This window comes from Pseudomonas oryzihabitans, from assembly GCF_032027545.1.
Lineage (GTDB): Bacteria > Pseudomonadota > Gammaproteobacteria > Pseudomonadales > Pseudomonadaceae > Chryseomonas > Chryseomonas oryzihabitans_F.
On the sequence record NZ_JAVSJB010000008.1, the window covers coordinates 1 to 56,896 of the forward strand.

48 protein-coding genes and 1 pseudogene (1 of these 49 cut by a window edge) are annotated in these 56,896 nt (G+C 67.0%); 26 read left to right on the top strand and 23 right to left on the bottom strand.

Going from position 1 to position 56,896, the window contains the following annotated elements:
* Nucleotides 1-273, bottom strand: a 273-nt coding sequence (locus RND78_RS14965; protein ID WP_312729852.1) for a DegT/DnrJ/EryC1/StrS family aminotransferase, incomplete at its 3' end; no start/stop codon positions are given.
* A 227-nt stretch (nt 274-500) separates the two neighbouring features.
* The gene (locus RND78_RS14970) at nt 501-1,250 is read right to left on the bottom strand and encodes a hypothetical protein (RefSeq protein WP_312729854.1); all 750 of its coding nucleotides are present in this window, start codon (nt 1,248-1,250) and stop codon (nt 501-503) included.
* A gap of 1,003 nt (nt 1,251-2,253) precedes the next feature.
* Between RND78_RS14970 and RND78_RS14975 the strand changes: the two genes are divergently transcribed.
* Nucleotides 2,254-3,432 (top strand): AAA family ATPase, encoded by a 1,179-nt coding sequence (locus tag RND78_RS14975; protein ID WP_312729856.1) that lies wholly within the window; start codon nt 2,254-2,256, stop codon nt 3,430-3,432.
* 245 nt (nt 3,433-3,677) lie between these two features.
* On the top strand, nt 3,678-5,000 hold the full coding sequence (locus RND78_RS14980) for a M20/M25/M40 family metallo-hydrolase (protein WP_312729858.1): 1,323 nt from the start codon (nt 3,678-3,680) through the stop codon (nt 4,998-5,000).
* A gap of 23 nt (nt 5,001-5,023) precedes the next feature.
* On the opposite strand, the gene RND78_RS14985 is transcribed toward RND78_RS14980, so the two are convergent.
* Nucleotides 5,024-6,148, bottom strand: coding sequence for an MFS transporter (locus tag RND78_RS14985; protein ID WP_312729860.1), 1,125 nt, complete (start codon nt 6,146-6,148; stop codon nt 5,024-5,026).
* A gap of 192 nt (nt 6,149-6,340) precedes the next feature.
* On the opposite strand from RND78_RS14985, the gene RND78_RS14990 reads away from it, so the two are divergent.
* A complete protein-coding gene (locus RND78_RS14990; RefSeq protein ID WP_312729862.1) occupies nt 6,341-6,769 on the top strand; it encodes a DUF2231 domain-containing protein in 429 nt (142 codons plus the stop codon).
* Nucleotides 6,766-8,061 carry a sorbosone dehydrogenase family protein gene (locus tag RND78_RS14995; RefSeq protein ID WP_312729864.1) on the top strand — a complete coding sequence of 432 codons (1,296 nt, stop codon included), beginning with the start codon at nt 6,766-6,768 and terminating at the stop codon, nt 8,059-8,061. The genes RND78_RS14990 and RND78_RS14995 overlap by 4 nt, the downstream gene beginning before the upstream one ends.
* Before the next feature lie 134 nt (nt 8,062-8,195).
* Here the strand turns inward: RND78_RS14995 and RND78_RS15000 are convergent, their stop codons facing one another.
* The 5 genes from RND78_RS15000 to RND78_RS15020 form a co-directional block, all read right to left on the bottom strand.
* Nucleotides 8,196-8,504 carry a cytochrome C oxidase subunit IV family protein gene (locus tag RND78_RS15000; RefSeq protein ID WP_312729865.1) on the bottom strand — a complete coding sequence of 103 codons (309 nt, stop codon included), beginning with the start codon at nt 8,502-8,504 and terminating at the stop codon, nt 8,196-8,198.
* On the bottom strand, nt 8,501-9,130 hold the full coding sequence (locus RND78_RS15005; RefSeq protein WP_312729866.1) for a cytochrome c oxidase subunit 3: 630 nt from the start codon (nt 9,128-9,130) through the stop codon (nt 8,501-8,503). Before RND78_RS15005 ends, RND78_RS15000 begins: the two co-directional genes overlap by 4 nt.
* Nucleotides 9,127-11,160 carry a cbb3-type cytochrome c oxidase subunit I gene (locus tag RND78_RS15010; protein WP_409457058.1) on the bottom strand — a complete coding sequence of 678 codons (2,034 nt, stop codon included), beginning with the start codon at nt 11,158-11,160 and terminating at the stop codon, nt 9,127-9,129. The genes RND78_RS15005 and RND78_RS15010 overlap by 4 nt, the downstream gene beginning before the upstream one ends.
* Nucleotides 11,161-11,182: 22 nt before the next feature.
* A complete protein-coding gene (locus tag RND78_RS15015; protein WP_312729868.1) occupies nt 11,183-12,097 on the bottom strand; it encodes a ubiquinol oxidase subunit II in 915 nt (304 codons plus the stop codon).
* A gap of 141 nt (nt 12,098-12,238) precedes the next feature.
* On the bottom strand, nt 12,239-13,138 hold the full coding sequence (locus tag RND78_RS15020) for a LysR family transcriptional regulator (protein ID WP_312729870.1): 900 nt from the start codon (nt 13,136-13,138) through the stop codon (nt 12,239-12,241).
* Nucleotides 13,139-13,284: 146 nt separating this feature from the next.
* On the opposite strand from RND78_RS15020, the gene RND78_RS15025 reads away from it, so the two are divergent.
* From RND78_RS15025 to RND78_RS15040, 4 genes are all read left to right on the top strand, one after another.
* A complete protein-coding gene (locus tag RND78_RS15025) occupies nt 13,285-14,364 on the top strand; it encodes a 4-oxalomesaconate tautomerase (RefSeq protein ID WP_312729872.1) in 1,080 nt (359 codons plus the stop codon).
* Between the two features lie 200 nt (nt 14,365-14,564).
* Nucleotides 14,565-15,875: a C4-dicarboxylate transporter DctA gene (gene dctA / locus RND78_RS15030; protein WP_312729873.1), complete on the top strand. Its 1,311-nt coding sequence runs from the start codon at nt 14,565-14,567 to the stop codon at nt 15,873-15,875.
* A gap of 114 nt (nt 15,876-15,989) precedes the next feature.
* Nucleotides 15,990-17,303: a citrate:proton symporter gene (locus RND78_RS15035; RefSeq protein ID WP_312729874.1), complete on the top strand. Its 1,314-nt coding sequence runs from the start codon at nt 15,990-15,992 to the stop codon at nt 17,301-17,303.
* Between the two features lie 76 nt (nt 17,304-17,379).
* The gene (locus RND78_RS15040; protein WP_312729875.1) at nt 17,380-18,633 is read left to right on the top strand and encodes an OprD family porin; all 1,254 of its coding nucleotides are present in this window, start codon (nt 17,380-17,382) and stop codon (nt 18,631-18,633) included.
* Between the two features lie 42 nt (nt 18,634-18,675).
* Here the strand turns inward: RND78_RS15040 and RND78_RS15045 are convergent, their stop codons facing one another.
* On the bottom strand, nt 18,676-19,461 hold the full coding sequence (locus RND78_RS15045) for a substrate-binding domain-containing protein (protein ID WP_312729876.1): 786 nt from the start codon (nt 19,459-19,461) through the stop codon (nt 18,676-18,678).
* Nucleotides 19,462-19,612: 151 nt separating this feature from the next.
* Here RND78_RS15045 and RND78_RS15050 point away from each other — a divergent pair, with 151 nt between their 5' ends.
* The 3 genes from RND78_RS15050 (at nt 19,613) to RND78_RS15060 (ending at nt 22,911) form a co-directional block, all read left to right on the top strand.
* Nucleotides 19,613-20,290: a response regulator transcription factor gene (locus tag RND78_RS15050; RefSeq protein ID WP_312729878.1), complete on the top strand. Its 678-nt coding sequence runs from the start codon at nt 19,613-19,615 to the stop codon at nt 20,288-20,290.
* Nucleotides 20,268-21,641 (top strand): HAMP domain-containing sensor histidine kinase, encoded by a 1,374-nt coding sequence (locus tag RND78_RS15055; RefSeq protein ID WP_312729880.1) that lies wholly within the window; start codon nt 20,268-20,270, stop codon nt 21,639-21,641. The genes RND78_RS15050 and RND78_RS15055 overlap by 23 nt, the downstream gene beginning before the upstream one ends.
* 100 nt (nt 21,642-21,741) lie before the next feature.
* Nucleotides 21,742-22,911 (top strand): D-alanyl-D-alanine carboxypeptidase family protein, encoded by a 1,170-nt coding sequence (locus tag RND78_RS15060; RefSeq protein ID WP_409457054.1) that lies wholly within the window; start codon nt 21,742-21,744, stop codon nt 22,909-22,911.
* A 15-nt stretch (nt 22,912-22,926) separates the two neighbouring features.
* Here the strand turns inward: RND78_RS15060 and RND78_RS15065 are convergent, their stop codons facing one another.
* Nucleotides 22,927-23,892, bottom strand: coding sequence for an alpha/beta hydrolase (locus RND78_RS15065; RefSeq protein WP_312729882.1), 966 nt, complete (start codon nt 23,890-23,892; stop codon nt 22,927-22,929).
* A gap of 268 nt (nt 23,893-24,160) precedes the next feature.
* Here RND78_RS15065 and RND78_RS15070 point away from each other — a divergent pair, with 268 nt between their 5' ends.
* On the top strand, nt 24,161-25,153 hold the full coding sequence (locus RND78_RS15070; RefSeq protein WP_312729885.1) for a helix-turn-helix transcriptional regulator: 993 nt from the start codon (nt 24,161-24,163) through the stop codon (nt 25,151-25,153).
* Between the two features lie 93 nt (nt 25,154-25,246).
* Complete coding sequence (locus RND78_RS15075) at nt 25,247-26,179, top strand: transporter (RefSeq protein WP_312729887.1); 933 nt, start codon at nt 25,247-25,249, stop codon at nt 26,177-26,179.
* Between the two features lie 9 nt (nt 26,180-26,188).
* Here RND78_RS15075 and RND78_RS15080 read toward each other — a convergent pair whose 3' ends face one another.
* Nucleotides 26,189-29,110 (bottom strand): PAS domain S-box protein, encoded by a 2,922-nt coding sequence (locus RND78_RS15080; RefSeq protein ID WP_312729888.1) that lies wholly within the window; start codon nt 29,108-29,110, stop codon nt 26,189-26,191.
* A gap of 384 nt (nt 29,111-29,494) precedes the next feature.
* Between RND78_RS15080 and RND78_RS15085 the strand changes: the two genes are divergently transcribed.
* Nucleotides 29,495-30,835: an APC family permease gene (locus tag RND78_RS15085; protein ID WP_312729889.1), complete on the top strand. Its 1,341-nt coding sequence runs from the start codon at nt 29,495-29,497 to the stop codon at nt 30,833-30,835.
* 18 nt (nt 30,836-30,853) lie between these two features.
* On the opposite strand, the gene RND78_RS15090 is transcribed toward RND78_RS15085, so the two are convergent.
* Nucleotides 30,854-33,955, bottom strand: a complete 3,102-nt coding sequence (locus RND78_RS15090; protein WP_312729890.1) for an ATP-binding protein — start codon at nt 33,953-33,955, stop codon at nt 30,854-30,856.
* A 231-nt stretch (nt 33,956-34,186) separates the two neighbouring features.
* Between RND78_RS15090 and RND78_RS15095 the strand changes: the two are divergent.
* Nucleotides 34,187-34,450 (top strand): annotated as a pseudogene (locus RND78_RS15095) (methyl-accepting chemotaxis protein); the annotation flags it as partial.
* Nucleotides 34,451-34,548: 98 nt separating this feature from the next.
* Here the strand turns inward: RND78_RS15095 and RND78_RS15100 are convergent.
* On the bottom strand, nt 34,549-35,469 hold the full coding sequence (locus tag RND78_RS15100) for a GGDEF domain-containing protein (RefSeq protein WP_312729891.1): 921 nt from the start codon (nt 35,467-35,469) through the stop codon (nt 34,549-34,551).
* Between the two features lie 228 nt (nt 35,470-35,697).
* Between RND78_RS15100 and RND78_RS15105 the strand changes: the two genes are divergently transcribed.
* The 3 genes from RND78_RS15105 (at nt 35,698) to RND78_RS15115 (ending at nt 38,844) form a co-directional block, all read left to right on the top strand.
* Nucleotides 35,698-37,170 (top strand): iron-containing redox enzyme family protein, encoded by a 1,473-nt coding sequence (locus tag RND78_RS15105; protein ID WP_312729892.1) that lies wholly within the window; start codon nt 35,698-35,700, stop codon nt 37,168-37,170.
* 69 nt (nt 37,171-37,239) lie between these two features.
* On the top strand, nt 37,240-38,202 hold the full coding sequence (locus tag RND78_RS15110) for a methyltransferase (protein ID WP_312730210.1): 963 nt from the start codon (nt 37,240-37,242) through the stop codon (nt 38,200-38,202).
* 63 nt (nt 38,203-38,265) lie between these two features.
* On the top strand, nt 38,266-38,844 hold the full coding sequence (locus RND78_RS15115; RefSeq protein WP_312729894.1) for a glutathione S-transferase family protein: 579 nt from the start codon (nt 38,266-38,268) through the stop codon (nt 38,842-38,844).
* A 47-nt stretch (nt 38,845-38,891) separates the two neighbouring features.
* Here the strand turns inward: RND78_RS15115 and RND78_RS15120 are convergent, their stop codons facing one another.
* From RND78_RS15120 to RND78_RS15140, 5 genes are read right to left on the bottom strand one after another with little or no spacing between them, the layout of a single operon-like run.
* Entirely contained in the window at nt 38,892-39,956 is a 1,065-nt protein-coding gene (locus tag RND78_RS15120; RefSeq protein ID WP_312729897.1) for a 2,3-butanediol dehydrogenase, read from the bottom strand.
* Nucleotides 39,957-39,968: 12 nt separating this feature from the next.
* Nucleotides 39,969-41,090, bottom strand: a complete 1,122-nt coding sequence (locus tag RND78_RS15125) for an acetoin dehydrogenase dihydrolipoyllysine-residue acetyltransferase subunit (RefSeq protein WP_312729898.1) — start codon at nt 41,088-41,090, stop codon at nt 39,969-39,971.
* The gene (locus RND78_RS15130; protein ID WP_059229698.1) at nt 41,087-42,106 is read right to left on the bottom strand and encodes an alpha-ketoacid dehydrogenase subunit beta; all 1,020 of its coding nucleotides are present in this window, start codon (nt 42,104-42,106) and stop codon (nt 41,087-41,089) included. Before RND78_RS15130 ends, RND78_RS15125 begins: the two co-directional genes overlap by 4 nt.
* Nucleotides 42,107-42,131: 25 nt before the next feature.
* A complete protein-coding gene (locus tag RND78_RS15135) occupies nt 42,132-43,109 on the bottom strand; it encodes a thiamine pyrophosphate-dependent dehydrogenase E1 component subunit alpha (protein WP_312729900.1) in 978 nt (325 codons plus the stop codon).
* Nucleotide 43,110: 1 nt separating this feature from the next.
* On the bottom strand, nt 43,111-44,160 hold the full coding sequence (locus RND78_RS15140; RefSeq protein WP_312729901.1) for an NAD(+)/NADH kinase: 1,050 nt from the start codon (nt 44,158-44,160) through the stop codon (nt 43,111-43,113).
* A 365-nt stretch (nt 44,161-44,525) separates the two neighbouring features.
* Between RND78_RS15140 and RND78_RS15145 the strand changes: the two genes are divergently transcribed.
* Entirely contained in the window at nt 44,526-46,421 is a 1,896-nt protein-coding gene (locus RND78_RS15145; protein ID WP_312729902.1) for a sigma-54-dependent Fis family transcriptional regulator, read from the top strand.
* Between the two features lie 214 nt (nt 46,422-46,635).
* Here RND78_RS15145 and RND78_RS15150 read toward each other — a convergent pair whose 3' ends face one another.
* Nucleotides 46,636-47,103 carry a substrate-binding domain-containing protein gene (locus tag RND78_RS15150; protein WP_312729903.1) on the bottom strand — a complete coding sequence of 156 codons (468 nt, stop codon included), beginning with the start codon at nt 47,101-47,103 and terminating at the stop codon, nt 46,636-46,638.
* A 210-nt stretch (nt 47,104-47,313) separates the two neighbouring features.
* On the opposite strand from RND78_RS15150, the gene RND78_RS15155 reads away from it, so the two are divergent.
* Complete coding sequence (locus RND78_RS15155) at nt 47,314-47,592, top strand: hypothetical protein (RefSeq protein WP_312729904.1); 279 nt, start codon at nt 47,314-47,316, stop codon at nt 47,590-47,592.
* A 4-nt stretch (nt 47,593-47,596) separates the two neighbouring features.
* On the opposite strand, the gene RND78_RS15160 is transcribed toward RND78_RS15155, so the two are convergent.
* The 3 genes from RND78_RS15160 to RND78_RS15170 are packed head-to-tail and all read right to left on the bottom strand — an operon-like array spanning nt 47,597 to nt 50,571.
* Entirely contained in the window at nt 47,597-47,911 is a 315-nt protein-coding gene (locus tag RND78_RS15160) for a hypothetical protein (protein ID WP_312729905.1), read from the bottom strand.
* Complete coding sequence (locus tag RND78_RS15165) at nt 47,908-49,260, bottom strand: acyclic terpene utilization AtuA family protein (RefSeq protein WP_312729906.1); 1,353 nt, start codon at nt 49,258-49,260, stop codon at nt 47,908-47,910. Before RND78_RS15165 ends, RND78_RS15160 begins: the two co-directional genes overlap by 4 nt.
* A complete protein-coding gene (locus RND78_RS15170; protein WP_312729907.1) occupies nt 49,261-50,571 on the bottom strand; it encodes a citrate:proton symporter in 1,311 nt (436 codons plus the stop codon).
* 128 nt (nt 50,572-50,699) lie between these two features.
* Between RND78_RS15170 and RND78_RS15175 the strand changes: the two genes are divergently transcribed.
* Nucleotides 50,700-51,581: a LysR family transcriptional regulator gene (locus RND78_RS15175; protein WP_312729908.1), complete on the top strand. Its 882-nt coding sequence runs from the start codon at nt 50,700-50,702 to the stop codon at nt 51,579-51,581.
* Here the strand turns inward: RND78_RS15175 and RND78_RS15180 are convergent.
* A complete protein-coding gene (locus RND78_RS15180) occupies nt 51,578-52,489 on the bottom strand; it encodes a LysR substrate-binding domain-containing protein (RefSeq protein ID WP_158891010.1) in 912 nt (303 codons plus the stop codon). The genes RND78_RS15175 and RND78_RS15180 overlap by 4 nt on opposite strands.
* A 195-nt stretch (nt 52,490-52,684) precedes the next feature.
* Here RND78_RS15180 and RND78_RS15185 point away from each other — a divergent pair, with 195 nt between their 5' ends.
* The 5 genes from RND78_RS15185 to RND78_RS15205 form a co-directional block, all read left to right on the top strand.
* A complete protein-coding gene (locus RND78_RS15185; protein ID WP_312730212.1) occupies nt 52,685-53,434 on the top strand; it encodes an SDR family NAD(P)-dependent oxidoreductase in 750 nt (249 codons plus the stop codon).
* A gap of 78 nt (nt 53,435-53,512) precedes the next feature.
* The gene (locus RND78_RS15190) at nt 53,513-54,811 is read left to right on the top strand and encodes an MFS transporter (protein ID WP_312729910.1); all 1,299 of its coding nucleotides are present in this window, start codon (nt 53,513-53,515) and stop codon (nt 54,809-54,811) included.
* Between the two features lie 14 nt (nt 54,812-54,825).
* Nucleotides 54,826-55,674, top strand: coding sequence for a transketolase (locus tag RND78_RS15195; RefSeq protein WP_312729911.1), 849 nt, complete (start codon nt 54,826-54,828; stop codon nt 55,672-55,674).
* Nucleotides 55,674-56,672, top strand: a complete 999-nt coding sequence (locus RND78_RS15200) for a transketolase family protein (RefSeq protein WP_312729913.1) — start codon at nt 55,674-55,676, stop codon at nt 56,670-56,672. The genes RND78_RS15195 and RND78_RS15200 overlap by 1 nt, the downstream gene beginning before the upstream one ends.
* A gap of 135 nt (nt 56,673-56,807) precedes the next feature.
* Nucleotides 56,808-56,896 carry the beginning of a LysR family transcriptional regulator gene (locus RND78_RS15205; protein ID WP_312729916.1) on the top strand. It continues 820 nt past the right edge of the window, so the window shows 89 of its 909 coding nt (coding positions 1-89); the start codon lies at nt 56,808-56,810; the stop codon falls past the right edge of the window.

Genomic DNA, 56,896 nt, shown 5'->3' on the forward strand with positions numbered 1-56,896 from the left:
GGTGATCACCTCGTCGCCCGGGCCGATGTCCAGCGCCAGCAGGGTCACGTGCATGGCCGCGGTGGCGGAGCACAGGGCCACGGCATGGGCGGCGCCCACCGAGGCGGCGAAGCGCTCTTCCAACGCATTCGCCTTGGGCCCGGTGGTGATCCAGCCGGAGGTGAGGGCTTCACTCACGGCGGCAACTTCTTCGGGCCCGATACTGGGACGAGAAAAAGGCAGGAAGGGTAGATCGGTATTGATGTGTTCAGAACCTTGAAGCCTACCTGTCATAACATCGCATCCCTTGAAAAAGTCTATCCGAGTGAGCTTAGTAGACGTTCAACGAAACGCCACGTTGGCGTGAATTTCATAACTTTCCAACGATGTCGCCACACTCGGTTTAAAGGCAGATTCAAAAATAGTGAGGCTGACATTATCTGTGCTGCCCTGTGATTAAGAGCGGCAGTTGTCTACCGGCACCTCTGGCTAAAGGGCACCCCTCCCATCCTGGCCCAACACTAGGGCGACAGGTTCTTGATAGGGGCGGCTCGATCTTTCATCGAGGCGTAGCCCACCAGTGCCAACAGAATGGTCAGCAATACCAGCGAGGAGCCGATTGTTCCGAAATCCAGTCCGCCGTGATCGTGCGGCTTGGTGAGAACATCGCCCAGGGTGGCGCCGAAAGGGCGAGTCAAGACAAAGGCAATCCAGAAGATCAATACCGAAGAAACTTTGGTTGCATAGTGAAGTATCGCCATCAGCGCAATGAGGCTGCCGATAAGTAACGCGCCACCGGCAAATCCCAAGCCTGAATCGTCGGCCAGGTAATCCCCCAGTGCGGTACCCAGGGTGTTTGAAAAGAGGATGGCGAACCAATAGAACAACTCGGCTCGGTGGCTGGTGATGGCACTCACGGAAAGACTTCTTTCACTGAGGTACCAAAGACAGAAGATGCTTGCCAAGATCGCGATCAAGATAGCCGAGCCGGTCGCGTAACCCAGGCCCAGGGTGCGATCCATGAAGTCGGACAGGGTAGTGCCCGCGACGCTGGTCGAGAGGATAACCGTCCAGTAGAGCGCCGGATGGTACCGGCGTACGGAAAGTTGGCCCAGCAGGGTCGCGATGAAAAAGGCGAGGAGAATGACGGAGCTCAAGGCGTAGCCGACGTTCAGGGTCATCGAAACGAGGTCGCCCGCCGTTTCGCCCAAGGTCGTTGCACAGATCTTCATGACCCAGAAGGCCAGGGTGATTTGGGGTAGCTTGTTCATTCGCGAGGTACGCTTGAAAAGGGCGCCGGACGGAGTGGCCGGCGAGGCGCGCATCATCTCGCTTGGATTGTCAAAAAATAGTCATGCCTTCATGAAAAAAAGCTAACGCGCAGATTTTTGTCATGGCGATTCCGGCCACTGGAATCGCCTCCTGCTACATCATCGTCGCTCGGCCAGGCGCTTTTTTATGACGTCGACCTTGGTGCCGACATCCTGGATTAAGGTCTCGAGTACCGTGGTAGAGACGCCTAATTTTTTGACCAGTAGAGTAGTTCGGTCTTTTCATTGATATTGATCAAAAGGCAATCCTTTGTCCTGTCATAGGTGCTGTTGTCTTCTTTCACGCTGTCGAACTTCAAAATCGGCGCCACTCTATAAGTATTAATTAGGTATTGAGTTTTTAATTGGGTTGAGTATCCCACCACTTCAGCTCTAGCAAGACTACTGGATGAAACCACTGATCCCCGTTTTCAGGCTAGACCATCCTTCGCAGTAGGGTCTCGACCACTTGATTTGATGAAAATGATTATCAGGCGTCGTGCTCGTGCCCTGTTAGCCGGGTTCGATTGTATGGCGATATCAGTGAAGGAGCAGAAAACGCTGGAAAGAGTGTTCGCGCCTGGTGAGTGTCGCGGCGCGACTCGTCTTTGGGTGCCTGCGACCAAGGCCGCACTCTGGTGAATAATGGATATTCGGAATATTTGGTAACAAAACCACTGGTTTACAGGCTGCTTGAATTCCTCAGCGGGGGGGGGGGTAAGCCCTCAGCCAGAATGCCGTAATTTTCAAAGGCAGGCCCGCGATGACCATCGGCAAGCACTAGCTGCCCGCGAGTAGCGGTATGGAATTCCGGGCGTTGGTCGGGCGGTTCAAGGTGGCACGAGGGAGTAGGGTGGTTGCCTGAATTCTAGGTTCGCGATTCACTGCTGGCCGTCGGCCGAGGAAGTCCGCGACGGAACGACTCGCTGGTCGCCCATGACACACCCATGCGCTGGAGGTCTCGATGCTGCATACCTTGGCGATAGAGAACTACCGTTCGCTGCATGCGCTGCAGCTGCCGTTGGGCCAGCTGACCGTGGTGACGGGCGCCAACGGCAGTGGCAAGTCGAATCTCTACAAGGCCTTGCGCCTACTCGCCCAGGTGGCCCAGGGTGGGATGATCAGTGCCTTGGCCCGCGAAGGCGGCTTGGAGTCGTGCTTCTGGGCGGGACCCGCCGAGGTATCGCGGCGCCACCAGCGCCAGGAGGTGCCTGTCCAGGGACAGCACCGCAACAAGCTGCGCCGCCTGCGCCTAGGCTTCGCCGCCGACGACTTCAGTTATGCGGTTGCGCTTGGCCTGCCTTCGCCTACCAGTGGCGAGAGCCGCGACCGCCCGACCTTGTTCGCCAGTGACCCGGAGATCAAGGAGGAGCTGATCTGGGCCGGTGGTATTCATCGTCCGGCCAGTGAGCTGGTCAGACGCAAAGGGCCCCTCGTGCAGGTTCGCGAGGCGCATGCCTGGCGCACGCTGACCGATGGGATGGCCCCTTTCGATAGCTTATTCGAGACCCGAGGGGCGGCGGATTGTCCGGAAATCGGCTATCTACGCCACGGCCTGGCGGACTGGCGATTCTATGATCATTTCCGTACCGATCCCCTGGCACCTGCCCGCCAGGCGCAAGTGGGGACGCGAACCCTGGTGCTGGATGCGGAAGGCAGAGACCTGGCCGCAGCCCTGCAGACCATCAGGGAGATCGGCGATCCACAGGCCCTGGATGCGGCGATCGAGCAGGCCTTTCCCGGCTCCCAGTTATCGATCAGGGTTGAGGCAGGGCTGTTCACCTTGAGTCTGCAGCAGGCCGGGATACTGCGCCCGCTGCAAGCCGCCGAACTGTCGGATGGCACCCTGAGATTCCTGCTGTTGGCGGCGGCGCTCTTGACGCCTCGTCCTCCCGGATTGCTGGTGTTGAACGAACCCGAGACCAGTCTGCATCCCGACCTGCTGCCGGCCCTGGCCGAGCTGGTCGCGGTGGCGTCCAGGCGCTGCCAGGTCTGGATCATTTCCCATTCCAATCGCCTGGTGGCGGCCCTCGAGCGGATACCCCATTGCCAATCCCTGTCACTGGAGAAAAGCCTTGGCGAGACCCGGATCGCGGGCCAGAACGGCCTGTTGGACGGACCTGCCTGGCGCTGGCCGGTTTGAGGTTGCAAGGCCGTCCCTTGGCTTTCTCTACGAGGTTTTTAATGTCGGGATTTTTCTAAAAAACAGAGGGTGGGCCCTGCGCCTGGACAGGCCGCTGCGGACATCATCCCTGCCCGAGCCCCCGCCACATCTCGTTACGGCCCGACTTTTGACGATTCGCCTGCCGCCACCTAGCGTCAAGAGGTTGCGCATTCGTCTGACGATTGTGCTCGCTCGGAATATCACCTAGGCAAGGGGAGTGTCAGATGTCTTTTGCTCGTTCGGCTTTGGCCAACCGCTTTTCCGCAATTCTCCTCACGGCGGCGACCGCCTCCCTGGCGTTGCCACTGGCCGCCGCACCTGGCGTGGAGGGCGCCTTTGCCGCGGTCCAGGGCGATGCCCGGGTGACCAAGGCGCTGGAGGCGCTGCGCGCCGACGATGGTCGTACCTTCGAGGAACAGAAGCAGATCGCCCAGATTCCGGCACCGCCGTTCAAGGAAAAGGTGCGGGCCGAGTATTACCTCAAGCGCTTCCAGGAACTGGGCCTCAAGGACGCCAGCATAGCCCCGGAAGGCTATGTGATCGCGACCCGCAAGGGCAGTGGCCAGGGGCCGCAGTTGGTGGTCTCGGCGCACCTGGATACGGTGTTTCCCGAGGGGACGGACCTTGCGCTCAAGGAGCAGGACGGCAAGACCTTCGGCCCCGGCATCGGCGATGACGCCCGGGGCCTGGCCGCGTTGCTGTCGGTGATCGGTGCCTTGAACAAGAGTGGTATCGAGACGGTGGGTGACCTGATTTTCGTCGGCACCGTGGGTGAGGAAGAGCTGGGCAATCTGCGCGGGGTGAAGGCGCTGTTCAAGGATCGTCAGGGCATCGACGGCTTCATCTCGGTGGATGGCATCGACGTGCGCCGGGTGGTCAATCGCGGCACCGGCAGCCATCGCTATGAGATCACCTTCAAGGGCCCGGGTGGCCACAGCTTCGGTGAATTCGGGCGGCCCAGCGCCATCCATGCCATGGGTCGCGCCATTGCCAAGATCGCCGAGGTACGGCCGCCCAAGGAGCCCAAGACCACCTTTACCGTGGGCACGGTGCAGGGCGGCACCTCGGTCAATGCCATCGCCGCCGAGGCGCGGCTGACCCTGGACATGAGATCCAACGAGGAGGCCGCGCTGTTGGCCGAGGAAAAGGACATCCTCGGGTTGGTACAGGAAGCGGTGAAGGAGGAGAACCAGCGTTGGGATACCGACCAGATCTCGGTGGACATCAAGCTGATCGGCGATCGTCCAGCCGGTGGCACGCCGGAGGATTCGCCCATGGTGCAGACGGCGCAGCGCGCCATCGCCGCAGTCACCGGCGGCGCCAAGGTGACCCTCAGTGGTGGTAGTACCGATTCCAACACCGCCATGGCCCTGGGGGTGCCGGCCATGACCATCAGCGGTGGCGGGGAGGGCGGCAGCGCCCACTCGCTGGCGGAGTGGTACAAGCCGGTCAATGCCTACCAGGGCCCGCAGAACGTGCTGCTGACCAGTCTGACCCTGGTCGGCCTCAAGGGTGTCAGCGAGCCGGTGTTGCCGGTCAAGCGCTAGTCCGGAACGCGCGGCGCTGGTATCTACGCCGGCGTCCGCGCGATCTGCCAACAGGCCAGGGCACTGGCCAGGATGGCGAGACCGGCGAGCGGATAGACCCAGGCGGGTGAGAGCAGCGGCAGCAGGATGCCCGCCAGCAATGGACCGAGGCCCGCTCCCACGTCGCGCCAGACGGCATTGGCGGCCAGCGCCTGCACTCGTGCCTGGCCAGGATGACGCGCCGCCACGAGGGTCACCACCAGCGGCAGCTGCAGCGCCCGCAGAATCAGCACACCGCCGGCACCCAGCACCAACCAGTGCCAGCCGAAGGCGCTCAGTGCGAGGGCCGTGAGGGCAGAAAAGGTCACCAGCATGGTCGCCGCGCCGTATCGCTCGGCGGCCCAGCCACCCAGGGGACTCAGGCTCATCTCCGAGGCGTAGCGCAGGGCCATCAGCAGCCCGGCGATCAGTACCGCGTTGCCACCGAGGGCGGCTTGGGCGAAGACCGAGAGACCGAAGATGAACAGGCCATCCAGGGCCACGCCCTCGATGAAGGACCAGATGGCGATACGATCGGGCCACTGGAAACGCCGCCCCGTGCTGGCGAGTCGATGGGGCTGCGTCGGCAGCCGGCTGGCCACCAGCAGGCCCATCAGGCAGAAGCCGGCGAGCAGGAGGAAGATCAACCGCGGACCGAAGTGCAGGGTGACCCAGGCGCCCAGGGGCAGCGCCAGCATGGGGCCGATGGCGATCAGGGCGCGGGAGGTACCCGAGCGGCGTGCGGCGCCGCCTGGCTCGGCGGTGGCCAGTACCTGGGTGGAGAGGTTGAACACCGCGAAGCACAGGCCCCAGGCCAGCCGTAGCAGGATCAGCAACCAGAAGCCCGAAAGTGTCGCGTTGCCCAGGGCACAAAGCGCCGCTACCCCGGCGGCGAGCATGAGGCTGTGGCGGTCGCCGAAGCGGGCATAGCCGTGTACCACGTAGCGGTAGCCAAAGATGCGCACCAGGCGATTGGCGGCGAGCAGTACGCCGGCTTCGGTCAGGCCGATACCGAAGGCCTCGGCATTCATCGGCAGGATGAGATAGAGCAGGACGTCGCTGGGCAAGCAAAGCGCGAGAACGATCGCCGCCCGCCGGGAGTCGCGGTCGACGGGATGGATGCTGACCATGGGCAAGCTGTCTTGTAATAAAACTGACTTTTTATCACGAATGGCCCGACCGCCAGCCAGTCTTTTGCAAGAGGTGTCCGCCAGGCGAAACGGCTGAACTAACCCGGCACGCGCGCGATCCTTTTCAGTGCGTCTTGCGCTGCGCAGTGGCTGCCCGGCCCTGCACCGTCCCGTCATGAAAAGGAGTCGTCAGTGACCGTAGCTGCCCACCATTACCATCCCGTCAGGCCCGGCCCGCTGCACGCGCTGCTGCTGGCGGGCTCCGTCCCGCTGTTCATCGGCGGGCTGCTCAGTGACATTGCCTACTACCAGACCTACCAGATCCAGTGGGCCAATTTCGCCGCCTGGCTGATCGCCGGCGCCCTGTTGCTGTCCGGCCTGGCCCTGCTGTTCGCCCTGGGGAATCTCTTCGGTGCTCGCTTCAGAGGCCGGCGACCGGCCGCCTATTTCCTGTTGCTGCTGCTGGCCTGGGTGCTGGGCCTGGTCAATGCCTTCGAACATGCCAAGGATGCCTGGGCGGTGATGCCCGCCGGGTTGATCCTGTCGGTTATCGTCACGGCGCTGAGCCTGGTGGCGGCCTGGATCGGCCTCTCCAACCTGCGTTCGGAGGTGGTTCGATGAGCACTCCCAAAGTCTTGAGCGTCCTTGGTCTGGCCGTCCTGCTGAGCGCCTGCGGCAATGAAGGCGGCGCCGACACCCAGGCCCGCGGTCCCGATCCGAAGCTGCCGGAACCCCAACGTGGCTTGCTGCCGAGCATGAAGATCGCCGAGCCGGCGCCCTGGGGCGATCGCGTGCCCACCGTGCCGCAGGGCTACACCATCACCGCCATCGCCACCGATCTGCGCATTCCGCGGCAGATGCTGGTGCTGCCCAATGGCGACATCCTGGTGGCCGAGGGTCGCGGTGGCAGCGCGCCCAAGCTCAAGCCCAAGGACGTCATCGCCGGCTACATCAAGGCCCAGGGCAATACCCAGGTGAAAGGCGGCAACCGCCTGACCCTGTTGCGTGACGCCGACGGCGACGGCACCTACGAACTCAAGACGGTGTTTGCCGAGAACCTCAACGCGCCCTACGGCCTGGCCTTCGCCAATGGCCGGATCTACGTGGCCAACCAGGACGCCCTGGTGAGCTTTCCCTACCAGGACGGCCAGACCCAGGCCAGCGGCGCGCCGGACAAGCTGGTCGATCTGCCGGCGGCGATCAATCACCACTGGACCAAGTCCCTCGCCGCGAGCGCCGATGGTCGCTATCTCTATGTGGGGATAGGCTCCAACAGCAACGTCGGCGAGCGCGGCATGGATGTCGAGGTGGACCGCGCGGTGATCTGGCAAATCGATGCCCAGAGCGGCGCGCACAAGAGCTATGCAACCGGGGTGCGCAATCCCACCGCCCTGGCTATCCAGCCCGACAGCGGCCAACTGTGGGCGGTGGCCAACGAGCGCGACGAAATCGGCCCGGACCTGGTGCCGGATTACCTGACCTCCATCCGCGAGGGCGGCTTCTATGGCTGGCCCTACAGCTACTGGGGGCAGAACGTCGACACCCGCGCCCAGCCGCAGGATCCGGCCAAGGTCGCCGCCGCCATCAAGCCCGACTACAGCCTGGGCTCCCACGTCGCCGCCCTGGGCCTGAGCTTTTCCACCGCGGCGGTAGGCGGGCAGTTCACCGACGGCGTCTTCGTCGGCGAGCACGGCAGTTGGAACCGTGACAAGCCGGTGGGCTACCGGGTAGTCTTCGTGCCCTTCCAGCAGGGGCGGCCGGTGGGTGAGCCCATCGACTTCGCCACCGGATTCTTTGGCGACGACGGCAAGACCCGCGGCCGACCGGTCGGGGTGGCGGTGGACCAACGTGGCGGCGTCATCATCGCCGACGACCTGGCCAATACCGTCTGGCGGGTGACGCGCACCCAGTAAGAACCTTTTCACGATCTGCTGCGCGTCGGCCAAACGGCGTTGAAAATGCCTTGTTTGTTTCTAGCTCGCGAGATCGTGAACAGGTTCTAAGGTGCAAAGAGATCGGTTTGCCGCGCACCTGGGCGGCAAGCCGATCAATGCATGCGGTGCTGCAGATCACCCAGCACCACCAGGCTGCCCACCACCATCAGCACCAGGATCAGGCTGGTGAACAGCAGCAGATAGAGGTCGTGGCGGTGCGAGCGACCCAGGCTGATATGCAGAAAGCAGCGCAGGTGCACCAGGATCTGCAGCAGCCCCAGGCCGAAGATGACGCCCAGGGTGGTCCCGCGCGGCCAGCTCGGGAACAGCACCAGGCCGATGGGGATCAGGCTCAGCGTCACCGCCAGCACCAGGCCGATCACATAGCTCGCCAGTTCGCGGCGATAGTCGTTACGCTTCATGGCAACAGCCCCTGCAGGTAGACCACCGAGAGGATGGCGACCCAGACGATATCGAGAAAGTGCCAGAACAGGCCCAGGCGCATCAGTCGGGTCTTCACCGGCGTATCCAGGCCGAACACCCTGAGCTGCACCAGCATCACCACCAGCCACAGGCAGCCGCTGGCGACGTGCACCCCGTGCATGCCCACCAGGGCGAAGAAGGCCGAGAGAAAGGCGCTGCGCTGGGGCAGGGCGCCCTGGTCCGCCATGCCGAGGAAGTCGTGTACCTCCAGGCCGAGAAAGACCAGGCCCAGGGCCAGGGTCACCAGCAGCCAGGTCACCAGGGGGCGCAGGCGACCCTCATGGTATTTCATCGCCAGGGACGCCAGGCCGTAGGTGAAGCTGCTGGCCAGTAGCACCAGGGTCTGCAGGGTGATACTGCCGATCTCGAAGACGTCCCGGGCGAGCGGGCCGCCGGCGGTGGCGTGCTGCAGCGTCGCGTAGATGGCGAACAGCAGCGCGAACACCAGGGCGTCGCTCATCAGGAAGATCCAGAAGCCGAACAGCGAGTATTCGGCCTCGGCGTGGGTGGCATGGTCGGTGGCGCCGACGTTGAGGCCGGCATGATTCATATCGCGCGGACTCATGGGCCCATCTCCGCCAAGCCACGGTTGGCCGGGCTGGTTTCCTCGTTGCGGTTGACCGCGCGAATCGCGGCGACCAGGTCTAGCCAGGCCTCGTGTTCGCGCCGGATCTCGGCCGCCGAGATCAGCCGCTCGGTATCGCGCTGGAAGCTGCGGGCGATCACCGCGCCCCAGGCCACCACCAGGCCGAGCACGGCCAGCCAGCCGATGTGCCAGACCAGGCCGAAGGCGCAGGCGAAGCCGGCTGCCCCGACGATGGCCGGCACGGCGCTGTTCTTCGGCAAGACGATGTCGGCATAGGTGCGCGGCCGGGCGTAGGCCAGGCCCTGTTCCTTGAGCCAGGTGAAGGGATCGCGGTCGTTGATCGGCAGCGGCACGGCGAAGTTGTATTCTGGCGGCGGCGCTGCGACCGCCCATTCCAGGGTACGGCCGTTCCAGGGATCACCCGCCGGCACCCGGGCACTGTCGCGGCGACGAATGCTCACCACCAGCTGAATCACCAGGCTGCCCAGGGCGGCCAGCAGCACCACCGCGCCGAGTTCGGCGACCCACAGCAGCGGGGCGAAATCGGGGTTGTGGATGGCCTGGCTGCGCCGCGGCAGACCGGAGACGCCCAGCACATACAGGGGCATGAAGGCGAGGATGAAGCCCAGGCCGAAATTCAGCGCGGCGATGCGGCCCCAGCGCTCGTCGAGGCGAAAGCCAAAGGCCTTGGGAAACCAGAAGTGGTAGCCGGCCAGCATGCCGAACAGCATTCCCGGGATCAGCATGTTGTGGAAGTGGGCGACCAGGTAGACGGTGTTGTGCACCTGGTAGTCCACTGGCGGCGTGGCCAGGGTGATGCCGGTGAGGCCGCCGATGACGAACAGCATGATGAACATGACCGCGTAGATCAGCGGGGTGGTCAGGCGGATGCGGCCGCGGAACAGGGTCGCCATCCAGTCGTAGATCTTCACCCCGGTGGGAATGCCGATGAGCATGGTGGCGATGCCGAAGGCGGCGTTGATCCTGGGGCTCTGGCCCATGGTGAAGAAGTGGTGCAGCCACACGGTGAAGGACAGCACGGCGATCACCAGGGTGGCCCAGACCAGCGAGTGGTAGCCATAAAGACGCTTGGTGGAAAAGGTGGCGAAGACCTCGGAAAACACCCCGAAGGCCGGCAGGATCAGGATGTACACCTCCGGGTGGCCGAACAGCCAGAACAGGTTGATGTAGTTCATCAGGTTGCCGCCCTGGGTATTGGTGAAGAAGTGGAAGTCCAGGTAGCGGTCCAGGGCCAGCAGCAGGGTGGCCACGGTCAGCGGCGGCATGGCGAAGATCATCAGGATGCTGGTGCATAGCGCTGTCCAGCTGAACAGCGACATCTGGAACAGGCGCATGCCCGGCGCTCTTTCCTTGTAGAGGGTGACGGCGAAGTTGAGGCCGGTGAGGGTGCTGCCGATGGAGCTCAGGGTCAGCGCCCAGATCCAGTAGTCGGGGCCGACGCCGGGCTGGTATTCGGCGCCGGTATAGGGCGGATAGCCGCTCCAGCCACCGGTGGAAAAGCGTCCCAGCACCAGCGAGACCATCACCAGGGCGGCACCGGCCACGGTCAGCCAGAGGCTGATGGCGTTGAGCAGCGGAAAGCGCACATCGCGGGCGCCGATCTGCAGCGGCATGACGAAGTTGATCAGCCCGGTGAGAAAGGGCATGGCGACGAAGAACACCATGATGGTGCCGTGGGTGCTGAACAGCTGGCCGAAATGCTCGGGCGGCAGGTAGCCCGGCGCATCGATGGCCAGGGCCTGCTGGGTGCGCATCATCACCCCTTCCACCACGCCGCGGCTGAACATCACCAGCGCCAGCACCACATACATGATGCCGATGCGCTTGTGGTCCAGGCTGGTGAACCACTCCTGCCAGAGGTAGCGCCATTTGCCGAGCCAGGTGATCACCCCGGCCGTAGCGAGGGCGCCGAGGACCACCACGCTGGCGCCGCAGGTGGCGATCAGGCTGTAGAAGGGTAGGGCGTCGTAGCCCAGGCGGCCGAACAGCAGGTGCCAGAGGGCCGAGGATTCAGTCATGGGTGGCTCCCTGGAAGGTGTCGCAGGCGGGCACCGGGTCCTGGCGATAGCGCGCCAGGACCCAGGCGAAGAGGGCGGGTTGGGTCAGGCGCCACTGGGTGGCCTGCTCCAGGGTGCCGGGGCGGGCCAGTACCTGGTAATGGGCGCAGTCCAGGGCCGCACGGGTTTGGGCGACGGTCTGGGTCCAGGCCTGGAAGTCCGCCGCATCCAGCACCCGGATCGGGAAATGTTGGTCCTGGAAGCCCTCGCCGCTGTACTGGGCGTTGCGGCCCTCGAACTGGCCGGGCGCCGGAATCTGCAGGAAGCGCTGGGTCTGCATGCCGGCCATGGCGTAGATCTGGCCACCGAGGCGGGGCAGCAGCAGGGACTGCATCACGGTATCGCTGGTGAGGGTCAACCGCACCGGGCGCCCGGCGGGCAGGACCAGTTCGTTGACGCTGGCGATACCCTGTTCGGGATAGAGAAACAGCCACTTCCAATCCAGGCCGATCACCTGGACTTCCAGCGGCCGCTCGCCTGGCGTCGGCGAGCGATAGGGGTCGAGGCTGTGGGTGCGGGTCCAGACCAGTACCGATAGCACCGCGACGATCAGCGCCGGTACGCCCCAGGCGAAGATATCCAGCAGCCAGGAGAACTCCCAGCGCGGACGGTAGGCGGCGCGGTCGTTGCCGTGGCGGTAGCGCCAGACGATCAGCGGCGTGAGCAGGATCACCGGCAAGACCACCACCAGCGTCAGGCCGACGATCCATAGCAGCAGATCGCGTTCGCCACTGGCGGCGAGACCCGCCGGGGCGAGAAAGCCGTGCTGCAGCGGCGAGCAACCGCCCAGCAAGAGCAGCGGCAGCAGGTAGCCGCAACGTGGCGCACGGCGGATACCGAGGGATGGCGAGAGGCTCGCGAAGGGCATGGGGCTCTGACCGTAACCAGTTATTGCAGCCAACAGACCCCAGGTAAGCCGCGGACGTTCACGACTTGCTGGCCTTTGGCTAGCGCGGCAAGTCGATATCGCCGCGTTCAGGCGCTCTGGCACGCATGTTTAGGCGGTTTGTCAGCTCGGCTCGGTTTTCCATTGCCCGAGCAGGATGGCGACGAATTTCTCGGCGGCGGGCGACAGCGAGGCGCCGCGGCGCGAGACCAGGCCCAGGGTGCGGGTCACCTCCGGGTCGGTGAGGGGCACGCTGATCAGGGTCGGGTGATCGGCGTCCGGCATGGCCAGGCTGGGCATGGCCGAGACGCCCAGGCCGGCTTCCACCATGCCCAGCGAGGTGGACAGGTGCTGCACCTCGTAGAACCACTTGGGCCGGATGCCGCGGGCGGAGAGGGCATGGTCGAGCAGCACCCGGTTGCCGCTGAGGCGGCCTACGCCGATCAGGCGATGCTCGACCAGTTCGGCCCAGCTGACCGACGCGCGCCCGGCCAGGTCGTGGTCGCGACGGCAGGCCAGCACGAATTGCTCCTGTACCAGGGGCACGAATTCGATGTCCGGGTGCTGGCCGCTGAGCATGTTGATACCGAAGTCGGCTTCGCCGCGCAGCACGGCTTCCAGGCCATCGTTGGCGCTGAGGTCGAGCAGGCGGATGCGGATCTTGGGGTAGTGCTCGTTGTACTGGCGGATCACCGAGGGCAGGAAATAGAAGGCTGCGGTGGGGATGCAGGCGAGGGTGACCTGGCCGGTCTGGCGCTCGGCCAGTTCGCGGATGCTGAGGATGGAGTCCTCGAAATCGTCCAGCAGCCGCCGTGCCTTGGGCAGGAAATCGCGGCCCACGCTGGTGAGCCCGACCCGACGAGTGGTGCGTTCGAGCAGCGGCGTGCCGAGGCCGTCTTCCAGTTTCTTGATGCGCCGACTGAGGGCGGGTTGGGAAAGGTGCAGCGCATCGGCGGCCTCATGGAAACTACCTAGTTCGGCGATCTTCACGAAAGATCGGATGTCTTGCAGCTCGTAATCCATGACAGGCTCCCGCCCAGGTGACTCGGTTATTGATCATTCAGATGGAATAATGGCGACGATATTTGCATTGGATAGATTTATCCAGGGCTGCCAATCTTGTCTCCAGAACATCAATAACCGCTATTGATCAACAAGAGTCAGCAGTCATGCAACGTATTCCGTGCGTTCTCATGCGGGGCGGTACCTCCAAGGGCCCCTTCTTCCATGCCAGCGACCTGCCCAGCGATCCCGTCCAGCGCGACGAGATGCTGATCGACCTCATGGGTGCCGGCCACGAGCTGGAAATCGACGGCATCGGTGGCGGCAGCCCCCAGACCAGCAAGGTCGCCATCATCAGCCCCTCCAGCCATCCCGCTGCCGACGTGGACTACCTGTTCGTACAGGTGATGGTCGCCGAGCGCCGCGTCGACACCGCGCCCAATTGCGGCAACATGCTCTGTGCCGTCGGCCCCTTCGCGGTGGAGCAGGGTGTGGTCCCGGCCCGGGATGGCCAGACCCTGGTACGCATCCGCAACCTGAATACCAATAGCTTCGTCGACTCCCTGGTGCAGACGCCCGGTGGCCAGGTGCGCTACGAGGGCGACACCGCCATCGACGGCGTACCCGGTACCGCGGCGCCGGTGCAGCTGACCTTTCTCGACGCCGTGGGCAGCAAGACCGGCCAGCTGTTTCCCACCGGCCAGGCCACCGATGTCTTCGACGGCGTTCCGGTGACCTGCATCGACATGGCCATGCCGATGATGATCGTCGAGGCCCGTCACCTGGGGGTGACCGGCAGCGAGCGGCCGGCCGAGCTGGACGCCAACGCGGCGTTGCTGGCGCGCTTGGAAGCCCTGCGCCTGCAGGCCGGCCGGGCCATGGGCCTGGGCGATGTCAGCGGCAAGGTGATTCCCAAGCCGGTACTGGTCTCCCGGCCGCAGCACGGCGGCACCCTGCAGGTGCGCTACTTCATGCCGCACAATTGCCATCGGTCCCTGGCCATCACCGGCTCCATCGGCCTGGCCACCGCCTGCGTCACCCCGGGCACCGTGGTAATGGCGCTGCTGGGCGAGGGCGCGGCGGACCTGACCCGGGTGCGCCTCGAGCATCCCAGCGGCGGCATCGACGTCGTCCTGTCGCGCGGCGGCGCGGACGGCACTACCATCCAGGCGTCGGTGGTCCGCACCGCCCGCCGGCTATTCTCCGGCCATGTCTATGCGCCCGTCGCGCGGAGGCTCGCCGGCTGACGCAAGAGCCTGTTCAGAATCTGCTGCGCGTCGGCCAAACCGCGTTGAAAAGGGCTTCGGAATGCTCATTTACCACTCGTAAACTCCGCTTCCTCAGCCCTTTTCGCCTTGTTTGGCTCTAGCTCGCGAGATTATGAACAGGCTCTAAGAATCCACCCCCACCAGCGCATCCACACAACTTCAATAAAGGGTGATGCCTCATGAAACTCGCCAAATCGCTGTATTTCCAGATCCTCTGCGCCGTGGTGCTCGGGGTGTTGGTCGGTCACTTCTGGGCGCAACAGGCGGTGGCGCTCAAGCCCCTGGGTGACGCCTTCATCAAGCTGATCAAGATGATGATCGCCCCGGTGGTGTTCTGCACCATCGTCACCGGTATCGCCGGCATGACCGACAAGAGCAGCCTGGGTCGGCTGATGGGCAAGACGCTGCTGTTGTTCCTGGTGCTCACCGTCATCAGCCTGTTCATCGGCCTCGGCGCGGTCTATCTGTTCCAACCGGGTGCGGGCATGAACATAGACCCGGCGACCCTGAGCACCGCCGGCATCGCCCAGTACACCGCCTCGGCGGCCAAGCTCAGCGTGGTCGACTTCTTCCTGCACATCATCCCCGACACCTTCATGGGGGCGTTCAACAAGGGTGAGGTGCTGCCGGTGCTGTTCATCGCCGTGCTCTGCGGCTTCGCCCTGTCGTCCATGGGCGAGCGCGGCAAGCCGGTGCTGAACGTGCTGGAATCGGCGTCGCAGATGGTCTTCCGCATCTTCGGCTACCTGATGCGCTTCGCGCCGGTGGGGGCCTTCGGAGCGCTGGCCTTCACCGTCGGCCAGTACGGCATCACCTCGCTGGGCTCCCTGGCCAAGCTGATCGCCACCCTCTACATCGCCTGCGCCTTCTTCGTCTTCGTGGTGCTGGGCGCGCTGTGTCGCTCGCGTGGTTTCAGCCTGTGGCGGCTGCTGCGCTACTTCCGCGAGGAATTCCTGGTGGTGCTGGGCACCTCGTCCACCGAGCCGGTGCTGCCGCGCATGCTGCAGAAGCTCGAAGGCCTGGGTTGCAAGAAGGGCGTGGTCGGCCTGGTGTTGCCCACCGGTTACTCCTTCAACCTGGACGGCACCGCCATCTACCTGTCGCTGGCGGCCATCTTCATCGCCCAGGCCTGCAACATCGACCTGACCGTCGGCCAGACCCTGACCATGCTGGCGATCATGCTGCTGTCCTCCAAGGGCGCGGCCGGGGTCACCGGCAGCGGCTTCGTCGCCCTGGCCTCGACCCTCACCGTGATCCACGACATTCCCCTCGCCGGCCTGGCGCTGCTCATCGGCATCGACCGCTTCATGTCCGAGGCCCGCGCCCTGACCAGCCTGGCCAGCAACGCCGTGGCCACCGTGGTGATCTCGCTGTCCGAAGGTGCCTGCGACCGGGAGCAACTGCTGCGCGCCCTGGCCAGCGGCAAGGCCGAACCCCTGGCCATGCCCGATGCCGACTGGGCCGCGCCGGACGTGCGTCCCCACGCCTGATCGCGCCAACCCCTCCACCGCTGTAGCCCCACCTCCGCGTCGTCAGCTGGCCGGAGGAGGGGATCGGCTGGCCCGCGTCTGGCCAGACCCACAACAAGAACAAGGGATACGCTCATGCTCGCACTCCTCGGTTTGATCATGGTGGTGACCTTCACCTACCTGATCATGAGCAAACGTCTGTCGCCCATCGTGGCGCTCACCGTGGTGCCCATCGTCTTCGCCGTCATCGGCGGCTTCGCGCCCACCACCGGCAAGATGATGCTCGACGGCCTGAAGATGGTGGCGCCCTCGGCGGCCCTGCTGCTGTTCGCCATCCTCTTCTTCGGCCTGATGATCGACGCCGGGCTGTTCGACCCGTTGATCCGCAAGATCCTCAAGCGAGTCAACGGCGATCCGGTGAAGATCGCCATCGGCACGGCGCTGCTCTCGCTACTGGTCGCCCTGGACGGTGACGGCACCACCACCTACATGATCACCTGCGCCGCCATGCTGCCGCTGTACAAGCGCATCGGCATGGACCCCATGGTGCTGGCGACGGTGTCCATGCTCTCGCTGAGCATCATGAGTGGCATGAGTCCCTGGGGCGGTCCGGCGACCCGCGCCATCGCCGCCTTGGGCCTGGATGCCACGGCCTATTTCATTCCCATGCTGCCCACGGTGATCGGCGGGGCGGCCTGGGTGGTGTTCACCGCCTTCCTGCTCGGCCGCCGCGAGCGCGCCCGCATCGGCAACATCAGCCTGGCGAGCGGTGGGGCCAATGGCGGCAAGTGCTATATCGAAGAGATCCTCGGTGATTCGCCGACCAAGCGGCCACGCCTGGCCTACGTCAACCTGGTGCTGGTGATCGCGGTGATGACCGCCCTGGTCATGGGCGTGATGCACGCGGCCATCCTGTTCATGATCGGCTTCGTGCTGGCGCTGATGATCAACTATCCGCAATTGGAGCTGCAGAAGGAACGCATCCTGGCACACTCGGGCAATGCCATGACCGTGGTGCTGCTGGTGTTCGCCGCGGGCATCTTCGCCGGCATCTTTTCCGGCACCAAGATGGTCGACGCCCTGGCGCAGACGCTGGTGGACTGGATTCCACCGGCCTGGGGCCACTGGTTCCCGCTGGTGGTGGCCATCACCAGCATGCCGCTGACCTTCGTGCTGTCCAACGATGCCTACTACTTCGGCGTGGTGCCCATCCTGGCCAATGCCGCGGCGGCCTATGGCATCGACCCGGTGGAGATCGCCCGCGCCTCGGTGCTTGGTCAGCCGGTGCACCTGATGAGTCCGCTGGTGGCCTCCACCCTGTTGCTGGTGGGCATGGTCGACCGCGACATCGGTGACTTCCAGAAGGCCACCGTCAAATGGGCGGTGCTGACCTCCCTGGTCATCACCGCCATCGCCTTGCTCACCGGCGCCATCTCTTTCTTCGTTTGATTCGCCTGGGGAAACGGTCCGCGCTTGCGTGCCGGCTCCCCAGCGACCTCGCTTCGACAACAACAAGAGAATTCCAATGTCCCGACTCCTCAAGAGTGGCGCGGGTTGCGCCGCCCTGTGCGCCTGCGTGCCCTTCGCCGACGCCGCCGGCTTCCTCGAAGACAGTAAGCTCAAGCTGCAACTGCGCAACGTCTACTTCAACGAGAATTTCCGTGATGAACAGGGCCTGAGCGCTCGTGCTGCCGCTACGGCGAAGAGCGAACGCACCGAATGGGCCCAGGGGTTCCTGCTGGACTATCGCTCGGGTTTCACCCAGGGCACCCTTGGCTTCGGCCTGGACGCCCTCGGCCTGCTCGGGCTGCGCCTGGATTCCGGGCGCGGCCGCAGCGGTACCGGGCTGCTGCCAGTGCACAGTGACGGGCGGGCGGCGGCGGAGGCCAGTTCCTTCGGCGCCACCGCCAAGGTCCGGCTGGGCAAGACGGTGGTCAAGCACGGCACCCTGCTGCCCAAGACCCCTGTGCTGGTCTACAACGATGCCCGCCTGCTACCCCAGACCTACCAGGGCACCCAGGTCACCAGCGACGACATCCAGGGCCTGACGCTGACCCTGACCCACCTCGACCGCTTCAAGCTGCGCGATTCCACCGACAGCAACGGCCTCTTTCCCGACGGCTACAGCGGCGGTCAGTCCGGCAATTTCAGCTACGGCGGTGCCGAGTACCAGCTCAGCAAGACCCTGAGGCTCAGCTACTTCCACGGTGAGCTGAACAACTTCTATCGCCAGGATTTCGCCGGCATCCAGCATGACCTGCCGCTGGCGGGGGGCGTGCTGACCAGCGACCTGCGCTACTTCAAGAGTCGCGACACGGGCGCGGCCTACGCGGGAAAGATCGACAACGCCATGCTCAGCGGCCAACTGACCTACACCCACAGCGGCCATACGGTCGGTGCTGGGCTGCAGAAGCTCAGTGGGGACGCGGGCCTGCCCTACATCAGTGGCGCTACCGTCTATTCCTTCGGCAACGTCGGCATCGGCAAATTCATCGAGGAAGACGAGAAGAGCTGGCTGCTCAGCTACGCCTACGACTTCAAGGCGGTAGGGCTGCCCGGGTTGACCTTCATGACGCGCTACATCAGTGGCGACAACGGCCGCTCCGGCAGCGAAGGCCTGCACGAGTGGGAGCGCGACGTGGAGCTGGCCTACGTGGTGCCCAAGGGCTCGCTCAAGGGCTTTGGCGTCAAGCTGCGCAACTATGTCTATCGCGCCGACTTCGCCCGCGGCCGGGACAGCAATCGCCTGTACCTGACCTACGACCTGGCGCTCTGGTAGCGCCAGGGGAGGAGGGGCGCCGTGCGGGCGCCCCCGTCGGGCTCACTGGGCGGGAATGGGCTTGAGGCCGCTGTCCTCGATGGCCTTGGCGGCGTCCTTGGAGGCCAGGTACTTGAGCAGGGCGCGGGCGGCGTCAGGATGCTGGCTGCGGCTGACCACGGCGCCGGAATAGAGGGTCATCTTCTGCGCCTGGTCGGGAATCAGGCCGACGATGTCGATGCCTTGCACGGGCTTGAGTTCGCTCAGCTGCTGGAAGCCCAGCTGGGCTTCGCCACGAGCCACCACCTCGCCGACGGGCACGGCGGGGATCATGCGCGCCTTGGCGTTGAAGGCCTCGCCGAGCTGCAGGCGCGGAAAGAGCACGCGCGACAGGTAGACCCCGCTGGCGCTGTCGGAATAGGCCACCGACTGGGCGTTCTCCAGGGTCTTCTTGAAGGCGTCCATGGTGGAGATGTCCGGCTTGGGCGCACCCTTGCGCACCGCCAGGGCGATGAACGACTGCCCCAGGTCGACGCGGCTGTCCTTCACCGCCTGCCCATCGGCGATCAGCTTGTCCAGTGCCGAGCCCACCATCAGCACCACGTCGGCCGGCTCCTTGCGCGCCAGGCGATTGGGGATGGCCTGGGGCGTATCGCCCATGGACGGCGCGGCAGCGATCTCGAGTTTCACCCCGGTGGCCTTCTCGTAGGCTGGAGCCACCTCGCGGATGGCGCCCATGATGCCGCCCGAGCTCAGGATGGTGAGGGTGGTAGGCTGCGCAGCGAGCAGCGGGGTGGTGGAGGCCAGCAGCAGGGCGCCCAGGGCGAGGGAGGGTAGACGTCGGAACATGGCAGAGACTCTCGATGGAAAAGACCGACGATAGACCTCGCGCGCGGGCTTGGCGCGTGAGTCCGGATGAAAAAAAATTTAGTTTACCGACCCTGGGGTTTTCCCTAGGGTGTGCGGTCCGCTGAACCGGGGACGAGATCGAGAGGCAACCATGACCCAGGCTTTGGTCATCGAGGACGATGAGGTGACCGCCCAGTCCATCGCCAGCGCCCTGCGCGCGCAGGACTACCAGGTGCGCTGGGAAAGCACCGGACGCGACGGCCTGGCTGCCGCCATCGCCGGCGGCCACGACATCATCACCCTCGACCGCATGTTGCCGGACTTCGACGGCCTGACCATCGTCAGTACCCTGCGCGGCCTCGGCATCGCCACCCCGGTGCTGATGCTCAGTGCCCTGTCCGACGTGGACGAGCGGGTCCGCGGCCTGAGATGCGGCGGTGACGACTACCTGACCAAGCCCTTTTCCCTGGTGGAGATGGTGGCACGCCTGGAGGCCCTGCTGCGGCGGCCCGCGGCCCAGTCCGCCAGCCACCAGTTGCGGGTGGGCGAGCTGACCCTCGACCTCATCGACAACACCCTGACCCGCGCTGGCGAGGCCATCGTCCTGCTGCCCACCGAATTCAAGATCCTCACCTACCTGATGCGCAACGCCGGGCAACTGGTGACCCGCACCATGCTGTTCGAACAGGTCTGGGGCTATCACTTCGATCCGGGCACCAACATCATCGATGTCCACATGGGCCGCCTGAGACGCAAGATCGAACGGGCCGGGCGGCCGCTGGTGCATACGGTACGGGGAGCGGGTTATGTCCTCGTCGTCCCGGACTAGGCGCTGGCGTTCGGGCAGTAGCCGCCTGCTGGCCCTCTATGCGCTGTTCTTCGCGGCCTGGGGCGCGGTGTTCACCGGGGTGCTCTACTGGCAGATCTCCGGCTATCTGGGCGCCGTGGCGGAGCGCACCCTGCTGCAACGGGCGCACTACTACGGCAAGGTCGCGGACGCCGACCTGCTGGGCGAGCTGCAGGCCAGCGAGGTCTATTCCATGCCCGGCATCGACGCCTACGGCCTGTTCGAGGCCGACGGCCGCTACCTCGCCGGCAACCTGGTGAAGCTCTTGCGCAGCCTGCCGGACGACGGCCGGGTGCACTATCTGCAGCGTGGCCTGAAGACCACCGATGCCCTGGACGAAACCCGCAGCAGCCATGCCTTCCTGCAACGCCGTCCGAACGGTCGCCTGCTGGTGCTGGCCCGCGACGGCGGCTCCATCTCGGCGGTGGGCGGCATCATCGGCCAGGCGCTGTTCTGGGGCCTGTCGCTGACCCTGATCCCGGGCCTGATCGGCTGGCACCTGCTGCGTCGGCGACCCTTGCGGCGGGTAGAGCGGCTGCAGAGCAGCCTGGAACTCATCGTCGCCGGCCACCTGGAAGAGCGACTGCCGCTGTCACCGCGCCACGACGAGCTGGACATGCTGGCCGATGCGGTCAACACCACCCTGGCCCAGCTGGAGCGCTCGATGCACGAGGTGAAGGGGGTGTGCGATGGTATCGCCCATGACCTGCGCACCCCGCTGACGCGGCTGCGCGCGCGGTTGCACCAGCTGCAGCAACTGCCGCTGGCCGACCCCCAGGCCGAGAGCCTGGGCGAGGCGCTGGCCGAGACCGAGGCCATCATGTCGCGCTTCCAGGGACTGCTGCGCATCTCCGAGCTGGAGGACACCCGGCGGCGCATGGCCTTCGCCCCGCTGGGCCTGGCCGCGCTGTTGCGCCAGGCCCATGAGTTCTATGAGCCCATGGCCCAGGAAAAGGCCCAGACCCTGACCCTGGAACTGGCCGCTGACCTGCCGGCGGTGCAGGGCGACGCGGAGTTGCTGTTCGAGGCGCTGGTCAACCTGCTGGACAATGCCGTCAAGTTCGCCCCGGTAGGCGGCCGGGTGCGCCTGGTCGCCAGCGCCGTCGGGGCCGGGCTGCGCATCGAGGTCATCGACGACGGCCCCGGTATCCCCGAAGCCGAGCGCGAGAGCGTGCTGCGCCGGCTCTATCGCGGCGATGCCAGCCGCCAGCAGCCCGGCTACGGCCTGGGGCTGTCGCTGGTCGCCGCCATCGTGCGCTTGCATGGCTTCAGCCTGAGCATCGAAGGGGCGGAGCCGATGGGCGCCCGGGTGGTCATCGCCAGCGGCGCCTGAGGCGACGGCGCCTAAATTTTTCTTCATTTTTCTTCATTTGAGTCCGGGGCCGGGCTTGCCTAGGGTGGCGGGCCTTCCTGCTGAACTGGATGCGCCACCCGTGAAACACCCCTTCCTCCGCCTGGGTCTCGCTGCCCTCTGCCTCGCCTGGCTCGGCCAGGCGGACGCTGTGCCCACCGCCGATGCCCTGATTCCCTCGCCACCCCAGCTCTCGGCCAAGGCCTGGGTGCTGCTGGACGGCACCACCGGCCAGGTGATCGCCGAGGAGGATTCCCACGCGCATCTGCCACCGGCCAGCCTGACCAAGCTGATGACCGTCTATGTGGCGACCCGCGACATCCAGGCCGGGCGGCTCAAGGTGGATGACCAGGTCACCGTCAGCGAGCACGCCTGGCGTACCGAAGGTTCGCGGATGTTCCTCGACCCGCGTAGCCAGGTCTCGATCCACGACCTGCTGCAGGGCATCGTCATCGATTCGGGCAACGACGCCAGCGTGGCCCTGGCCGAGCACATCGCTGGCAGCGAGGAGAGCTTCGCCAGCCTGATGAACGCCACCGCCCAGCGCCTCGGCCTGCGCGACAGCCATTTCATGAACCCCACGGGGCTGCCCAATCCCGAGCACTTCTCCTCGCCCTACGACATGGCGCTGTTGGCTCGTGCCATCATCCAGGACGAGTCGGCCTACTACGAGCTCTATGCCAAGAAGTACTTCACCTGGAACGGCATCCGCCAGCCGAACCGCAACCTGCTGCTCTGGCGCGACCACACCGTGGACGGCCTCAAGACCGGCCATACCGAGGCGGCCGGCTATTGCATGGTGACCTCGGCGCAGCGTGACGGACGCCGGCTGATCACGGCGGTGTTCGGTTCCACCTCGCTGAACAACAGGGCCGCCGATACGCAGAAATTGCTCACCTACGGCTTCCGCTTCTTCGACAACCAGACCTTCGACAAGGCCGGCGTCGCCCTGGGTACCCCGACGGTGTGGGAGGGCGAACGCTCCACCCTGCCGGTAGGGGTGAGCCAGGACGTGGTGCTGACCCGGCCCAAGGGCCAGCACGAACCGCAACAACGCCTGGTGCTGGATGAGCCCCTGGTGGCACCCATCGCCCAAGGCGACGTGGTGGGGCGCCTGGAGCTGGTGGATGGCGACCGGGTACTCGAAGCCCGGCCGCTGGTGGCCCTGGCCGCGGTCGAGCAGGGTGGTTGGTGGGCGCGCTGGCCGCAGCACCTGTATCGACTGGTGCTGCACTGGCTGGGGCGTCTCTGAGCCTGGCTGCCGGGGTCAGGCATCGCGCCCCAGGTGCTCACGCAAGAAGCCATTCATCCGCGCCAGGGTCCAGCGCACGCTCGGTAGCACCCCGAGCATCTCGATGAAACCATGGATCATGCCCGGCAGCTCGTGGTACTCCACGGTGTTGCCGGCCTTGATCAGCGCCTGGGCGTAGAGGCGGGCGTCGTCGCGCAGGGCATCGCACGCGGCGCCAAAGATCAGCGCCGGCGGCAGATCGGCGTGGGAGGGCGCATAGAGGGGCGATACCCGCGGGTCCAGGGTATCCGCGTCCTTGAGGTACAGTCCGGAAAAGTAGTCCATCAGCGGACGCGTCAGCGGCGGCACCTGGGCATTCTCGATGCGAGAGGGGTGATCCCAGGCCGTGGGGGTGTTGTCGACGCCGGGATAGATCAGCACCTGGGCCTTGAGCGCGAGCGGTCCTTCGCGCAGGTGCAGCGCGGCCATGGCGGCCAGGCCACCCCCGGCGCTGTCGCCGGCCACGGCGACACGCTCGAGATCGAGATTGAAGGCTCTGCCGGCCTCGGCCAGCCAATGCAGCGCGGCCAGCACATCGGCGGGGCCGGCGGGTGCCGGATGCTCGGGGGCCAGCGCATAGTGCACGGCGAGCACCGCGCAGCCGCTGCCTAGGGCGATCTGACGACAGAGCGAATCGTGGCTGTCGAGGTCGCCGATCACCCAGCCGCCGCCGTGCAGATAGACCACCACCGGCGTCGGCGTCTCGTCTACGGCCTGGGGCCGATACAGGCGCAGGGGGATGGGGCCCAGCGGACCGGGCGCGGCCAGCTCCTGGACACGAGCCACGGGAGCGGCCGGCAGGCCAAGGGCACGATTCATCTGCACATAGGCGGCGCGCGCCTGCTGTGGCGTGAGGCTTTCGATGGGCGGTCGGGGCTGGGCGGCCAACTGCGTCAGCAGGCTGGCGACCTGGGGATCGAGGCGCGCGAAGGCGTCGGGCATGGGGCTTCTCCGTAGGTGTTCTGGGCGCCCGCGTGGACGCCGGTTCGCCGCCAGCCTCGCCGCAGGCCCCCTGGCCGGTCTATCGATCAGATGAACGATGGCGCTTACCGTGAGATTCCTGCACCACGCGGCCGTTGCTCCTGTAGAACCTGCCTATCCTGCATCTGAACGATAGCCGAGCGGCATCGGTACGGTAGACTCGGACCCAAGCCAGGCCCCGTTCGGGGGCCGGCACCCTACCCAAGACAATCAAAACAAAGGGGGTAGCATGGCCCAGTCAGCCACCCGTTCCAGCAGTGTGCCCGCCGAGGTGGTGGCACGCTTCAGCCAGGTCGTCCTGGCCTTGCAGTCCCGTCTGCGCGGCGGGGCCATCACCGAATTCCATGCCCAGGCCCTGGAGCAACTGCAGCGCCTGGTCGCCTTCGACAAGGCCTGGTGGGGCAACTCCACCTGGCGCGACGGGGTGCCGGTGGCGCATAGCGCCTTCTTGCTGGGTCTGCCCGCCGCCTATCCCCGGGAATGGGACGCCCTCAAGACCCAGGATCGCGAGCTGGGCGACCTGCACCAGGTGCAGGGCCGCTGCCAGGTGTTCGATTGCCATGACGAGACGGCTTCACCGGCCTTGGCCGCCCTTGGGCGCCGCCATGGGCTGGCCCAGGGCCTGCGCATCGTGCTGACCGACGACCAGACCCGCCTGGGGGTGCACCTGACACTGTTCCGCGACGACCGGGCCGCGCCCTTCACCGCGCTGGAATGCCAACTGCTCGAATGGCTGATGCCGCATCTGCTGCACGCCGAGCGGGAGAGCTGCCTGCGCACCCTAGCGACGCTGCGGGATAGCCAGGGCTGCTTCGACGAGCTGGCTCTGGCGGTGGGCGATCGCTATGGGGTGCTGCTGTCCATGGAGCCCAGTTTCGCCGCCTTGCTGGCCGCGGAATGGCAGGGTTGGCAGGGCAACCGCCTGCCGCCTGGCTGCGAGCCCCAGGACACCTACCAGGGTCGCACCCTGCAACTCGAGGCCCAGCCGCTGGGCGATCTCCAGCTGCTCAAGGCCCGCCGGCGCAGTTCGGCGGAACGCCTGAGCGCCCGCGAGCTGGAGGTGGCCCAGTGTTTCGCCCTGGGCCAGACCTACAAGGAAGTGGCCCGCACCCTGGGGATGGCGCCGGCCACGGTGCGCCACCACCTGAGGCGTATCTACGAAAAGCTCGGCGTCAATCGCAAGGCGCAGATCGCGCAACAGGTCGCGGCCGCACCCGCCTGATCCCCGCCTCTCCCTGACCCTCCCGCCAAGACCGGGCGCCCAGCGCGCCTGGTGAGGCCGCGCTCGCCCGCTCGAAAGCCAAGGAGTTCTACCATGTCGCGCTCGCCCGGAAGTCTGACTCGCGCCGCCGTCCTGTCGCTGGCTGCCCTGGCCGCCACTGCCCAAGCCACCGAAAAGGGTATGCCGACCACCGCCGCCGGGGTGCAGGATTTCGGCGCCGGCTTCATGCCGCCGTCGACGCCCTTCGGCACCCTGGGCATGCGCATCAGCGACTACCAGGCGCGGGTGATCAAGGACAGCCGCGGCCGCGACGATGGCAACGACTTCAATATCAACGTCCTGGCCATCGGCCTGGCCTATCTGCGCATGACCGACCAGCAACTACTCGGTGCGCGCTACGGCTTCGGTGCCGTGTCGGTGTTCTTTCGCATGGACGCCGACCTGGGCATCAACGCTGGCGGCCAGCGGGTGTTCAGTGACAGCGCCGAACTGTTCCGCCCGGCGGATATCCAGCTGATTCCGCTGATCCTCGACTGGCGCCCGGCACCGGGGGTGGGCATCAACACCCAGCTATCGATCCAGGCGCCCACCGGTGACTACGACAAGGATCGTCTGGTCAGTCCCGGCACCCATCATTGGACCGTCTCGCCCATCCTCAATGCCAGCTACATCAGCCCGAGCGGGCTGGAGCTGTCGTCCAGCTTCCAGGTCGACATCAATGCCCGCAATCCGGCCACCGACTATCGCAGCGGGGTGGAGTATCGCCATGAGTTCGCCGTGGGTCAGCACGTCGGCGACTGGACCCTGGGCCTGGGTGGCTACTACTACCGCCAGCTCAGCGATGACGACGCCCCTGGCCTGACCCGGGGCAATCGCGCCCGGGTGGTGGCGCTGGGGCCGGCGCTGAGCTTCTTCCGGCCCAGCTCCGGGTTGCCGGCCATCTGGCTGCACGCCTACAAGGAATTCGATGCCCGCAACCGGGCCGAGGGCTATACCGTGGCGCTGCGCTTCGGAGCCAGTTTCTAACCGGGTGCGCTAACTACCCATCAGATCCCGTACGCGGCTGGTGAAACTGTCCACGGCGAAGGGCTTGGTCAGGACCTCCATGCCCGGGTCCAGATGGCCGTTGCCGATGGCGGCATTCTCCGCGTAGCCGGTGATGAACAGAGTCTTGAGGCCCGGACGCGACTGGCGGCCGGCATCGGCCATCTGTCTGCCGTTCATGCCACCGGGCAGGCCGACATCGGTGATCAACAGGTCGAGGTGAACGTCCGATTGCAGGATCGTCAAGCCGGTCAGGCTGTCAGCCGCCTCGATGACGGCGTAGCCCAGGTCTTCGAGGATATCCACCACCAGCATCCGTACTGTCGGTTCGTCGTCGACGACGAGTACCGTTTCGCCCTGGGCGGTAGCGGCCAGGTCCAGGCGGGTGGCCAGGTCTTCCGCGCTCGTTGTCTTACCGAGATAGCGTGGCAGATAGATGCACAGGGTGGTGCCCTGGCCGACCTCGGAATGGAACCGTACCTGGCCGCCGGACTGGCGAGCGAAGCCATAGATCATCGACAGCCCCAGGCCGGTCCCCTGGCCGATGGGCTTGGTGGTGAAGAAGGGCTCGAACACCCGGGCCGCGACCTCGGGCGGGATGCCCACGCCGGTATCCGTCACGCACAGGGACAGGTACTGGCCTTCCGGCAACTCCAGGGCGCGGGCGGTCTCGCGGTCCACCCAGCGATTGGCGGTCTCTATGATGATGCGACCGCCCGCGGGCATGGCGTCGCGGGCATTGATGCAGAGGTTGAGCAGCGAATTCTCCAGCTGACTGGGGTCCACCAGCGCGGGCCAGAGCCCCGTGGCGCCGACGGTGTCCACCTGGATGCCAGGGCCCACGGTGCGCTGGATCAGCTCGGTGAGACCCTCGACCAACTGGTTGACGTCCACCGGCCGCGGCGCCAGGGTCTGGCGACGAGAGAAGGCCAGCAGCCGGTGGGTGAGGGCGGCGGCACGCTTGGCCGCGCCCTGGGCGGCTACCAGGTAGCGGTCGAGATCGCGCAGGCGACCCTGGGCGATGCGGGTCTCCATCAACTCCAAGGCGCCGGAAATGCCGGCCAGGAGATTGTTGAAATCGTGGGCGAGACCGCCGGTCAACTGGCCGACCGCTTCCATCTTTTGCGACTGCCGCAGCTTTTCCTCGGCCTGCATCAGTTCGTTGGTGCGCTCGGCCACCCGTGACTCCAGGGCTTCGTTGAGGGCGCGCAGATCGGCCAGCGCCTTGTCACGCTCGGCTTCTACCGCGCGTCGTTCCTCGACGTCGATGAGGACGCCGGGAAAGCGCAGCGGGGTGCCGTCGGCGGCGTGGTCGACCCGGCCGTTGGCCTCGATCCAATAGTAGCGGCCGTCGGCCCGGCGTACCCGGTACTGGTGGGCGTAGAGGCCACCCCGCGCCACCACGGCCTCGATGGCGGCGGCGAGGCCGGCTTGATCATCCGGGTGTACCGTCGCCACCACCTGGGCCAGGCTCAGGCCATCGCGACCCAGGGCCGGATCGAGACCGAAGGAGCGGGCGAAGGCTTCGTCGACGGTGAAGCTGTCGGTGGGCAGGTCCCAGTGCCAGGTGCCGATGATGGCCCCGGCGGAAAGGGCGAGTTGTACCCGCTCGATGTTCTCCCGCGCCAGGGCTTCGCTGGCGCGCAGCCGCTCCTGGGCATTACGGCGCTCGGTCACGTCGCTGAAGAGGATGGCGATCTGGCGGTCCTCCGGATCGCCCACCCGCACGGCACGCACGTCGAACCAGCGCTCGAAGGTGTTGGCATAGTTCTCGAAGGTCGCCGGCTCGCCGGTCTTGGCCACGTGGCCATAGGTGTCGAACCAGAATTGTTCGAGGTCCGGGGCGAATTCGGTCACCCACTTGCCACGCAGGTTGACCCCGGCCTGGCGTTCGAACGCCGGGTTGGCTTCCAGGAAACGGTAGTCGATGGGCTTGTCGTCGGCGTCGAACTTGACCTGGACAATGGCGAAGGCCGAACCGATGGTCTCGATGATGGCGCGAAAGCGCTCCTCGCTCTTGCGCAAGGCGGTCTCGGCGGTTTGCAGCTGGCTCATGTCGAGCATGGCGCCGATCATGCGCAGGGGGCGGCCGTAGGCATCGCGAATCACCCGGCCGCGGTCGAACACCAGGGCATAGGAGCCATCGGCGCGGCGGAAGCGGTACTCGTCGGTCCAGACCCGCGCATCGCCATCGATCACCGCGTGGATGGATTTATCGATCCGCAGGCGGTCGTCCGGATGGATCTGCGCGAGCCACCAGGCGCCCGTGGGCTCCACGGTCTCCAGCGGATGGCCATAGGCGGCGGTCAGGGCTTCGTTCCAGAGGATCTGCCCGTTGGTGAAGTCCCAGTCCCAGATGGCGTCGTTGGTGGCCTCGGCGACCAGCCGATAGCGCTCCTGGCTTTCTTTCAGGGCCAGGCCGGCCAGGTGTTCGACGGTACGGTCGCGCAGGATCTTGACGAAACCCAGGGGTTCGCCGTCGTCATCGATGAGGGACATCATCTCGCCCGAGGCCCAGAAGCGTTGGCCGTCCTCGCGCAGATGCCAGCGTTCGTCCAGGGCGCTGCCGTCCCGCAACGCCTTGGCCATCTCGTACTCACCGCGATTATTGGCACTGTCTTCGGGGGTGAACAGGCGCGACGAATCCTGGCCGATCATGTCCTGGGCGCTCCAGCCGGTGACCTGCTCGGCGCCCGGATTCCAGTCGGTGATGCGGCCCTGGCGGTCGCTGACCACGATGGCGAACTGGGTGGTGCTTTCCAGCACGGCGCGGCTGCGCGCCTTGGCCCGGGTGCTGGGCGAGGCGTCAGCGGCCGCTGCGCGGACCGTCAGGTCCTGCACGGCGGCGCGCAGGCGCAGGACTTCTGCCTCGAGGGCCTCGCGGGTCAGCGCAGCCAGGGGTACCTCACTCATCTCGCAGGATTTCCTCGGGGGTGGCGTTGGTAACCTCGTTCGACCGCAGAAACGCCAGAGTGTGGCTGCGCCGGCGGCGGCGCGAAGCGCTTGCCGCTCATCGGCAAGCGGCGTGAAGCTTGGATCAAGCCTAGCCGCTAGCGCCGCAACCCTCAGCGAAACCGCGGTCTGGCGCACATTGGCGGGGTAGAGCGGGGCAAGCGGAGCGGGGTTGGTCACTTGGCTCGCGCGGTTGGTGGCGCGCTCCGCCGTCACGGCTGCCGGAGCTTGGCGGACGAACGGTCGCGTCCTGGAACCCGGTGGGGCGGGTGGCCTCTACGGTTGCACGCGGCGGTCGCCAAGCCCGTCCTATCCTCGTCGCCTCAGCTCAGGAGCCTTGCCCGCATGGCCATGGAACCCTTCCCTTCAGCGGCCCCAGCCGAGGCACCCGCATCGGCTGCGCTCAAACGGACCATCACCCTGCCCATGCTGCTGTTCTTCATCCTCGGCGATGTGCTCGGCGCCGGGGTCTACGCCCTGGCCGGCACCATCGCCGGTCGCGTGGGTGGCGCCATCTGGGCGCCGCTGCTGATTGCCCTGTTGTTCGCCCTGCTCACGGCCGCCTCCTATGCCGAGTTGGTGACCAAGTATCCCAAGGCGGGCGGCGCGGCGGTGTTTGCCGAACGCGCCTTCGGCCGGCCCTGGTTGTCCTTCCTGGTGGGCTTCTCGATGCTGGCCGCCGGGGTCTCCAGCGCCGCGGGGCTGGCGGTAGCCTTTGCCGGCGGCTATCTGCAGGCGCTGGTGCCCTGGCCGCCCGGCTGGGTCTGCCTGGGCTTCCTGTTGCTGGTGGGGTTGCTCAACGCCCGTGGGATCAAGGAGTCGCTCTCGGTCAATCTGGTGATGACCTTGATCGAATTGTCCGGCCTGGTGATCATCATCGTCGCGGCCGGCTGGTTCGTGCTCAAGGGCCAGGGCGATCCGGCGCGACTGCTGGAGGTCGATGCGCCCTCGGCCGGCGTGGCCATCCTGAGCGCCGCGCTGCTGGCCTTCTATTCCTATGTCGGGTTCGAGACCTCGGCCAACCTGGCCGAGGAGGTGCGCGACGTCAGCCGCGTCTATCCGCGGGCGCTGTTCGGCGCCTTGCTCATCGCCGGCCTGGTCTATGTGCTGGTCGGGGCGGGTGCGGCCCTGGTGCTGCCGGTGGCGCAGCTCAAGACCTCCGGGGCGCCGCTGATGGACGTGCTGGGCGCCTCGGGCCTGGGCGTGCCGACCCGGGTGTTCGCCGTCATCGCCTTGATCGCGGTGGCCAACGGCACCCTGCTGACCCTGATCATGGCCAGCCGCCTGGCCTATGGCATGGCGCGCCAGGGTCTTTTGCCCGGTCTGTTCGGCCGGGTACTGCCCCGCCGCCGCACGCCTGGGGTGGCCATCCTCGCCACCACCGCCGTGGCCATCGCCCTGACCTTCACCAGTACCCTGGACGTGCTGGCCGAAACCGTGGTGCTGCTCCTGCTGGTGGTGTTCGTCAGTACCAACCTGGCGGTGCTGGTACTCAAGCGTGAGCGGGTGGCGCACCCGCACTTCCGGGTGCCCTGGATCTTCCCGCTGCTGGCCCTGGGTTCCTGCGCGCTGCTGATCGCCCAGCAGGGGGCCGCCACCTGGTTAAGAGCCGGGCTGATGTTGCTGGTGGGCGGCGTGCTCTACGGCTTGACCCGGCTGGCCGGCGCGCGCTCGGCCGCGGCGTGAGGCCCTGGCGCTGGCCGCTCAGGAGGCGACCAGCGCATACAGGGCCTGCATGTCGGCAGGCTTGGTCAGGTGATGATCGAAACCGGCCGCCAGGGCTTCGGCCTGGTCCCGTGTCTGGCCCCAGCCGGTCATGGCGATCAGCGTGATCGTCCGGCCCGCGGGGGTCTCGCGGATCGCTCGCGCCAGTTGATGACCGGTCAGGCCCGGCATGCCGATATCGGAGATGACGATGTCGGGGCGATAGCTATGGAAGGCGTCCAGGGCTTGTTGGCCGTCATAGGCGACCCTGACCTGATGACCATCCAGTTCCAGCAGTTCGGCGATGATATCGGCGATGTCCTGGTTATCGTCCGCGACCAGGATGCGGCGCTTGGCCGCCGCTGGCGCTATCGCCGCGGGCGGTTCGGGCTCCTCGGGCAGGGGCGGCGGCGCGACGGTGATCGGCAGGGTCACGGTGAAGCGGCTACCCAGGCCGAGCCCGGCGCTTTCGGCGTGGATATCACCGCCCTGTAGTCGCGCCAGCTCGCGGGAGAGGGCCAGGCCGATGCCCAGTCCCGCCGAGCGTTCCGCCTGGCGCGGGTCGATCTGGCCGAACATCTGGAACAGGGCGTCCAGGCGCTCGGGGGCGATGCCGATGCCGTTATCGGCGATCTCCACCCGTACCTCTTCGTCCACCTGCCGGACGTTCAGGGTGATCCGGCCGCCCCTTGGTGTATAGCGGGCGGCATTGCCCAACAGGTTGAGGAAGACTTGCTCCAGGCGCAGGGCGTCGGCATACAGCCAGACCGGCGTGGTGGGCAGGTGCAGCTCGAAGGCCTGGTCCTTCTCCTGCATCGAGGCCTGGGCGGCATCGGTGGCCGAGGCGAGGATGGACTGCAAGGTGATGAAGGCGTTGTGCAGGGTGATCCGGCCAAAGGTGATACGGGAGATGTCCAGCAGGTCGTTGAGTAAGGCGCCCATGCGCTCCACCTGCCGCTCGATGGTCTGGCAACTGCGCTGCTGCTGTTCCGACGAAGCCGTTGGCGCGGCGATCAGGGCCGCCGCATGGCGAATGGGCGCCAGGGGATTGCGCAGTTCGTGGGCCAGGACGGCGAGGAATTCGTCCTTTTGGCGATCGGTGTCGCGCAACAGCTCTTCCTGGCGCTTGCGCTCGCTGATGTCCAGGAACCAGACGGCCACGTTGCCATCGAAGGGCGTCGCGTTGACCTGTAGCCAGCGGCTGGTGCCGGTGGCGTCCGGGCCCTGCAATTCCGTCGACCAGGTGGCTTCGCTACCGCTGCGCTCCTGGCAGAGCTGGAGGATACGGGGGCCGGCCCAGTCCAGCGTCACCGTGGCAGCGGGCGTGACGTCTGCCGCGAGGCCCAGCGTGAGGGTGCCGATGGGGTTGAGATAGTCCCAGGCGAAGGTGTCCTCGACCTCGGGCACGGCGATGCCAAAGCACACCAGCGAACTTTCCAGGGCCACGCGCAGGCGCCGCTGCGAGCGCAGCGCCGCCTCCTGGATGCGGGCGCGGTCGATCACCAGGACGGCCTTCGAGGCGCAGAGATCGGCCAGGCGTTGCTCTCGCGCAGTGGGTTCGCGCGGCTCCGGCAACTGAATCGTCAAAGCGCCGAGGGTGCCGTGCAGGGCGCTGTGCAGGGGCACGGCATGCAGGGCGGCGAAGCCTTCGTCGCGACCGATGGCGGCCAGCGCGGCGAAATCCGGCGTGGTCTCGAGATCGCGAACCACGACCCGGCGCTGGGTACGGATGGCGGTGTCGCAGGCGCTTTCCGCGGGCATCAGGGCGGCCAGTCGCGCCCGGGTCTGGGCGGAAAAACCGGCGGCGAAATACAGCTGTGGCCGTTGGTCGTCGTCCAGCAGCGACACGCAGCCGAAGGGCGTCTGGTGGAAGCGACACAGCACCCCCAGGATCTCCTGCAGCTGTTGCGGCAGCGACGGGAGTTGCAGCAGCCGATGGTTCAGCCGCTGCAGGATCTCCAGATCGGCCACCTGGAGTTTCAGCTCCTCCTGGCTCTGCTGCAGTTCCCGCAAGTAGTCGTCGCGCTGTTCTTCGGTCAGGCGGCGCGCGTCGGCGGCGGTCAGCAGCGCCTGGCCCACCTGCTGGATCTCCAGGACATCGCTGTCCGGCAGGACCGGCGTTCGCCGCTGGCCGAGCGCCAGTGCCGCCTCCTGCAGTGCCTGGACCGGACGGCTGATGCGCCGCGCCAGCACCAGGGTGACCACCCAGGCGAAGACGACCGAGAGCAGCAAGCCGCCGCCATAGAGCGCGAAGGAACGGGTGGCTGCCGCCGAGACCTCGGTGGTGGGTATGCCGGTGGTTACCGTCCAGCCGGATTCGGGCAGGCGCACGAAGGCCGTGTAGACGTCCCGGCCTTCACGGGTCCGGGCCACGCCGATGCCTTCCTCGCCGGGTTGCGCCAGGATCTTCGCCAGCCCCGGCAGGGCTGGTTGGCCGAGGGTTTCCGCATGCAGCGCGGTGCGGGCGATCCGCAGGCCGTTACGGTCGAACACCGAGCCGACCCAGTGCTCGGGCAGGGTGCGGGTCAGGCGCGCCGCGCGGATGCTGTCCGGTGTCATCACGGCGGTGAGCACGAAGCCCACCTGGCCATAGTGCAGTACCGGTACCCGCACCGGAAAGGCCAGCAGCCCCGTAGGACCCTTGGCCAGTTGCCCGACCACCGGCCGGCGCTGGGCGATCACCTCGGCGAAGCTCGCCGGTTCGGCCAGGGGACCTCCCGGTGCTTGGCCTTGCGTGGAGATCCGCCGCACGATCTGCCCGTCGGGGGTGGCGAGCAAGACCGTGTGCCAACCCGGTACCAGCGGTAGCACTCGCCCGACCAGGGTGGCGAAGTCGTCCAGATTGCCGGCCAGCAGCAACGGGGACTGGGCGAGCGCCTGCAGGATGGTCACGGCGCGGCGCAATTCGCTTTCGATGGTGGTGGCCGCCTGGCGGCTGGATTCCAGCGCCCGTTGTTCGGCTTCGTGCTGCTGGTGTTGCACCAGCAGCACGAAGCCTAGTCCGGCCACCAGGGCCAGGGGGACGATCCCGGCGAAGGCGATCGCCAGCAGGCGGTTGCGAAGAGGAGTCAGGCGGGCAGGGGGACTGGTCGACGGCGGCATGTCGGCCTCAGTGGCGGAAAGTTGGCATTCTAGCTAAAGCATAAAGGGGGTCTTGTCGAAAAAACGTTGCCTTCGCGGGAGGGGGATTCCCGTGGAGCCCGCGCCCGCTCTAGGTTAGGGCTGTAAAGGAGGCGGCCGTTCATCGGCTATTAACGGTAGGTTCAGCAGGCATCCAGACCGCCGAAGAAAGGAACCGAACACGCCTGTTCTGCCCTGGGTTGCTCCATGCGTACCCTGAAGCTCGCCAGCGAAGCCGGTTCGGCGCTGACGGAGATCGCCCGCTCGATCACCGAGATCAACGAGCGCAATTTCCTCATCGCCACGGCTTCGGAAGAGCAGGCGCAGGTCGCCCGTTCGGTGGATTTCAACCTGGTGAGCATCCGCGACCTGTCGATCCAGGCCTCCGCCGGTGCGCACCAGGCCTCGGTGGCCGCCCACGAGGTCGCGCGCCTGGCGGTGGACATGAATCGCCTAACGGCGCGCTTCTCGGTCTGATCGACCCCGATCCTGCTACTCGCAAGGCCCTGCCCGCGTTAGCCGCGGGTAGGGCCTTTTGGTGTGGATCTTCGTTACCCGTGACCGACGGCGCGGCGTTAGAGCTCTGCCGCGACGACCTGGGCCCGTCCTGCGCGCTTGGCCTGGTACAGGGCGGTATCTGCCCGCCGGATCAGCTCATGGACATTGAGATGGCCATCGAGGCAGTGGGCGATGCCAATGGACGAGGTGGTCTGCAGGGTCATGCCTTGCAGTTGCCAGGGCTCCTGCAGCGCGAGGCAAAGGCGTTCGGCGAGGGTCAGGGCGGCAGCGGGCGAGGTGTCGCCGAGGAACACGATGAATTCGTCACCACCGATGCGGCCGAACAGGTCTTGCTCGCGCAGGCAGGCCTTCACCCGTGCCACGAAGGCCACCAGCAGGAGATCGCCGAACTCATGGCCTAATTCGTCGTTGATGGCCTTGAAGCGATCGAGGTCCAGGTAGCAGAGGGCGCAGGGCTGGGCACTGGCGCTGCTGGCCAGATAACGGGCGATCTGGTCGAGGATGCTGCGGCGATTGGCGACACCGGTCAGGGCATCCAGATAGGCCAGCGACCTGAAGCGCCGTTCGCTTTCCTGCAGGGCCGTCTCGGCCAATTTGCGTTCGGTGACGTTGCGACTGACGATGGTCAGCAGCCGGCGCTCGCCGTGGGCGTCGAAATGCGGCGTCTTGACCACCTCCCAGGTATTGATGCGTGCATCCGGCCCCATGAAGGACTTCTCGATGAGCGTCGGCTTACCATTGCTCCAGGCCAGCTCGTCGGTCTGGATGTTGTAGCGGAAGGCGTCGGCCAGGTCCGGAAAGCGCTCGACCAACTCGGCATCGGTGATCCCGAGGTAGTCGAAGCCGACCATGGCGTAGGCCTCGAGGACGATGCGATTGACGAACAGCCAACGCCCCTTGCCGTCCTTGGCGATGATGAATTCCTGGATCGAATCGAGCAGGGCACGAAGATCAACGTCAGTTTCGACGGGGGACATGGATGGGGCCTGAAGTCGTACGTATGGCAGGTTATCGGCCTGCGGCGACTGGAGCTGAGGACCCGGCCTGGCCATCTTTAGCGGCTTGCCGACGAATGGCATGGCGGCCAGGCCTTCGCCTTTGACGCCGGCAAGCGAGACGGTGGTGATCGAGCGCCGCGCGGACCGGAACCAAGGCCGCTGCGCTAGGCCGAATCCTGGGATCATCAGCTGCCAGATGTACCCCTTATGCAGACCATTACAAGAGCCCCCACCGGCCAGCACACCGGGTCCAGCCCGGTCGCTTTCGCGCCCGCCCGATCGCTCTACCAGGAGCTGCTGGCAGAGCGTCCCTCCGCCAGTGCCCGGGAGCGGGCGCTGCACTACCTCGACGACCAGTTGCAGGCGGTGAGTGCCCTCAGCGCCGACCTGCCGGACGATCCCCAGGGCCTCGAAGCCTGGATGCTGGAAAACACCGCTCGGGTCGGCGCCCAGTACCGCGACTACCTGGCCGCCCGCAAGGCCGGGGCGCCGCGCCGCTACTTCGGCAGCAAGGCCCATGCGCTGCATTTCCTGAGGGGCGTAGCGCCCACCAAGCTGGTGGACGGTGCCTGGCTCTATGGCACCCTGGACCACTGGGACGACCTGCGCTATCGCGCGGCCATCCAGATCTATCTGGAAGAGCTGGGCGATGGGCAGCCGGACAAGAACCACGTGGTGCTCTATCGCAAGCTGCTGGCCACCCATGGCTGCGAAGACCTGTCGCGCCTGGGCGACGACCACTACGTGCAGGGTGCCATCCAGCTGGCGCTGGCCTACAACGCCGAGCACTGCCTGCCCGAGGTGATCGGCTTCAACCTCGGCTACGAGCAGCTGCCGCTGCACCTGCTGATCACCGCCTATGAACTCAACGAACTGGGCATCGATCCCTATTACTTCACCCTGCACGTGACTGTCGATAACGCCGGCACCGGTCATGCGCGCAAAGCCTTGCAGAGCGTGCACGATGCCTTGCCCGCCGAAGGCCGCACCGCCTTCTATCGCCGCGTGGTGCAGGGCTATCTGCTCAACGAGCTGGGCGCCAGCACCACCTCGGTGATCGGCAGTTTCGACCTGGAGCAGGAGGTGATCGAGGTCCTGGCGGAAAAAAGCAACGTCGGCCGTTACGTGCATTCGGACTATTGCCGCATCGGTGGCCGTAGCGTCAGCGATTGGCTATGCGATCCCGCGCAGATTCCCGACTTCCTCGCGGTGATGCAGGAGCAGGGCTGGATCAAGCGCCACGAGGACCCGGCCAACAGTCGCTTCTGGCGGCTGATCCAGGGCGAGCGCGCCGAGATGTTCGGGGTCTTCACCGTCTATGAGCAGCAACTGATTCACGACTGGATCGCTGGCGATTTCGTGCATAACGGCGCCCGCCAGCAGGCCGCCAGTGAGCGGGTGGCCGTGCTGCCGCGCCGTGAGGTTAGTTTTCGCGCCCGGCAGCGCCAGCAGGAACGCCTGTACCCGGCGCTGGAAGCGGGGCAGGGCATGGCCGCCAATGCGAACCAGGCCCAGGCGAGCGACTTCGATCGCGAAGAGGCCGCGCTGGAGCGGCGGCTGGCGAGCCAACCCAGTCGCGCAGCCGCCATGGCGCTGCTGGTCGAGCAGCTGTCGCCGGCGCGCCATCACAGCCGCACCGGCCTGCTGGCGACGCGGTTGTTCGTCGACCTGCTCGGCTGATTCTCTACCAGGACCTGCGAGGGTCCTGTTTCGTTTTGATTGTCACTCAAGGATCTACCCGTGACGGCCATGGAACATTCCGCAGTCACCGCTGCCACCCCCGATCCCGCGGCGGCGCTGAAGCTACTGATCGAAACGCTGCGCGTGGCGGACTATCACTTCATCACCCCGACTCCAGCATCCCATGCCCGGGTCAACGCTCGTCCCGGCAATGCCTGGGCGCAGGACCTGCAAGGAATCTTCGGCTGGAGTCGGCCGTTTTCCGGTGATCTGCTGCCGAAAGCCCTCATCGAGGCGCTCGTTGCCGCTGAACTGCTGACCGCCGTACCGGGTGGCTGGCGCAGCCGGGTGCGGGTATCCAGTCTGGGTGACCAACTGTTCGTGCATTCCGCCTATCCCACCGAGGACGCCGATGCGGTGTTCTTCGGCCCCGACACCTATCGCTATGCCAATGCCCTGGAAGCCCAACTGCGCCATGACACCGGCGCCATCCGCCGGGCGGTGGACATCGGCAGCGGGGCCGGTCCCGGCGCCGTCCTGGTGGCCCTGGCGCGGCCTGATGCCGAGGTCTTGGCGGTGGACATCAACGAGCGCGCCCTGACATTGACCCGGGTCAATGCCGAGCTGGCCGGTGTCGACAATCTGAAGGCGTGCTACAGCAACCTGCTCAAGGACGTGGACGGTGACTTCGATTTCATCCTGTCCAATCCGCCCTACCTGGTCGATCCGGGTGAACGTGCCTATCGCCATGGCGGCGGCCCGCTGGGCGCGGGGCTATCGCTGGCGATCCTGGATACCGCGCTGCAGCGCCTGGCGCCGGGCGGCACCCTGCTGCTCTATACCGGCGTCGCCATGGTCGAGGGGCGCGATCCCTTTCTGGAAGAAGTGCGCGCACGTCTGGTTGGCAGTGAGGTCGCCTGGCGCTATCGCGAACTGGATCCGGATGTCTTCGGCGAAGAACTGGAGGCGGGCGTCTACGCCCATACCGACCGGATCGCCGCGGTCGTGCTGACGGTGACTCGACCGGCTTGAGAGGCGTGGGAGCGGCTACACTGGCGGGCGGACCTCATCCTCGCCAGTGCCCAGGAGCCTGATATGCAATTGCTGCTGAACCAGACCTCGCCCTACGCCCGCGCCGCGCGCGTCACCGCCCTCGAAGCCGGCTTCGGCGAGCGCCTGGAGCTCCTGCGGAGCGATCCCTGGAACGAGGATGCGCAGTTGCTGGCGGCCAATCCGGCCAACAAGGTGCCGGTACTGATCACCGACGAGGGTACCGCGCTCAGCGAAACCCTGCTGATCTGTGTCCATCTGCATCAGTTGGCGGGCGGCAGCCCGCTAACGGCGGAGCGGCTGCAACTGGCCGGCCTGGGCCAGGGCCTGATCGACGCTGCCTTCGGCACCGTCATCGCCCGCAAGCATGGCGGTGCGGCGCAGGATGAGACGGTTCTCGGCGCGCGGCGCCTGGCGGCCATCGACCGGTTGTTGGCGCGCCTGGAAGAAACTGCCGCGCTGGACGCCGAAGACCTCGATTTTGGCCATTACCTAGTGGCTGTCGGGCTCGACTACCTGAGCTTCCGCCTGCCGGAGATCGACTGGTCCGCTCGTGCGCGGCTGGTGGCCTTTCACCAGCGGCTCCTGGCACGTCCCAGCTTCGCCGCGACGAGCTTCCAGTAAGGCGTAAAAGCCCACGCGGCGGCCCCCGCCGACCGCGTGGTAAAACCCTAGAGCTCGATCAGGATCTTCAGCTGGGTCCCGGCCTTGTCCAGCAGCGCCTCGAAGCCCTGTTCAACCACGTCGTCCAGGGCGATATGCCGGGTGACGATCTTCTCCGCCGGTAACTGGCCGCTGGCGATAAGGGCCGCCACCTGGGGCCACATCAGGGTGGAGTAGGCCCAGGAGCCGCGCAGGTCGACGTCCTTGTAGGTCAGGGTGAAGCCATCCAGCGCCGGCGGCTTGCCCTGCATCCCCACCTGCACCACCACGCCCTGGCGGCGCACTGCCTCCAGGCATAGCCCCAAGGGCGCCTCGGCGCCGACGCACTCGAAGGCCACGTCCACGCCGACACCCCCGGCGGTGTGGGCGCGCACCTCGCGCAGTATGTCGGTGCTGCCGGGATTGAGGGTGATGAGGCCGTCCACCAGGCGCTGGGCCATTTCCAGGCGGTTGTCGTTGAGATCGACCAGGAAGATCCGGGTAGCGCCCGCGGCACGGGCGGCCAGGATCTGTAACTGGCCGATGGGTCCGGCACCGGCCACCAGCACGCTGTCGCCGGGTTTCACCCCGCCGCGGTGGACGGCATAGACGGCGACCGCGGTGGGTTCGATCAGCGCCGCGTGTGCGGTGCTGAGATCGTCCGGCATGGGCACGGCGTTGTAGTCCTCCACCAGGGAATACTCGGCCATGCCGCCCCAGGGATGGGACAGGCCGATGATGGCCAGTTGTTCGCTGAGCTGGTACTGGCCGCGGCGGCCGTAGTAGTCGTCCCGCGGCGAGACCATGGGCTGGATGGACACCCGGTCGCCGGGCTTGACCGAGGTCACCTGGCTGCCCACTGCCTCTACCACCCCGGAATACTCGTGGCCGAGGATCTGCGGCACCTTACCGCCGGTATAGGGGTGCGGTTCGGTGGGGATGAAGATGGGGCCGCCGACATACTCGTGCAGATCGGTACCGCAGATGCCGCAGAACTGGTTTTTCACCAACACCTGGGTAGGGCCCGGCTCGCCGGGCGACGGGATGTCTTCCACCCGGATATCGCGGGCGGCATGGAAACGAGCAGCTTTCATGATTCGACTCCTCTAGCGTTCGCAGCGGGGCAGAAAGGCCTGGATCAGGGCGTTGACCCGGTCGGCGGCCTCCATCTGCACCATATGGCCCTGGCCTTCCAGGATCTCGACCTGGACGGCCGCGGGTAGACCTTCGGCATGCTGGACCGGAATGATGGCGTCGACCTTGCCCCAGATCACCAGGGTGGGCGGATCGCCACCGAGTACCTGGCGCAGCACCTGGGCTTGCTGGCCGTTGGGGAAGAGGTTGCCAGCCAACTGATTGAGCGCCTGGTCCACGCCTTCCAGGCGCTTGTACTTGAGCAGGTCTTCCAGCAGTGGCCGGGTGACCAGGCCGGGATCGCTGAAGAGCAGGCTGACCGGCCCCTTGAGCTGGTTGCGGCTGGTGGCGGCGACGAAGCCTTCCAGGTAGCTGCCATTGATCTCCGATCCCAGTCCGGCGCTGCCGATCAGCACCAGGCCGGCGACCCGCTGCGGCGCGGTCTGTGTCAGGTGCAGGGCCACGGCGCCGCCCATGGAGTGACCGACCAGCACGGCGCGGGGGATGTCCAGGTGATCGAGGAGAGCTAATACCGCAGCACCCAACTCGGCAAGGTTGCCGGTGGCCAGGCGCTTGCCGGACTGACCGTGACCTGGCAAGTCCAGGGCGATCACCCGGCGCTCGGCGGCCAGGGCCTCGTGGTTGAACAGCCAGTTGTCCAGATCGCCGGAAAAACCGTGGATCAGTACCAGGGGCAGGCCGCCTTCGCCGCGCTCCAGATAGCGCAGCGGACGTCCGTCGATCTCCACCCGTTGGGCCTGGGGGCCTGTATCCGCAGCGTCTTCGCCACCGGGTACGAAGTCTTCCTGGAAGCGCGCGATCACGGCATCGATCTCGGCATCGCTGGCGTCGCCTTCCACCACGATGGCCAGCAGGGCGCCTACCGCAAGGGTCTCGTCCTCGCGGGCCAGGCAGCGGCGCAGGGTGCCGGAGAAGGGCGCCTCGACGCTGCTGCTGATCTTGTCGGTCTCGACGTCGAGCACCTCATCGCCCTTGGCGATGGGGTCGCCCTCGGCCTTGAGCCAGACGTTGACCCGGCCCTCGCTCATGGACAGGCCCCACTTGGGCATGGTCAGGGTATGGATCTGGCTCATGCGGCCTGCCTCCCCTGGGTGATCTTCAGCACGGCGCGCTCGATCTTGGCCGCGTCGGGGATATAGAGGTCTTCCAGGGCATCGGAGAAGGGCACCGGGGTGTGCGGCGCGGTGACCAACTGCACCGGGGCGCGCAGGTCGTCGAAGGCGTGCTCGGCAAGCAGGGCGGCGATGTCGGTGGCCACCGAGCAGCGCGGATTGGCTTCGTCGATGACCACCGCGCGGCCGGTCTTCTCGACGCTTTCCAGGATGCTGTCTCTATCCAGCGGGCTGGTGGTGCGCAGGTCCAGCACCTCGCAGGAGACCCCCTGGCGCGCCAGGTTGCTGGCGGCCTCCATGGCCAGGTGCACCATGCGGCCATAGGTGATGAGGCTGACGTCGTCGCCTTCACGCAGGAAGCTGGCCTCGCCGAAGGGAATGGCATAGGACTCCTCGGGCACCTCGCCCTGCATCCCGTAGAGCAGCTTGTGCTCGCAGAAGATCACCGGGTCATTGTCGCGGATGGCCTGGATCAGCAGGCCCTTGGCGTCATAGGGCGTGGCCGGGCAGACCACCTTGAGGCCGGGGATATGGGTCCACCAGGAGGTGAGCATCTGCGAATGCTGGGCGGCGGCGCGGAGGCCCGCGCCGACCATGGTGCGCAAGACCAGCGGGGTGACCGCCTTGCCGCCGAACATGTAGCGGAATTTGGCCGCCTGGTTGAGGATCTGGTCCAGGCAGCAGCCGGCGAAGTCGACGAACATCAGTTCGCACACCGGGCGGGTGCCGCGGGCGGCGGCGCCTACCGCGGCGCCGACGTAGCCGAGCTCCGACAGCGGGGTGTCCAGCACCCGCCCGGGAAACTTGTGGTAGAGGCCCTTGGTGACCCCGAGTACGCCGCCCCAGGCGTCCTGCTCGCCAGGCGCGCCGGCACCGCCGGCGTTGTCTTCGCCCATGAGGAAGACGGTGGGATCGCGGCGCATCTCCTGTTCCAGGGCTTCGTTGATGGCTTGCTGGTAGCTGATCTTTCTGGCCATGGTGGCGCTCCTTGTTGTTCTCTGATCAGGCGTAGGTGACGTAGACGTCGGTGAGCAGGTCTTCCGGGCCAGGCTTGGGATCGGCCTTGGCCTTGCGCACGGCGTCCTCGATGAGCTGCTCCACCTCCTGGTCGATACTGTCGAGCAGGGCGGGTTGCAGCTGGCCGGCGCGCGTCACCCGCTCGCGGAACTGCAGCAGGCAGTCGCGCTGCTCGCGGGCCTGCTTGACCTCGTTGGGATCGCGATAGGTCTGGGCGTCGCCTTCGAAGTGGCCGAAGTAGCGGGTGAACTTCACCTCGATCAGCGAGGGGCCTTCGCCGGCCCGGGCGCGGGCCACGGCGGCCGCGGCGGCTTCATGGACGGCGAAGAAGTCGAAGCCGTCCACCGTCACCCCAGGCATGCCGAAGCCGGCGGCGCGATCGGCGATGTGGTCGCAGGCCACCGACCAGTTCGAAGCGGTGGCCTCGGCGTAGCCGTTGTTCTCGGCGACGAAGATGCACGGCAGATTCCACACCGAGGCCAGATTCATGGCCTCGAACACCGCGCCCTCGTTGGAGCCGCCGTCGCCGAAGAAGGCCACGGCCACAGCGTCGCTGCCCTTGAGCTTGGCTGCCAGGGCGGCGCCGACTGCCAGGGGCGCTCCGGCGCCAACGATGCCGTTGGCCCCGAGCATGCCCTTTTCCAGGTCGGCGATGTGCATGGAGCCGCCCTTGCCCTGGCAGACCCCGGTCTTCTTGCCGTAGATCTCGGCCATCATGCCGTAGACGTCCACGCCCTTGGCGATGCAGTGGCCGTGGCCGCGGTGGGTGGAGGCGATGCTGTCCTCATGGCCCAGGTGCGCCATGACACCGGCAGCCGAGGCTTCCTCGCCGGCATAGAGGTGGACGAAGCCGGGAATCTCGCCGGTGGCGAATTCCACGTGCAGCCGCTCTTCGAAGACGCGGATGGTGCGCATCACCCGGTAGGCATGGCTCAGGTTTTCAACGCTTACGGTCTCGCTCATCTTATTGTTCTCCAGGATTGCCGAGGGCCGACGCGGGCCGGCGGCGGACCAGCAGGCGCTGCTGCGCCGCCAGCTCCAGTACCCGCTCCACGTCGATGCTCAGGGGGCCGTCGAGGTCCAGCGTCACCTGGGGACGCGCCTCGGGGCCGAATTCGATTTCCCGCTCGCCGTCCAGCGCCAGGGTGCCGGCGGCCAGCGCCAGGGTGCGCGGCTCGCCCGGCAGCAGCAGACCGCTGGCGGCGATCCCCGCCTGGGCCAGCACACCGGGGGCGAGGGGGACGGTCAGTTGCGCCGGGGCCTCCGGCTCCAGCCGCACCCAGCCGCCATGGGCAGCGCTGCGCGCGACGGGGTGCCAGAGACCGCAGAGGGCCGAGAGGCCGATGGCCCAGGGCTCGGCGAAGGTGGTGAAGACCTCGGCCAGGTCCTCCACCCGGGTCACCGCCCGGGCGCCAAGATAGGCCTGTCGACAGACCGCCACGTCCACCAGCGCCCAGTCACGAATGCCGCGCTCGGGCACTTCCACCTGCAGCCGTTTGTTGCGCCGTAGCGCCAGGGCCGGATCGACCTTGCCGCTGGCCACCAGGCCACCGGCCAGCCCCGCACTGGTGGCCTCGCGCAATTCGGGAAAAGCGTTGTTGGTGCCGGTGGACAGGGTCAGCAGCGGCAGGTCGCCCACCTCGGCGGCCACCGCCTTGTGGGTGCCGTCGCCGCCGAGCACGGCGATCACCGCCGCGCCCTGGGCCAGCAGCGCCCGCGCCGCGCGACGGGTGTCGTCCACCGTCTGGGTCAGCGGCAGGTCGAGAAAGGTGAGTTCCGGCCAATGCTGCTCGCGCGCCTGGCGACTGCCACTGGCCTTGAGCACCGCGGCGGCGATGCCGGTCATGTCCGGCGGCAGCAGCACCCGCTCCACGCCGGTGGCGCCAAAGGCCGCCAGCAGACGCATCACCACCCCGGCCTTGTCGGTGCTGGAGGTGAGGGCGGCGTTGCCGGTCAGGCGGCGCAGGTCACGGCCCGACGCCGGGTTGGGCAGGATGCCGACGGTTATGGGCATGGCTGACCCCTCAGGGCCTGGCCGCCGGTCGCCGGGACCGGGCCGCTATGCCGGATTGCGCTCATGGGGCTGGCCCTCTTGTCGTTGTCATGGGAGCGTCGCAAAGCCCTGAGCAAGGCCGGTGCCAGGTTGGCTGGAAGTGCCTGTAGCCCAGTAATGGCGCGGATTATCGGGGAGGAGGGCAGTGGTGCTCGGCGCGGTTGGCCGAGCCGGGGCGTCTCAGGACTGCAGCGGGACGCTGAGACCTTGAGACGATTCGTCTCAAGGCGCGGCGGACTTGAAGGCGGCGCCCCAGGGGCGCTAAATGGACGACAGAACAATGACCGGCCTTCCACGCCATGACCGGACCTCAGGGAGAGACACCCATGCTGTCTGCCCAGGCGCATCACCACGCCCGTGCCATCGACCAGGCCCTGCGCGCTCCGCTGCGCAACCCCGGCCCGCCCGGCCGCATCCTCGAATCCTGGCGCCGCTCCTTCGAGCAGCACCACCTCGATCCGGGCTGCCTGCAGGGTCCGCGCATCCTCTCGTGCTACGAACTGCGCCAGCATCAGCAGGCGGCGGAAGACTTCCTGCGCGTCGCCGATGGCGAACTGGGCGCCCTGCATGCGCGAGTCGAGGCGGCCGACTATTGCGTGCTGCTGGCCGATGCCCAGGGCCAGACCCTGGACTACCGGGTGAGCGATCGCCTCGGCGAAGAGTGCCGGCGCGCCGGGCTCTACCTGGGCACCTGCTGGTCGGAACGGGAGGAGGGCACCTGCGGGGTGGCCGCGGTGCTGACCGACCGGGTACCGGTCACGGTGCACAAGGCCGATCACTTCCGCGCCGCCTTCACCGGCCTCACCTGTACCGCCGCGCCGGTGTTCGCGCCGAATGGCGAGTTGCTCGGGGTGCTGGACGTCTCGGCGCCGCGCTCGCCGGACGACCGTCGCAGCCAGCTGCTGATCCAGCAATTCACCCGCGACAGCGCCCAGCGCATCGAGAATGCCTATTTCATGCACAGCGTCCAGGGCGACTGGGTCCTCTGCGGTCACGCCCAGGCCAGCTACCTGGAGACCCAGCCGGAGTGGCTGCTGGCCTGGGACGCCAGCGGCCGCCTGACCGGCTTCAATCGCCCGGCGCGGCGACTCTGCCTCGAGCAGCTCGGCTACCTGCCGCAGCGGCTCGACGAGTTGTTCGGCCGCGATACCGTGGCGCGACTGCGCGAAGACGATCCTGAACCCCTGCGCCTGGGCGAGGCGCACCTCCACGCCCGGGTGCGGGCGCCGCGGCGGCGGGTGGCGACGGTCATCTCCCTGGTCCGGGCCCCGGTCGACGTCGAGCCCGAGCAGGAGCCGAGGGTGACCCAGGCCCTGGCGACTGCCCAGCGTCTCCATCGCCACGGCCTGCCGATCCTGGTCACCGGCGAGACCGGCACCGGCAAGGAGGTCTTCGCCCGCGCCCTGCACCAGGGGGGCGATCGTTCAGCAAAACCCTTCGTCGCCCTCAATTGCGCGGCGCTGCCGGAAAGCCTGATCGAGAGCGAGTTGTTCGGTCATGCCCCCGGCGCCTTTACCGGCGCCCAGCGCCAGGGTCGCGAGGGCCTGATCGTGGCGGCCGACGGCGGCACCCTGTTCCTCGATGAGATCGGTGACATGCCCCTGTTGTTGCAGACCCGCCTGCTGCGGGTGCTGGCCGAGGGTGAGGTGCTGCCGGTGGGTAGCGCCCAGCCGCGGCGGGTGGACGTGCGGCTGGTCTGCGCCACCCACCGGGATCTGGCGGAAAGAGTCGCCGCCGGGTTGTTTCGCGAAGACCTGCTCTATCGCCTCAATGGCGCCGTCTTCCAGCTGCCACCATTGCGCGAGCGTGCCGACCGCCTGGCGCTGGCGCGGCGGCTGCTTGAAGAGGAAAGCGGCGAGCGTCCTGCGCCAGAGCTGGCGCCCCAGGCGCAGGAGGCCATCCTCGCCCATGACTGGCCAGGCAACGTGCGCGAGTTGCGCAACGCGCTGCGTTACGCCTGCGCCCTGTGCGACGACGCCCTCATCACCCTCGATCACCTGCCGGCCAGTCTGAAACCCACTGCCGCTCTGGCTACCGAGCCGCCACCCGCGGTCGACAGTCTCGAGCGGCGGGCGATTCTCGCCGCCCTGGTCCGGCATCGCTGGAAGGCCATTCCCGCTGCCCGGGCGCTCGGCATCTCACGGGCGACCCTCTATCGGCGCCTCAAGCTGCATGGCATCGTCATGCCGCATCGACAGCCCGGGGACCAAGAGCCTGCTTAACGTCTGCTGCGCGTCGACCAAACGTCGTTGAAAACGGCCTGGGTCGCCAGCCCGGCCTGGGCGGCTCCGTCGCACTGCTCATTACCATTTGTAAGCTCGTTCGCGAACCCGGTCCGCTTCCTCTGCCGTTTTCGCGGGGCGGCCTGGGCCTCGCTTGTCGCTAGCTCGCCAGACTTTGAACAGGCTCTAACGGATGGCTGAGCCGGCTCCGGTATCAATGCCGCGAGGTTACCAATCCTGCCGCACCGCTTCCGGGCCCCACGATGACCAGTCCGGCGAGCCCTGCATGGCGTCGCACGGCGGCTTCGAGGCCAGCGACGAGGGCGTCGCGGCTGCACAGCAGCGCGGTTGGCGCCACCTCGTCCAGCAGGGTCGCCAGCTCCGGCCACACCGGCTCGATTGCTGCCTCGAGCTCCAGGCGCGGCAACAGCGGCAGTCCCTCCGCCAGCATCACCTGGCAGTGCCCGTACAGGTCGGCATTCGTCAGCAGGGCATCCCGTTCCGGCCCCGACACCAGCATGATGCGGCGGTGACCGAGCGCCAGGAGCTGCCGGGTGGTCCGCGCGATGCGCTGGCCGCGTCCCCGGGCCGCCAGAGCGCGAATGGCTTCGGCGCTCGGACCCAGGGTTTGGTTCGAGGGGGCGAGGGCGCTGAACAGGTGGACGAGTGGGCGGGAATCCATCGGCAGCCTCTGCCACGGCGTGAGCGGTCAAGAGATCCAGCGTGCCGGAGGCTGATGGCAGCTTCGTGACAGTATCCCGTACCGTCCTCTCGCGCCCGACCAGGAGTCCGTCTTGGTCCGTACGCGAGCGCAACGCCCGGGAGCGGTCTTGCGTTCTCGAGCGAGCCGGCTAGCCTGAAATCGAGGTGTTCTGTCTCAGAGAGGCATGGCATGGACAAATTGCATGAGCGCTTGGCCCAGCTGGATCCACCCCTGCGCCATCGGCTGGAGCGTCAGGCGGACGGTCTGCTGATCATCCTCATCGATCCCGAGCATAACGCGTGGGTATCGCGCTTTATCCGCTCGGATGAGCTGCGGGTCGAGCGGATCAATCTGGTCCTGTTGCACGCTATCAACGAATTGCGGCGCAAGGGTGCCTACGTCCCGCTCAACAAGGACAGCGTGTTCATCAACGACCTGTCCGACGAGTGCATCAGCTTTCACGGCTGAACGCTCAGTCTTCCAGCTCCATGTCCAGCAGCGCCGCGCCCAGGCCCTTGCCGTGGGCATCCAGCGCCAGCGAGCGGGTGACGCCGCCGCGCAGGGCGCCGGGCAGCACGAAATTCAGCGCACCCAGCGCGGGCAACTCGTAGCGGCGCACGGGCGCGGCGTCGGCGGGTCGGCTGTCGGCGAACCAGGCCGCCACCCGTTCCGCCGTGAGCGCCTGGCGCAGGCGGTCGAAGTCTTCGCGGCGATAGGCGATCACCGCCATGTTCGAAATGTCTCCCTTGTCGCCAGTACGGACGTGGGCGATCTCGCGCAGTTTCATGGCAGCGTCTCCAGTTCCAGGGTAGGGGTGACGGCCGCCCGCGGCCACAGCAGCGACGCCACGGCGATGACTTCGCGCACCGCCTTGGTGGCACCGCCGCCGCCGGCCGGGCCATTGGTATAGAGGGTTTCTACCTCGTTGCCGATTTGCACCGCTGCCGCGCGGGTAGCGCAGCGCCCTACCACCCGCAAGCGGACTTCCCAGGGTTCGTCGGTAGCGCGCGCGGCCAGGGTCGCGCCGTGCAGGGCGTCGCAGCCGATCAGTTCGCAGCGCAGCTCCTCGACCGGTACGCCGCAGTGTTGCAGACGCTCGCGGACCACCTCAGCCGCCAGGCGGGCGCGGGCCAGGGCGCCTGGTCCGGCATAGGACAGCTGGCCTTCGCCATGCCAGCCGTCGCGATAACCCACCGAGACCTTGAGCTGCGCGGGACGCGCCTTGCCCCGGGCTCCGCTGACCGCGACCCGGTCCGGCGCGGACTGCTGCAGGGCAACGCCGGAAAAGTCGGCGGTGACGTCCGGCGTCAGATAGGCCGCCGGGTCGTGCACCTCATAGAGCAGTTGCTCGGTGCAGGTCGCCGGCGTCACGCAGCCGCCGGAGCCCGCGACCTTGGTCAGGGTCGCCTGGCCCTCGGCGTCCACCTCGGCCAGGGGAAAGCCCAGGCGAGCGAGGTCGGGTACGTCCTTGTAACCGGGATCGGCGAAGTAGCCACCGGTGACCTGACCGGCGCATTCCAGCAGATGACCGACCAGGGTGCCGCGCCCGCGACGTTCCCAGTCATCCGCCGCCCAGCCGAATTCATGCACCAGGGGCGCGAGGAACAGCGAGGGATCGGCTACCCGGCCGGTGATGATGACATCGGCATCCGCTTCCAGGGCCCGGACGATGCCTTCCACGCCCAGGTAGGCGTTGGCCGAGATCACCCGGTCGCCCAGTTCGGCTAGGGTCTGGCCGCTGTCCAGCAGGGCGTCGGCCGGCAACTGGGCCAGCACGTCGTCGCCGGCCACGGCAGCGATCTTCAGCCCGGTGACGCCCAGCTCCCGCGCCAGGGCCGCGACCTTGCGCGCCGCAGCGGAGGGATGGGCGGCGCCCATGTTGGTGATCACTCGCAGGCGCGGTCGCCCGGCCTGGCGCAGCAGCGGCAGGATGCGGCGCATCCGTGCCTCCAGCAGCGGATCGAAACCGGCCTCGGGATCGGCCAGTCGCGCCTGTTGCGCCAGGGCGATGGTGCGTTCGGCCAGGCATTCGAACACCAGGTAGTCGAGGCGGCCATGCTCGGCCAGCTCCACGGCGGGTTCGATGCGATCACCGGAATAGCCGGCGCCGCAGCCGATGCGAAGAAGACGGCTCATCTAGAAGACTCCCAGGAGCAGGGCGGTCAGGGTCATCAGCACCGAGGCCGCGAACAGGAAGGGGATGGTGAAGCGCTGGTGATCGGCCAGGTCCAGCTTGCACAGGCCCACCAGCAGGAAGGTTGCCGGGGTCAGGGGGCTGACCGGGAAACCGGTGGTATGCACCCCGAGCAGCGAGGCCTGGGCGACCTGCACCGGGTCGACCCCCAGGTTGCGGCCGACCTCGGCGATCACTGGCATGACGCCGAAGTAGAAGGAATCCGGATCGAACAGCAGGCTCAGCGGCATGGACAGGAAGCCCACCACCGCCGGGATCAATTGCCCGTGGCCAGCCGGGATGCCCGCCACCGCCACCTGGGCCATGGCCTTGAGCATGCCGCTGCCCTGCATGATGCCGGTGAAGACCCCGGCGGCGAAGAGGATGCTGGCCATGGTCAGGGCGGTCTTGGCATGGGCGTCGATGCGCGCCTTCTGGGCGTCCACCGAGGGGTAGTTCAGGCACAGCGCGGCCACGGTGCCGAGCATGAACATCACCACCGGATCGACCCAGCCGGCGATCATCACGCCCATCACCACCAGGGTCAGCAGCAGGTTGATCCAGAAACGCCCGGGGCGGCGCAGGGCGCGCTCGGCATCGCTGAGTACCCGCTCCGGTGCGGCACCGGCCCCCTCGGCATTCAGCCAGGGGGCCTGGCCGGCCAGGGTCAGGCGCTTTTCTTCACGACGACCGAGCCACCAGGCACTGGCGAAGACGAAGGCCAGACCCACCAGCTGCACCGGGATCAGTGGCTGGAACAGCTCGGCCACCGGTACGTGCAGGGCGGCGGAGGAGCGCAGCACCGGGCCCGTCCACGGCAGGAAGTTGACCCCGGCGGCCATGGCGGCCACGCAGGCCAGGATGCGCCGGTCCAGCCCGAGGCGGGTATAGAGCGGCAGCATGGCGGGGATGGTCACCAGGAAGGTCACCGCACCGGAGCCGTCCAGGTGCACCAGCAGGGCGAGCAGGGCGCTGCCGCAGACGATGCGCGTCGGCCGGGTCCCGACGGTACGCAGGATGCGGTCGATGATGGGATCGAGCATTCCGGCGTCGGTCATGATGCCGAAGAACAGAATGGCGAAGACGAACATGCCGATCACCGGGGCGACGCCCTTGATGCCGGCGATGATGAAGGCGCTGGTGCCCAGGCCGAAGCCACCGATCAGGGCCGCGGCGATGGGAATGACGATCAGGGCGACCAGGGGCGAGACGCGTTTGCTCATGACCGCGACGAGCAACGCGAGAATGGTGACGACACCGAGCAGGGCGAGCATGGCGGACTCCTTGGGCCGTGGCACGGCAGGCGGGCGCACGGGAGGTTTTGTTGTTGTGGGTCCAGTATTCGAAGACGCCGGATCTCCTGTAAATTGGAATCTTCCGAAGCAGCGTTCAGAAAAACAAAATGAAGAATCTGCTCCAGCACGTGCAGGCCTTTCTCGCCGTGGCCCGGCAGGGCTCCTTCGCCCGCGCGGCCGAGGAGCTGCATCTGTCCCCTCCGGCGCTCACCGTGCAGATCCAGCAACTCGAAGCCTGGCTGGAGGTGCAACTGCTCGAACGCACCCCGCGGCGGGTCCAGCTGACCACTGCCGGTGAAGAATTGCGCGGTCCCCTGGAACGAATCCTGCTGGACCTGGGCGATGTCCAGATCCACGCCCGGGACCTCGCCGGCCTGCGCCGTGGACGGATCACCCTGGCGGCCTTGCCGTCGTTCTTCATGGGGCCCTTTCCCGGGTTGCTGAAGACCTTCCAGGCCCGTCATCCGGCCATCGAGGTCCGCCTGCAGGACGTGGTGGCCGGTAGAGTCGAGGCGCTGGTCCGGGAAGGGCAGGTGGATCTGGGCATAGGCGTCCGGCCGCGGGCCGTGGGCCTGGACTTCCAGCCGCTGTACGTTGATCACCTGCAGCTGTTCGTCCCCCGCGACCACCCCTGGGCAGGCCGCACCGACATCACCCTGGCCGAACTCGACGCCGTACCCCTGCTGCTCACCGGTCGTGACAGCAGCGTGCGCGAGTGCCTGGACTTCGCCTTTGCCGCCGCCGGCCTGCGCCTGGTGGCGGCGCTGGAGGCGAACTACATGAGCACCCTGCTGGCCTTGGTGGCGGCCGGCCAGGGCCTGGCCCTGCTGCCGGAATCGGCCGGTGGCGAGGCGCCGGTGGTGGCCCTGCCGGTCCGTGGCGAGAGCCTGGCCCGGCCGCTGGGCATCCTGACCCCCAGCGGCCGCAGCCTGACCCCGGCGGCCCAGGCCTTCGTCGCCTTACTTCGGGAGCGGCTGCAGGCAGGCTAATAGTCGAAGGGCTGCCCCAGCTCCTGTTGCAGCCAGTCGAGAAAGCGGCGTACCCGGGCGTAGCGCGAGTGTGCCCGGGGAAACACCAGGTGGTGCGCGGCCACCGGCAGGTCGTCGTCCTGGGGCAGCACCCGCACCAGATCGCCGCGGGCCAGATAGTCCGCCGCCAGCACCGTGCTCTCCAGGGCGAAGCCCAGACCATGGCGGGCGGCTTCCAGGGTCATGTAGGAGCGATCGAAACTCAGGGTATAGGGCCGTTCCGGCAGCGCCAGGCCCTGCTGGGCGAACCAGTTGGGCCACTTCATCAGGGTGGCTTCGGACAGGATCAGCTCACTGTGCAGCAGATCCGCCGGTGACTGGACCGGACGTTTTTCCAGCAGCTGCGGCGCGGCCAGTACCGCCAGGCGTTCGCGCTGCAGGGTGCGGATCTCCAGGTTCGGCCAGCTGGGCAGGCCGTGGCGGATGTCGATGTCGACCTTGTCGCGGCTGAAGTGCAGGGATTCGTAGGAGCAGGAGAGATTGATCTGCAGGTCGGGATGACTCTGGCGGAACAGCTCCAGCCGCGGCATCAGCCAGAGCAGCCCGAAGCTCGGCGCCGAGTGCAGGCGCAGGCATTCCAGGCCGGCATCGCTGGCCGCGCGATCCGTGGCCATGGCCAGCCGGTGCAGCACCTCGCTGACCTCTTCGAGGTATTGCTCGCCGGCGGGGGTCAGGGTCATGCCTCGGGCACCGCGGACGAAGAGGGCGCGACCCACCAGGGCTTCCAGCTTGGCCAGCTGATGGCTGACCGCGGAGGGCGTCAGCGCCAGCTGCTCGGCGGCGCGGGCGACGTTGGCGAAGCGAGCGGTCTGCTCGAAGGCTTGAAGGGCTTTCAGGGGTGGCAGGGACAGCGTCTTGCTGGAATCCATGGGGGCGCGGCTCCTGTGGCCAGTTCGGGGCTGATTGTCGACAGGCCTGGCTGGTCTGCCAAGCCACAGGCATGAATTTTTTTCAGCACGGTCTGACGCAGGCTGCGTTGCTGGGGTCCTGGGGCAGGGGCACTCTGGCCCTCAGCGACAGCCCTCCACAACAACAAGAAGGATAGCGTCACGCCCCTGAATGCCCTGCTGCTGCAAGACAAGATCGCCCTCGTCACCGGCGCCGCCTCGGCGCGCGGCATCGGTCGGGCCACGGCCCAGGCCTTCGCCGCCCAGGGCGCGCGGGTCATCATCCTCGACCTCGATGCCAGTGCCGCACGGGATGCCGCCGCCAGCCTCGGCGAAGGTCACCTGGGCCTGGCGGCCAACGTGGCCGACGAAGCCCAGGTCAGGGCCGCGGTCGACCAGGCGCTCGCTCAGTACGGTCGCCTCGACGTGCTGGTCAACAATGCCGGCATCACCCAGCCGGTGAAGACCCTGGAGATCGGCCGCGCCGACTACGACCGCATCCTCGACGTCAACCTGCGCGGTACCCTGCTGATGTCCCAGGCGGTGATCCCGGCCATGCGCGAGCAGGGCGGTGGCAGCATCGTCTGCCTGTCCTCGGTGTCCGCCCAGCGTGGCGGTGGCATCTTTGGCGGTCCGCACTACAGCGCCGCCAAGGCCGGGGTGCTCGGCCTGACCAGGGCGATGGCGCGGGAATTCGGGCCGGATGGCATCCGCGTGAATGCCCTGACTCCCGGCCTGATCCAGACCAATATCACCGGCGGACTGATGCACGACGAGCGCCGCCAGTCGATCATCGACGGCATCCCGCTGGGTCGCCTCGGCGAGCCCAGGGACGTGGCCAATGCCGCGCTGTTCCTGGCCAGCGATCTCTCCGGCTACCTGACCGGCGTCACCCTGGACGTCAACGGCGGCATGCTGATCCACTGATCGCCCCTTCGTTTTCAACGCTCTGCATCGACAAGGGCGCCCGCGGCTGCGGCGCCCATAACAACAAGAGATCAGACCATGACTACGCTCACCCTGGCAGTGGCCACCTCGGCGCGCGCCAATGCCTATCGCAAGACCGCCTGGCGGCTGATGCCCTTCCTGATGCTGTGCTACTTCTGCGCCTATCTGGACCGGGTCAACGTCGGCTTCGCCAAGCTGCAGATGATGAATGACCTGGCGCTGAGCGAAGCCGTCTACGGCCTCGGCGCCGGCATGTTCTTCCTCGGCTATTTCCTCTGCGAGGTGCCCAGCAACATCATCCTGCACAAGGTCGGCGCCCGCCGCTGGATCGCCCGCATCATGATCACCTGGGGCATCCTTTCGGGGCTGTTCGCCTTCGTCGAGACGGCCTGGCAGTTCTATCTGCTGCGCTTCCTGCTCGGCGTGGCCGAGGCGGGCCTGGCGCCCGGTCTGCTGCTCTATCTCACCTACTGGTTTCCCACCTACCGCCGCGCCCGCATGACGGTGCTCTGGTTCGTCGCCATTCCCCTGTCGGGCATGATCGGCGGGCCGCTGTCGGGCTGGATCATGAATCAGTTCGCCGGCGTCCACGGCTGGGCCGGCTGGCAGTGGATGTTCGTCATCGAAGCCATCCCCACGGTGCTGGTGGGGCTGATGGTGCTCGGCTATCTCAAGGACGGCGTGCAGCAGGCGACCTGGCTGGACGACGAGGAAAAGGCGCTGATCCAGAAGGAACTGGCCGAGGACAACCAGCACAAGACCGAGCACGCCAGCGTGCGCGACTTCATCCGTGATCGCCGGCTGTGGCTGCTGGCCGCCATCTACTTCTGCGTGGTCATGGGCCAGTACGCCATCACCTTCTGGCTGCCGACCCTGGTGCGCAATTCGGGGGTCGCCGATCCGCTGCACATCGGCCTGCTCACCAGCCTGCCCTACATGTGCGCCATCGTCGCCATGCTGCTGGCCGGGCGCAGCGGCGACCGGCACCGCGAGCGTCGCTGGCACCTGGTGATTCCCATGCTGCTGGGCGCCTGCGGCCTCAGCCTTGCCGCGGTCTTCGGCCACAACGTCACCCTGTCGATCCTCAGCCTGTGCCTGGCCGCGGCCGGCATCCTCTCCGCATCCTCGCTGTTCTGGATGCTGCCCACCACGCTGCTGGGCGGGGTCACCGCCGCCGCCGGCATCGCCGCGGTGAACAGCTTCGCCAACCTGGCCGGCTTCTGCTCGCCCTACCTGATCGGCTGGATCACCACCAGCACCGGCTCCAGCGCCATCGGCATGTTCCTCATCACCGGGGTGCTGGTGATAGGCGCCATGCTGGTCCTGTGCATTCCCGCCGCCCTGGTCAATCGCTAATCGAGGTACAGATCATGACCGCTTCTTCGCCACAACCCGCAACGCTCTCGCTGGCCGAGCGCGCCCACAACATCCGCCGCCATGCCCTGCGCATGGGCCAGATCCAGGGCCAGGGTTATGTCGGCCAGGCCCTGGGCGTCGCCGACGTCCTGGCCGTCGCCTACTTCCATGCCCTGAGCTACCAGCCGCAGGACCCCGACTGGGAAGGGCGCGACCGCTTCTACCTGTCCATCGGCCACTACGCCATAGCCCTCTACGCAGCGCTGATCGAGGCCGGCATCGTGCCGCAGGACGAACTGGAGACCTATGGCTGCGACGACAGCCGCCTGCCGATGTCGGGCATGGCCGCCTACACCCCGGGCATGGAGATCACCGGCGGTTCCCTCGGCCAGGGCCTGGGCATCGCCGTGGGCGCCTGCCTCGGCCTCAAGCGCAAGAACTCCGGCGCCTTCGTCTACAACCTGCTGTCCGATGGCGAACTCAACGAAGGCGCCACCTGGGAAGCGGCCATGTCGGCTTCCCACTGGCAGCTGGACAATCTCATCGCCCTGGTGGACGTGAACAACCAGCAGGCCGACGGCCATTGCCGCGAGATCCTGGCCTTCGAACCCCTGGCCGAACGCTGGCAGGCCTTCGGCTGGTTCGTCCAGCGCGTCGACGGCAACGACCGCGCGGCGCTGGTCGCCGCCTTCGATCGCGCCCGCCAGCACCCCGGCCGGCAGCCCCGGATCATTCTCTGCGATACCCGCATGGGCAAGGGCGTGCCCTTCCTGGAAACCCGCGACAAGACTCACTTCATCCGCGTCGAGGCGCACGAATGGGCCCTGGCCCTCGATGCCCTGGAGGCCGGGAGGGACTTCTGATGACAACCAGCACCGCCACCAAGCCACGCCTGACCACCTCGGCGATGATCGCCAGCATCGCCGCCGAGGGCCAGCCGACCCGACCGGCCCCCTTCGGTCACGCCCTGGCGGCCCTGGCCGAACAGCGCCAGGACATCGTCGGCCTCACCGCTGACCTCGCCAAGTACACCGACCTGCACATCTTCGCCAAGGCCCATCCCGAGCGCTTCTACCAGATGGGCATGGCCGAGCAGCTGCTGATGAGCGCCGCCGCCGGCCTGGCCCGCGAAGGCTACGTGCCCTTTGCCACCACCTATGCGGTATTTGCTTCGCGCCGCGCCTACGACTTCATCTGCATGGCCATCGCCGAAGAGAACCTCAACGTCAAGATCGTCTGCGGCCTGCCGGGGCTGACCACCGGCTACGGCCCCAGCCACCAGGCCACCGACGACCTGGCGATCTTCCGCGCCATGCCCAACCTCATGGTGATCGACCCCTGCGACGCCCTGGAGATCGAGCAGGCGGTACCGGCCATCGCGGCCCACCAGGGGCCGGTGTACATGCGCCTCCTGCGTGGCAACGTACCCCTGGTGCTGGATCGCTACGACTACCGTTTCCAGCTCGGCAAGGCCCAGGTGGTACGCCCAGGCCGCGACGTGCTGGTGGTGTCCACCGGCCTGATGACCATGCGCGCCCTGGAGGCCGCCGAGGCCCTGGCCGCGGATGGCGTGGACGTCTCGGTGCTGCATGTGCCGACCATCAAGCCGCTGGACGAAGCGACCCTCCTGGCGGAAGCCCGCAAACCGGGACGGCTGGTGGTGGCGGCGGAGAACCATTCGCTGATCGGTGGCCTGGGGGAGGCCGTCGCGACCACCCTGCTGCGCAACGGCGTGACGCCCACCTTCCGCCAGATCGCACTGCCCGACGCCTTCCTCGACGCCGGGGCGCTGCCGACCCTGCACGACCGCTACGGCATCTCCACCACCGCGGTCTGCCAGCAGATCAAAGACTGGTTGTAGGGCCGGGAGGGGGCGCCTGGTTACCCTCGGGATTGCACCGACGGAGCCAGGCGCCGCCAGGGCGATTCGAAGACTCGACGCCGCCCGCCCATCCGGGCAAGGTGGGCAGCTGTCTTCCATCGCCCGCTGGCCGCCATGTCCGATACCGATGAACTCACCCTACGCAAGCTGGAGATCTTCCTGGCCTTCATGCGCAGCCGTAACCTGGCGCGGGCCGCCGCCGA

Coding starts and splice junctions, on each gene's coding strand:
- RND78_RS14970 (WP_312729854.1), bottom strand. CDS start 1,250: ATGAACAAGCTACCCCAAATCACCCTGGCCTTCTGGGTCATGAAGATC.
- RND78_RS14975 (WP_312729856.1), top strand. CDS start 2,254: ATGCTGCATACCTTGGCGATAGAGAACTACCGTTCGCTGCATGCGCTG.
- RND78_RS14980 (WP_312729858.1), top strand. CDS start 3,678: ATGTCTTTTGCTCGTTCGGCTTTGGCCAACCGCTTTTCCGCAATTCTC.
- RND78_RS14985 (WP_312729860.1), bottom strand. CDS start 6,148: ATGGTCAGCATCCATCCCGTCGACCGCGACTCCCGGCGGGCGGCGATC.
- RND78_RS14995 (WP_312729864.1), top strand. CDS start 6,766: ATGAGCACTCCCAAAGTCTTGAGCGTCCTTGGTCTGGCCGTCCTGCTG.
- RND78_RS15000 (WP_312729865.1), bottom strand. CDS start 8,504: ATGAAGCGTAACGACTATCGCCGCGAACTGGCGAGCTATGTGATCGGC.
- RND78_RS15005 (WP_312729866.1), bottom strand. CDS start 9,130: ATGAGTCCGCGCGATATGAATCATGCCGGCCTCAACGTCGGCGCCACC.
- RND78_RS15015 (WP_312729868.1), bottom strand. CDS start 12,097: ATGCCCTTCGCGAGCCTCTCGCCATCCCTCGGTATCCGCCGTGCGCCA.
- RND78_RS15020 (WP_312729870.1), bottom strand. CDS start 13,138: ATGGATTACGAGCTGCAAGACATCCGATCTTTCGTGAAGATCGCCGAA.
- RND78_RS15025 (WP_312729872.1), top strand. CDS start 13,285: ATGCAACGTATTCCGTGCGTTCTCATGCGGGGCGGTACCTCCAAGGGC.
- dctA (WP_312729873.1), top strand. CDS start 14,565: ATGAAACTCGCCAAATCGCTGTATTTCCAGATCCTCTGCGCCGTGGTG.
- RND78_RS15035 (WP_312729874.1), top strand. CDS start 15,990: ATGCTCGCACTCCTCGGTTTGATCATGGTGGTGACCTTCACCTACCTG.
- RND78_RS15040 (WP_312729875.1), top strand. CDS start 17,380: ATGTCCCGACTCCTCAAGAGTGGCGCGGGTTGCGCCGCCCTGTGCGCC.
- RND78_RS15045 (WP_312729876.1), bottom strand. CDS start 19,461: ATGTTCCGACGTCTACCCTCCCTCGCCCTGGGCGCCCTGCTGCTGGCC.
- RND78_RS15050 (WP_312729878.1), top strand. CDS start 19,613: ATGACCCAGGCTTTGGTCATCGAGGACGATGAGGTGACCGCCCAGTCC.
- RND78_RS15055 (WP_312729880.1), top strand. CDS start 20,268: ATGTCCTCGTCGTCCCGGACTAGGCGCTGGCGTTCGGGCAGTAGCCGC.
- RND78_RS15065 (WP_312729882.1), bottom strand. CDS start 23,892: ATGCCCGACGCCTTCGCGCGCCTCGATCCCCAGGTCGCCAGCCTGCTG.
- RND78_RS15070 (WP_312729885.1), top strand. CDS start 24,161: ATGGCCCAGTCAGCCACCCGTTCCAGCAGTGTGCCCGCCGAGGTGGTG.
- RND78_RS15075 (WP_312729887.1), top strand. CDS start 25,247: ATGTCGCGCTCGCCCGGAAGTCTGACTCGCGCCGCCGTCCTGTCGCTG.
- RND78_RS15080 (WP_312729888.1), bottom strand. CDS start 29,110: ATGAGTGAGGTACCCCTGGCTGCGCTGACCCGCGAGGCCCTCGAGGCA.
- RND78_RS15085 (WP_312729889.1), top strand. CDS start 29,495: ATGGCCATGGAACCCTTCCCTTCAGCGGCCCCAGCCGAGGCACCCGCA.
- RND78_RS15090 (WP_312729890.1), bottom strand. CDS start 33,955: ATGCCGCCGTCGACCAGTCCCCCTGCCCGCCTGACTCCTCTTCGCAAC.
- RND78_RS15100 (WP_312729891.1), bottom strand. CDS start 35,469: ATGTCCCCCGTCGAAACTGACGTTGATCTTCGTGCCCTGCTCGATTCG.
- RND78_RS15105 (WP_312729892.1), top strand. CDS start 35,698: ATGCAGACCATTACAAGAGCCCCCACCGGCCAGCACACCGGGTCCAGC.
- RND78_RS15110 (WP_312730210.1), top strand. CDS start 37,240: ATGGAACATTCCGCAGTCACCGCTGCCACCCCCGATCCCGCGGCGGCG.
- RND78_RS15115 (WP_312729894.1), top strand. CDS start 38,266: ATGCAATTGCTGCTGAACCAGACCTCGCCCTACGCCCGCGCCGCGCGC.
- RND78_RS15120 (WP_312729897.1), bottom strand. CDS start 39,956: ATGAAAGCTGCTCGTTTCCATGCCGCCCGCGATATCCGGGTGGAAGAC.
- RND78_RS15125 (WP_312729898.1), bottom strand. CDS start 41,090: ATGAGCCAGATCCATACCCTGACCATGCCCAAGTGGGGCCTGTCCATG.
- RND78_RS15130 (WP_059229698.1), bottom strand. CDS start 42,106: ATGGCCAGAAAGATCAGCTACCAGCAAGCCATCAACGAAGCCCTGGAA.
- RND78_RS15135 (WP_312729900.1), bottom strand. CDS start 43,109: ATGAGCGAGACCGTAAGCGTTGAAAACCTGAGCCATGCCTACCGGGTG.
- RND78_RS15140 (WP_312729901.1), bottom strand. CDS start 44,160: ATGCCCATAACCGTCGGCATCCTGCCCAACCCGGCGTCGGGCCGTGAC.
- RND78_RS15145 (WP_312729902.1), top strand. CDS start 44,526: ATGCTGTCTGCCCAGGCGCATCACCACGCCCGTGCCATCGACCAGGCC.
- RND78_RS15150 (WP_312729903.1), bottom strand. CDS start 47,103: ATGGATTCCCGCCCACTCGTCCACCTGTTCAGCGCCCTCGCCCCCTCG.
- RND78_RS15155 (WP_312729904.1), top strand. CDS start 47,314: ATGGACAAATTGCATGAGCGCTTGGCCCAGCTGGATCCACCCCTGCGC.
- RND78_RS15160 (WP_312729905.1), bottom strand. CDS start 47,911: ATGAAACTGCGCGAGATCGCCCACGTCCGTACTGGCGACAAGGGAGAC.
- RND78_RS15165 (WP_312729906.1), bottom strand. CDS start 49,260: ATGAGCCGTCTTCTTCGCATCGGCTGCGGCGCCGGCTATTCCGGTGAT.
- RND78_RS15170 (WP_312729907.1), bottom strand. CDS start 50,571: ATGCTCGCCCTGCTCGGTGTCGTCACCATTCTCGCGTTGCTCGTCGCG.
- RND78_RS15175 (WP_312729908.1), top strand. CDS start 50,700: ATGAAGAATCTGCTCCAGCACGTGCAGGCCTTTCTCGCCGTGGCCCGG.
- RND78_RS15180 (WP_158891010.1), bottom strand. CDS start 52,489: ATGGATTCCAGCAAGACGCTGTCCCTGCCACCCCTGAAAGCCCTTCAA.
- RND78_RS15190 (WP_312729910.1), top strand. CDS start 53,513: ATGACTACGCTCACCCTGGCAGTGGCCACCTCGGCGCGCGCCAATGCC.
- RND78_RS15195 (WP_312729911.1), top strand. CDS start 54,826: ATGACCGCTTCTTCGCCACAACCCGCAACGCTCTCGCTGGCCGAGCGC.
- RND78_RS15200 (WP_312729913.1), top strand. CDS start 55,674: ATGACAACCAGCACCGCCACCAAGCCACGCCTGACCACCTCGGCGATG.